General features: G+C 62.6%; 59 protein-coding genes and 1 tRNA gene. 30 read left to right on the top strand and 30 right to left on the bottom strand.

Annotated features, from left to right (window positions below; genetic code table 11):
• Positions 1–83: 83 nt before the first annotated feature.
• From KP010_RS02185 to KP010_RS02160, 6 genes are all read left to right on the top strand, one after another.
• Entirely contained in the window at positions 84–1562 is a 1479-nt protein-coding gene (locus KP010_RS02185; protein WP_142862111.1) for a D-alanyl-D-alanine carboxypeptidase family protein, read from the top strand.
• Between the two features lie 6 nt (positions 1563–1568).
• Entirely contained in the window at positions 1569–2726 is a 1158-nt protein-coding gene (locus KP010_RS02180; protein WP_142862112.1) for a GTP-binding protein, read from the top strand.
• A gap of 28 nt (positions 2727–2754) precedes the next feature.
• On the top strand, positions 2755–3324 hold the full coding sequence (locus KP010_RS02175) for a pyridoxamine 5'-phosphate oxidase family protein (RefSeq protein ID WP_142862113.1): 570 nt from the start codon (positions 2755–2757) through the stop codon (positions 3322–3324).
• Positions 3321–4073, top strand: coding sequence for a ComF family protein (locus tag KP010_RS02170; RefSeq protein WP_142862114.1), 753 nt, complete (start codon positions 3321–3323; stop codon positions 4071–4073). Before KP010_RS02175 ends, KP010_RS02170 begins: the two co-directional genes overlap by 4 nt.
• A 70-nt stretch (positions 4074–4143) precedes the next feature.
• Positions 4144–4416, top strand: a complete 273-nt coding sequence (gene grxC, locus KP010_RS02165; RefSeq protein ID WP_108918609.1) for a glutaredoxin 3 — start codon at positions 4144–4146, stop codon at positions 4414–4416.
• On the top strand, positions 4413–4853 hold the full coding sequence (locus KP010_RS02160; RefSeq protein ID WP_142862115.1) for a DUF1178 family protein: 441 nt from the start codon (positions 4413–4415) through the stop codon (positions 4851–4853). Before grxC ends, KP010_RS02160 begins: the two co-directional genes overlap by 4 nt.
• Positions 4854–5423: 570 nt before the next feature.
• Here KP010_RS02160 and KP010_RS02155 read toward each other — a convergent pair.
• From KP010_RS02155 to KP010_RS02115, 9 genes are all read right to left on the bottom strand, one after another.
• On the bottom strand, positions 5424–5924 hold the full coding sequence (locus KP010_RS02155; RefSeq protein WP_216280361.1) for a TIR domain-containing protein: 501 nt from the start codon (positions 5922–5924) through the stop codon (positions 5424–5426).
• Position 5925: 1 nt separating this feature from the next.
• The gene (locus KP010_RS02150) at positions 5926–6519 is read right to left on the bottom strand and encodes a 7-cyano-7-deazaguanine synthase (protein WP_216280360.1); all 594 of its coding nucleotides are present in this window, start codon (positions 6517–6519) and stop codon (positions 5926–5928) included.
• The gene (locus KP010_RS02145; protein ID WP_216280359.1) at positions 6516–7232 is read right to left on the bottom strand and encodes a hypothetical protein; all 717 of its coding nucleotides are present in this window, start codon (positions 7230–7232) and stop codon (positions 6516–6518) included. Before KP010_RS02145 ends, KP010_RS02150 begins: the two co-directional genes overlap by 4 nt.
• On the bottom strand, positions 7229–8212 hold the full coding sequence (locus KP010_RS02140; protein WP_216280358.1) for a hypothetical protein: 984 nt from the start codon (positions 8210–8212) through the stop codon (positions 7229–7231). The genes KP010_RS02145 and KP010_RS02140 overlap by 4 nt, the downstream gene beginning before the upstream one ends.
• A complete protein-coding gene (locus KP010_RS02135) occupies positions 8212–8706 on the bottom strand; it encodes a DUF4231 domain-containing protein (protein WP_216280357.1) in 495 nt (164 codons plus the stop codon). The genes KP010_RS02140 and KP010_RS02135 overlap by 1 nt, the downstream gene beginning before the upstream one ends.
• Positions 8707–8776: 70 nt before the next feature.
• Complete coding sequence (locus KP010_RS02130; RefSeq protein WP_216280356.1) at positions 8777–9598, bottom strand: AAA family ATPase; 822 nt, start codon at positions 9596–9598, stop codon at positions 8777–8779.
• Positions 9588–11393 (bottom strand): ATP-binding protein, encoded by a 1806-nt coding sequence (locus KP010_RS02125; RefSeq protein ID WP_216280355.1) that lies wholly within the window; start codon positions 11391–11393, stop codon positions 9588–9590. Before KP010_RS02125 ends, KP010_RS02130 begins: the two co-directional genes overlap by 11 nt.
• A 322-nt stretch (positions 11394–11715) precedes the next feature.
• Positions 11716–11934, bottom strand: coding sequence for a conjugal transfer protein TraD (locus tag KP010_RS02120; protein ID WP_216280354.1), 219 nt, complete (start codon positions 11932–11934; stop codon positions 11716–11718).
• 1 nt (position 11935) lies between these two features.
• Positions 11936–12262, bottom strand: a complete 327-nt coding sequence (locus KP010_RS02115) for a conjugal transfer protein TraD (protein WP_216281445.1) — start codon at positions 12260–12262, stop codon at positions 11936–11938.
• Positions 12263–12436: 174 nt separating this feature from the next.
• On the opposite strand from KP010_RS02115, the gene traA reads away from it, so the two are divergent.
• Together traA and KP010_RS02105 are read left to right on the top strand one after the other, a co-directional pair.
• Complete coding sequence (gene traA, locus KP010_RS02110; RefSeq protein WP_216280353.1) at positions 12437–15361, top strand: Ti-type conjugative transfer relaxase TraA; 2925 nt, start codon at positions 12437–12439, stop codon at positions 15359–15361.
• Positions 15362–15489: 128 nt separating this feature from the next.
• The gene (locus KP010_RS02105) at positions 15490–15705 is read left to right on the top strand and encodes an AlpA family transcriptional regulator (RefSeq protein WP_142862123.1); all 216 of its coding nucleotides are present in this window, start codon (positions 15490–15492) and stop codon (positions 15703–15705) included.
• A 43-nt stretch (positions 15706–15748) separates the two neighbouring features.
• Here the strand turns inward: KP010_RS02105 and KP010_RS02100 are convergent, their stop codons facing one another.
• The gene (locus KP010_RS02100) at positions 15749–16936 is read right to left on the bottom strand and encodes an integrase arm-type DNA-binding domain-containing protein (protein WP_216280352.1); all 1188 of its coding nucleotides are present in this window, start codon (positions 16934–16936) and stop codon (positions 15749–15751) included.
• 200 nt (positions 16937–17136) lie between these two features.
• Positions 17137–17212: transfer RNA gene (locus tag KP010_RS02095), tRNA-Phe, on the bottom strand.
• Positions 17213–17753: 541 nt separating this feature from the next.
• On the opposite strand from KP010_RS02095, the gene KP010_RS02090 reads away from it, so the two are divergent.
• The 6 genes from KP010_RS02090 to KP010_RS02065 are packed head-to-tail and all read left to right on the top strand — an operon-like array spanning position 17754 to position 26292.
• Positions 17754–18911 carry a glycosyltransferase gene (locus tag KP010_RS02090; protein WP_216280351.1) on the top strand — a complete coding sequence of 386 codons (1158 nt, stop codon included), beginning with the start codon at positions 17754–17756 and terminating at the stop codon, positions 18909–18911.
• Positions 18893–21076: a lipopolysaccharide biosynthesis protein gene (locus KP010_RS02085; protein ID WP_142862126.1), complete on the top strand. Its 2184-nt coding sequence runs from the start codon at positions 18893–18895 to the stop codon at positions 21074–21076. Before KP010_RS02090 ends, KP010_RS02085 begins: the two co-directional genes overlap by 19 nt.
• Before the next feature lie 6 nt (positions 21077–21082).
• A complete protein-coding gene (locus tag KP010_RS02080) occupies positions 21083–22513 on the top strand; it encodes an O-antigen ligase (RefSeq protein ID WP_142862127.1) in 1431 nt (476 codons plus the stop codon).
• Positions 22510–24084 carry a lipid II flippase MurJ gene (locus KP010_RS02075; protein WP_142862128.1) on the top strand — a complete coding sequence of 525 codons (1575 nt, stop codon included), beginning with the start codon at positions 22510–22512 and terminating at the stop codon, positions 24082–24084. Before KP010_RS02080 ends, KP010_RS02075 begins: the two co-directional genes overlap by 4 nt.
• The gene (locus KP010_RS02070) at positions 24081–25094 is read left to right on the top strand and encodes a polysaccharide deacetylase family protein (protein WP_142862129.1); all 1014 of its coding nucleotides are present in this window, start codon (positions 24081–24083) and stop codon (positions 25092–25094) included. Before KP010_RS02075 ends, KP010_RS02070 begins: the two co-directional genes overlap by 4 nt.
• Positions 25087–26292 carry a glycosyltransferase gene (locus KP010_RS02065; RefSeq protein ID WP_142862130.1) on the top strand — a complete coding sequence of 402 codons (1206 nt, stop codon included), beginning with the start codon at positions 25087–25089 and terminating at the stop codon, positions 26290–26292. Before KP010_RS02070 ends, KP010_RS02065 begins: the two co-directional genes overlap by 8 nt.
• On the opposite strand, the gene KP010_RS02060 is transcribed toward KP010_RS02065, so the two are convergent.
• Positions 26234–27466 (bottom strand): hypothetical protein, encoded by a 1233-nt coding sequence (locus KP010_RS02060; RefSeq protein WP_246659762.1) that lies wholly within the window; start codon positions 27464–27466, stop codon positions 26234–26236. The genes KP010_RS02065 and KP010_RS02060 overlap by 59 nt on opposite strands.
• Positions 27467–27624: 158 nt before the next feature.
• Between KP010_RS02060 and KP010_RS02055 the strand changes: the two genes are divergently transcribed.
• On the top strand, positions 27625–28806 hold the full coding sequence (locus KP010_RS02055) for a glycosyltransferase family 4 protein (RefSeq protein WP_142862132.1): 1182 nt from the start codon (positions 27625–27627) through the stop codon (positions 28804–28806).
• Positions 28807–28949: 143 nt separating this feature from the next.
• Entirely contained in the window at positions 28950–30077 is a 1128-nt protein-coding gene (locus tag KP010_RS02050; RefSeq protein ID WP_253203745.1) for an acyltransferase, read from the top strand.
• A 330-nt stretch (positions 30078–30407) separates the two neighbouring features.
• On the opposite strand, the gene KP010_RS02045 is transcribed toward KP010_RS02050, so the two are convergent.
• A complete protein-coding gene (locus tag KP010_RS02045) occupies positions 30408–30878 on the bottom strand; it encodes a helix-turn-helix domain-containing protein (RefSeq protein WP_142862134.1) in 471 nt (156 codons plus the stop codon).
• Positions 30879–31060: 182 nt separating this feature from the next.
• Here KP010_RS02045 and KP010_RS02040 point away from each other — a divergent pair, with 182 nt between their 5' ends.
• Positions 31061–31981, top strand: coding sequence for an alpha/beta fold hydrolase (locus KP010_RS02040; RefSeq protein ID WP_142862135.1), 921 nt, complete (start codon positions 31061–31063; stop codon positions 31979–31981).
• Between the two features lie 204 nt (positions 31982–32185).
• Here KP010_RS02040 and KP010_RS02035 read toward each other — a convergent pair whose 3' ends face one another.
• Entirely contained in the window at positions 32186–33229 is a 1044-nt protein-coding gene (locus KP010_RS02035; RefSeq protein WP_371824184.1) for an NAD(P)-dependent alcohol dehydrogenase, read from the bottom strand.
• A 73-nt stretch (positions 33230–33302) separates the two neighbouring features.
• Here KP010_RS02035 and KP010_RS02030 point away from each other — a divergent pair, with 73 nt between their 5' ends.
• From KP010_RS02030 to alkB, 6 genes are all read left to right on the top strand, one after another.
• Positions 33303–33950, top strand: a complete 648-nt coding sequence (locus KP010_RS02030; RefSeq protein ID WP_246659764.1) for a TetR/AcrR family transcriptional regulator — start codon at positions 33303–33305, stop codon at positions 33948–33950.
• Positions 33951–34350: 400 nt separating this feature from the next.
• The gene (locus KP010_RS02025; protein WP_371824183.1) at positions 34351–35061 is read left to right on the top strand and encodes an alpha/beta hydrolase; all 711 of its coding nucleotides are present in this window, start codon (positions 34351–34353) and stop codon (positions 35059–35061) included.
• 112 nt (positions 35062–35173) lie between these two features.
• Positions 35174–35632 carry a DUF3617 family protein gene (locus tag KP010_RS02020; RefSeq protein ID WP_142862138.1) on the top strand — a complete coding sequence of 153 codons (459 nt, stop codon included), beginning with the start codon at positions 35174–35176 and terminating at the stop codon, positions 35630–35632.
• A 170-nt stretch (positions 35633–35802) separates the two neighbouring features.
• Positions 35803–36867: a bifunctional DNA-binding transcriptional regulator/O6-methylguanine-DNA methyltransferase Ada gene (gene ada, locus KP010_RS02015; protein ID WP_253203522.1), complete on the top strand. Its 1065-nt coding sequence runs from the start codon at positions 35803–35805 to the stop codon at positions 36865–36867.
• Between the two features lie 8 nt (positions 36868–36875).
• A complete protein-coding gene (locus KP010_RS02010; RefSeq protein ID WP_371824222.1) occupies positions 36876–37604 on the top strand; it encodes a 2OG-Fe(II) oxygenase in 729 nt (242 codons plus the stop codon).
• A gap of 10 nt (positions 37605–37614) precedes the next feature.
• Positions 37615–38262 carry a DNA oxidative demethylase AlkB gene (gene alkB / locus KP010_RS02005; RefSeq protein WP_142862140.1) on the top strand — a complete coding sequence of 216 codons (648 nt, stop codon included), beginning with the start codon at positions 37615–37617 and terminating at the stop codon, positions 38260–38262.
• A gap of 550 nt (positions 38263–38812) precedes the next feature.
• On the opposite strand, the gene KP010_RS02000 is transcribed toward alkB, so the two are convergent.
• The 9 genes from KP010_RS02000 to KP010_RS01955 all read right to left on the bottom strand — a co-directional run bounded on the left by KP010_RS02000 (position 38813) and on the right by KP010_RS01955 (position 43565).
• Positions 38813–39946 (bottom strand): hypothetical protein, encoded by a 1134-nt coding sequence (locus KP010_RS02000; protein WP_216280348.1) that lies wholly within the window; start codon positions 39944–39946, stop codon positions 38813–38815.
• Positions 39947–40205: 259 nt separating this feature from the next.
• The gene (locus KP010_RS01995; RefSeq protein ID WP_216280347.1) at positions 40206–40535 is read right to left on the bottom strand and encodes a hypothetical protein; all 330 of its coding nucleotides are present in this window, start codon (positions 40533–40535) and stop codon (positions 40206–40208) included.
• A 14-nt stretch (positions 40536–40549) separates the two neighbouring features.
• Positions 40550–41236 (bottom strand): S24 family peptidase, encoded by a 687-nt coding sequence (locus KP010_RS23185; RefSeq protein WP_216280346.1) that lies wholly within the window; start codon positions 41234–41236, stop codon positions 40550–40552.
• A 193-nt stretch (positions 41237–41429) separates the two neighbouring features.
• Entirely contained in the window at positions 41430–41759 is a 330-nt protein-coding gene (locus tag KP010_RS01980; protein ID WP_216280345.1) for a phage protein GemA/Gp16 family protein, read from the bottom strand.
• Positions 41756–42214, bottom strand: coding sequence for a hypothetical protein (locus KP010_RS01975; RefSeq protein WP_216280344.1), 459 nt, complete (start codon positions 42212–42214; stop codon positions 41756–41758). Before KP010_RS01975 ends, KP010_RS01980 begins: the two co-directional genes overlap by 4 nt.
• Complete coding sequence (locus KP010_RS01970) at positions 42211–42399, bottom strand: hypothetical protein (RefSeq protein WP_216280343.1); 189 nt, start codon at positions 42397–42399, stop codon at positions 42211–42213. The genes KP010_RS01975 and KP010_RS01970 overlap by 4 nt, the downstream gene beginning before the upstream one ends.
• Positions 42396–42704: a hypothetical protein gene (locus KP010_RS01965; RefSeq protein ID WP_216280342.1), complete on the bottom strand. Its 309-nt coding sequence runs from the start codon at positions 42702–42704 to the stop codon at positions 42396–42398. Before KP010_RS01965 ends, KP010_RS01970 begins: the two co-directional genes overlap by 4 nt.
• Positions 42701–42928, bottom strand: coding sequence for a hypothetical protein (locus tag KP010_RS01960; RefSeq protein WP_216280341.1), 228 nt, complete (start codon positions 42926–42928; stop codon positions 42701–42703). The genes KP010_RS01965 and KP010_RS01960 overlap by 4 nt, the downstream gene beginning before the upstream one ends.
• 10 nt (positions 42929–42938) lie before the next feature.
• Positions 42939–43565, bottom strand: coding sequence for a DUF3164 family protein (locus tag KP010_RS01955; RefSeq protein ID WP_216280340.1), 627 nt, complete (start codon positions 43563–43565; stop codon positions 42939–42941).
• A gap of 122 nt (positions 43566–43687) precedes the next feature.
• Between KP010_RS01955 and KP010_RS01950 the strand changes: the two genes are divergently transcribed.
• From KP010_RS01950 to KP010_RS01930, 5 genes are all read left to right on the top strand, one after another.
• Complete coding sequence (locus KP010_RS01950; RefSeq protein WP_216280339.1) at positions 43688–44122, top strand: phage tail protein; 435 nt, start codon at positions 43688–43690, stop codon at positions 44120–44122.
• Positions 44119–44331 (top strand): tail protein X, encoded by a 213-nt coding sequence (locus tag KP010_RS23015; RefSeq protein WP_216280338.1) that lies wholly within the window; start codon positions 44119–44121, stop codon positions 44329–44331. The genes KP010_RS01950 and KP010_RS23015 overlap by 4 nt, the downstream gene beginning before the upstream one ends.
• 6 nt (positions 44332–44337) lie before the next feature.
• The gene (locus tag KP010_RS01940; RefSeq protein WP_216280337.1) at positions 44338–45357 is read left to right on the top strand and encodes a phage late control D family protein; all 1020 of its coding nucleotides are present in this window, start codon (positions 44338–44340) and stop codon (positions 45355–45357) included.
• Between the two features lie 154 nt (positions 45358–45511).
• On the top strand, positions 45512–46306 hold the full coding sequence (locus KP010_RS01935) for a DNA adenine methylase (protein WP_216280336.1): 795 nt from the start codon (positions 45512–45514) through the stop codon (positions 46304–46306).
• A gap of 90 nt (positions 46307–46396) precedes the next feature.
• A complete protein-coding gene (locus KP010_RS01930) occupies positions 46397–46750 on the top strand; it encodes a hypothetical protein (RefSeq protein ID WP_216280335.1) in 354 nt (117 codons plus the stop codon).
• Positions 46751–47173: 423 nt separating this feature from the next.
• Here the strand turns inward: KP010_RS01930 and KP010_RS01925 are convergent, their stop codons facing one another.
• The 5 genes from KP010_RS01925 to KP010_RS01905 all read right to left on the bottom strand — a co-directional run bounded on the left by KP010_RS01925 (position 47174) and on the right by KP010_RS01905 (position 52786).
• Entirely contained in the window at positions 47174–48013 is an 840-nt protein-coding gene (locus tag KP010_RS01925; RefSeq protein ID WP_216280334.1) for an HlyD family efflux transporter periplasmic adaptor subunit, read from the bottom strand.
• 197 nt (positions 48014–48210) lie between these two features.
• The gene (locus tag KP010_RS01920) at positions 48211–48432 is read right to left on the bottom strand and encodes a penicillin acylase family protein (protein ID WP_281405364.1); all 222 of its coding nucleotides are present in this window, start codon (positions 48430–48432) and stop codon (positions 48211–48213) included.
• A gap of 380 nt (positions 48433–48812) precedes the next feature.
• Complete coding sequence (locus tag KP010_RS01915; protein WP_142862143.1) at positions 48813–50018, bottom strand: PepSY domain-containing protein; 1206 nt, start codon at positions 50016–50018, stop codon at positions 48813–48815.
• A 12-nt stretch (positions 50019–50030) separates the two neighbouring features.
• Complete coding sequence (locus KP010_RS01910; RefSeq protein ID WP_142862144.1) at positions 50031–52313, bottom strand: TonB-dependent siderophore receptor; 2283 nt, start codon at positions 52311–52313, stop codon at positions 50031–50033.
• Positions 52314–52399: 86 nt separating this feature from the next.
• Complete coding sequence (locus tag KP010_RS01905; protein WP_142862145.1) at positions 52400–52786, bottom strand: hypothetical protein; 387 nt, start codon at positions 52784–52786, stop codon at positions 52400–52402.
• Between the two features lie 427 nt (positions 52787–53213).
• On the opposite strand from KP010_RS01905, the gene KP010_RS01900 reads away from it, so the two are divergent.
• Positions 53214–53957 (top strand): adenylyl-sulfate kinase, encoded by a 744-nt coding sequence (locus tag KP010_RS01900; RefSeq protein WP_253203521.1) that lies wholly within the window; start codon positions 53214–53216, stop codon positions 53955–53957.
• Positions 53958–54182: 225 nt separating this feature from the next.
• Here KP010_RS01900 and KP010_RS23010 read toward each other — a convergent pair whose 3' ends face one another.
• Positions 54183–54308 carry a hypothetical protein gene (locus tag KP010_RS23010; protein WP_256448879.1) on the bottom strand — a complete coding sequence of 42 codons (126 nt, stop codon included), beginning with the start codon at positions 54306–54308 and terminating at the stop codon, positions 54183–54185.
• A 16-nt stretch (positions 54309–54324) separates the two neighbouring features.
• On the opposite strand from KP010_RS23010, the gene KP010_RS01895 reads away from it, so the two are divergent.
• Positions 54325–55032 (top strand): sulfotransferase domain-containing protein, encoded by a 708-nt coding sequence (locus KP010_RS01895; protein WP_371824182.1) that lies wholly within the window; start codon positions 54325–54327, stop codon positions 55030–55032.
• Between the two features lie 12 nt (positions 55033–55044).
• Here KP010_RS01895 and KP010_RS01890 read toward each other — a convergent pair whose 3' ends face one another.
• Positions 55045–55305 carry a hypothetical protein gene (locus tag KP010_RS01890; protein WP_371824181.1) on the bottom strand — a complete coding sequence of 87 codons (261 nt, stop codon included), beginning with the start codon at positions 55303–55305 and terminating at the stop codon, positions 55045–55047.
• Positions 55306–55421 lie beyond the last annotated feature (116 nt).

Raw genomic sequence — 55421 nt, 5'->3', positions numbered from 1 at the left:
TTCGGGCCGTCCTTGGATCGAGACTATGTCTCGAATCGAACGCTGGGCCACAAATGGCCGTGGCCGAGGCCGATCGGATGAACATGAGCGCGAAACCGACCCTACGGACCCTCTCCGTCGCCGCCGCCCTCGTCGCGGCGTCTTCGGCGACGGCGGCCCCTTCTGTCGTCATCGACGTCTCCAGCGGTCAGGTTCTGGCGCAGGAGCAGGCGACGCAAAGCTGGTATCCCGCCTCGCTGACCAAGCTGATGACCGTCTATGTGGCGCTCGACGCGGTGCGCTCCGGGCGCATTCAATATGATACGCCGATGATCGTCTCGCCCCGCGCGCTCTCCATGGCGCCGTCCAAAATGGGCTTTCCGGTCGGCTCGGAAGTGACGCTGCGCAATGCGCTGGTCATGCTGATGGTCAAATCGGCCAATGACATAGCGGTCACTATAGCGGAGGGCGTCTCCGGCTCGGTGGAGGCGTTCGCCGAGGAGATGAACCGCGCCTCGGCCAAGCTCGGGATGCGAGAATCCTATTGGGCCAATCCCAACGGCCTGCCCGACGAACGGCAGGTGACGTCGGCGCGCGATCTCGCCATTCTCGGCCGCGCGCTGCTGACGGAATTTCCCGAATCCGCGGGCTTTTTCAACATTGGCGCGATGCAGCTCGGCCGGCAGATCCATCCGACCCACAATGGCCTGCTCGGCCGCTATCCGGGCGCGGATGGGATGAAGACCGGCTTCACCTGCCCCGCCGGCTATAATCTGGTGGCCAGCGCCACCCATGGCGGGCAGAAGCTCATCACCGTGGTGCTGGGCGCGCCGAGCGCCGCGGCGCGCACGGCCAAGGCCGCCTCGCTGCTGGACCGCGCCTTCATGACCGGCTCGCCCTCGGGTTCGGTGACATCCCTGCCGACCTTCGGCGTCGGCCAGGCGCCGGACATGCGCGACAGCGTCTGCCGCCATCGCGGCAAGGCCAATGCGGAATATATGGCGGAGGTCGAGGATATGACCGTCGCCATTCCACGCGAGAACGGCGCGACCGATCAGGTCAATGTAAAGACCATCGCCGCCCTGCCCCGAGCGCGCTTCGAGCCGACGCCCGTGTATCTCGGCCGCGCGCCCGGCTATGAGGGCCCCGTCGCCGGCGTGCGCGATCCCGGCTCGCCGGTCGGCTCGCCCTCGACCGTCACCGCCTATGCGCATGAGCCGCCGGCCGCCGCCGCCTCGCCCATAAGCCGCCCGGCGCCGGACGCTCTCTCCATGCGCCACAGCCGCAAGCCGGCGGCCAAAGCCGCCCATGCGCCGGCCAAGGAAAAAACCGCCAAGGCCAAGAAGCCGCCGCAGGAAGCGGGCTCTACGCCTGCGCCCGAAAAGACGGAGAAGCCGGCCAAGGCTGCCAAGCCGAAGCAGGGCAAGACTGTCGCCGCCGCCAAGCCGCCGGAAGCCGCCAAGGCTTCGGCGAAGGCCCCGGCGAAGACGCCCGCGGCGAAACCCGCCAAAAACGCCTCCGCCAAGAATGACAAGCACGCGATCGGCGACCACGCGCCGCAGCGCCGAGACAATGAGCAATAAGCCGCAATGACAATGACAGAGCCGCGTCGTCCGCCGCCGCCCATTCCGCTGACCATCCTCACCGGCTTTCTCGGCGCCGGCAAAACCTCGCTGCTCAATCGCCTGCTCGCCTCGCCGGATCTGACCGACACACTCGTGCTCATCAATGAGTTCGGCGAGGTCGGCATAGATCATCTGCTGGTCGAGAATGTCGAAGGCGACATGATCGTCATGAGTTCCGGCTGCATCTGCTGCTCGATCCGCGGCGATCTCGTCGCCGCGCTCGAGGATGCGCTGCGCAAGCTCGACAATGGACGCATTCGCCCTTTCCGCCGCGTTATGCTGGAGACGACCGGGCTCGCCGATCCGGCGCCCATTCTCCACACCATCATGTCGCATCCCTATCTCGCGCTGCGCTATCGGCTGGACGGCGTGGTCACGCTGGTCGACGCCGTGAATGGCGCCGCGACGCTGGACGCGCATGAGGAGGCGGTGAAGCAGGCCGCCGTCGCCGATCGCCTGGTCATCACCAAGACCGACCTCCCCGAGGGCGCCGCCCGGCTCGACGCGCTCGACACTCGCCTGGCGCGGCTCAATCCGGCTGCGCGCCGGCTCATCGCCGCGACAGGAGAGGCGAACCCCGCCGCGCTGCTCGATTGCGGGCTCTATGACGCTTCCGGCAAGATTCCGCAGGTCGCCAAATGGCTGAACGACGAGGCGGTCGCGGCGGCGCATGAGGCGCATCACCATCATCACGATCATGACCACCACCACGGCCACGCGCATCAGGACGTGAATCGCCACGACGCGCATATTCGCGCCTTCTGCGTCGCCAGCGACGCGCCGCTCAGCCCGCAGGCTTTCGACATGTTCGTCGAGATCTTGCGACAAGCGCATGGTCCGCATCTCTTGCGCGTGAAGGGAATCATAGGCCTCACCGATGATCGCGAGCGGCCCGTGGCCGTGCATGGCGTGCAGCATGTGTTCCATCCGCCGCATCGCCTCGCCTCCTGGCCGGACGCCGATCGGCGCACGCGGCTCGTCTTCATCGTCAAGGATATCGATCCGTCTTTCATCGAGAAGCTCTACGCCGCCGTCGCGGGAATTCCCGCGACGGATGCGCCCGACGCCGCCGCGCTGCGCGATAATCCGCTTGCCCCCAAAAACGCCGGCCTGCTAGGCTGACGCGGGGCAAGCACCGGAATCGCGCGTCATGAGCAAATTCTTCGCATCGATCGAGGCGCAGCATCGCGACTTCATCGAGAAGCAGAAGCTGTTCTTCGTCGCCTCCGCCGCGGCCGGCGCGCGCGTGAATGTCTCGCCCAAGAGCGCCGACATGCTGCGCCTTATCGACGAGCGGACCGCCGTCTATATCGACCGTACCGGCAGCGGCAATGAGACGGCCGCGCATCTGCGCGCCGACGGACGTCTCACCTTCATGTTCTGCGCCCTCGACGGCGCGCCGCTGATCCTGCGGCTCTATGGCCGTGGACAGGCGCTCACGCGCGGCGGCGAAGCTTATGCACATCTGCTGCGCTCGTCTTTCGACGGAGCGGAGCCGCCGGGCGCACGGCAGATGATCCTGCTCGACGTCGAATCGGTGCAGACCTCGTGCGGCTTCGCCGTCCCTCGCTATGACTATGCCGGCGAGCGCGACGGGCTCGACCGCTGGGCCGTAGCCAAGGGCGAGGACGCGCTCGACGCCTATCGCCGCGAGAAGAACCAGCGCAGCATAGACGGGCTGCCGACCGGCCTGCACGAAGAGCAAGCGCTCGACGCATGAGACGCACGCCGGCCGCCCTGCTCCGCGCGGCCGGCGCGCGCCTTCTCGACATCGTCTATCCGCCCGTCTGCCTCGTCTGCCGCCGCGCGGTGGCGAGCCATGGCGCGCTCTGCCCGCGCTGCTGGGGCGAGATGGGCTTCATAGAGCAGCCCTATTGCGAGCGCCTGGGCACGCCCTTCGAGCGCGATTTCGGCCCGGGCATGATCTCGCTGGAGGCGGCCGCCGATTCGCCGGTCTTTGCGCGGGCGCGCGCGGTCGTGCGCTATGACAGCGACCGCGCCCGCAGCCTCGCCCATAGGCTGAAATATTACGACCGGCTGGAACTCGCCGAGCCGCTCGGCCGCTGGATGACGCGCGCCGGCGCAGAGCTTCTGGCGGACGCCGATCTGCTGGTCCCCGTCCCACTCCACCGAATGCGGCTGCTGTCGCGGCGCTTCAATCAATCCGCCGCGCTCGCCCATGTGATCGCGCGGGAGAGCGCCGTTCCGGTCGAGGCGCTGGCGCTCGAGCGCGTGAAGCCGACCCCGCCGCAAGTGGGGCTGACGCGCAACCAGCGGGCCGCGAACATGCAGGGCGCCTTCCGCCTGCGCGAGGAGCAAAAGCCCCTGATCGAAGGCCGCAATATCGTGCTGATCGATGATGTGCTGACCTCGGGCGCGACTGTGAATGCGGCGGCCCGCGTCTTGCTGCGGGGTCGCGCGACGCGCGTCGACGTGCTGGTCTACGCCCGCGTCGTCGGCCAGAGCTGAAAGCGAAGGCCTTCCGTTGTAAGAATGCGCCGGAAACGCTTATAAGGGCGCGAGAGGTCACGGAACCGTCATGCCGCAGATCGTCATCTATACCACGAGAACCTGCCCCTATTGCCGCGCCGCCAAGCAGCTGCTCGACGTCAAAGGCGCCGCTTATGAAGAGATTTCCGTCGACGGCGACCCGCAAAAGCGCGCCGAGATGAGCCGGCTGGCCGAGGGGCGGACCACCGTGCCGCAGATTTTCATCGACGGCCGGCCGATCGGCGGCTGCGACGATCTCTACGCTCTGGACGGCGCCGGCGAGCTCGATCCGCTGCTCGCCGCGGGCGAACCGACGTCGTGATCCTCTACCGGCTGATCTGCTCGGAAGGCCATGAATTCGAAAGCTGGTTTCGTGACAGCGAAGCCTATGACCGGCAGGCTGCGCAAGGCGCGGTGAGCTGCCCGTTCTGCCATTCGACCAAAGTCGCCAAGGCGATCATGGCGCCGCATGTAGCGCGCCGCTCCGCCCGCGCGCGCGAGGAGGGAACCGGCGTCCCGGCTTTGCACGACGAGCGCCATGCGGCGCTGCGGACGATGATTCGGGAGCTACGCCAAAAGATCGCCGCCTCGACGGAAGACGTCGGCGACCGCCTCCCGGAAGAAGCCCGACGCATTCAGGACGGCGAGGCCGAAATGCGCGCCATCCGCGGACGCGCGAGCTTCGAAGAAGCCAAGGCGCTGCTAGAAGACGGCATAGAGATTCTGCCGATCCCCGGCCCACCCGACGAAAGCCATTGAGACTTCTCCGGAAAAAAGTTTCCCCTCGCAGAGAAGACGACGGCGTCGCGTCGTCGCCTATGGCTCCCACCGCGCCCTTCGCGCAACGAGATTGCTCACCTCGGTATTTCAGGTAAATAACAGCGCCAGGGGCGTCACCGCAAATTTCATATAACGATCTGACACAGCACGGCTGGTCGCAGCCTCCGCGGCCAAATCCGGGAATCTCGCTGTCCCAAAGAAAGGCGGCGGCTCCTCCGGAGCGGGCCGCCAACTCGTTGATTTATCGTAGTCCAGCGGGAAATTTCGTAGGCGGGAGTGGTGCCAGGGGCGTCATCACAAACGTCGTATAACTACATGGTATTTAATACAAAATGTCGGTGTGGGAAATCCCGCAGCCAACAAAAAGGCCAACAGCCTATTCGGCTGTGGACAACATCGCTGGCGATGTCCGCCAATGTGAGCAACACTATCAGCAGGCGGAGGCAGATTCCGTGAGTGCCTGAGCCATGCTTCAGCGCTCAGGGAGCCAAGCGGTCACGCCGCAGGTGCCGGGCAGGTTACTCACACCGCGAGTGAGAAAAGTCCCAGTCATCTCTTCCTGCTCGCGTCCTCAATGGCCTTCATCAGCGCGGCGTGTTCCCACTTCACGGACTTGCAGCCGTTCTGCCTGAACGCCGGGGGAACGCTGGTCGGGGCCTTGTCTCCCTTGTAAACGCCGATGACACCTTTGCCGCGCTTGATGCTTTCCTCGATCTCCCAGTTCACCCATTTGCTGGAGGCCGTTTTGTCGGAGAGATAGACCATTGTCACCGAGCAGCGATCGATCTTTTCGCGGATTTGCCGCTTGATGTAGTCGGCGTTAGTGCTGTCGAAGGGCTCCTTGACAGAATGGTCGTCGAACTGCAAATCAACCTTCTCATTCTTCGCTTGACCACGAAGCAGATTTACCTCGTCCAAATCTTCATGATTGAAACTGATGAAAACATGCCTACTGATGTCGCCTTTTGCCTCGGTTAGCTTCTGCTTTGCCTGTTCTTCAAGGCGCTTGATATCCGAACTATAAAGGCCACCGCCCGCGCTTCCACCCATGTCATTTCTCCTCATCGAATTGAAATTCCAAGCAGGCGATGCACCGGCCGCATGGCTCTGAATTACCGGTGTGGCACGAGTAGGTTCCCGTGATGCCTTTGGTCTGCGCCAGCGTGACCACGTCAGCTTTGTGGAAGTCGATCAGCGGTGTGATTACCTTGATCTGACGTCCCATTGCCGCGGAAATGCTGATTTCCGCCTGCGCTACAAACTCCGGCTTCTGGTCAGGGAACAGACTGGATTCCTCTGCCAGCAGGCCAATGGCCACCGACGACGCGCCTTGCTGATAGGCATACGCGCTGCCCATCAGCAAAAAAATCAGGTTTCGTCCCGGCGTGAAGGCATCGTTCTTGATATCCAGTTCGGCACGGGTCAGGCCAGACGCAATGACGCGCCCAAATCCCGACAGGTCCATGCGCGACGGCGTTGGAAGGCCCAAGGCGTCGTGGACAAGCTTGCAGGTTTCCCACTCCTTGCGGGCCGCCCGTTGTCCGTAATCGATGAAAAGTGGGAAGTGCTCAAGGCCTTCCTCCTGCGCCATCACGCCGATGAGCGTCGAATCAAGCCCGCCGGAAACCAAGTTCACGAAACTCATAGGAAAGCTTCCCTCTTGGCCACGCGCATCGTCAGCCAGGTCGCTAAATCGACGCAGCCTATCGAATGGCCGAATTCACCCGCAATCTCCCGAAAAGTATCCTCGATTTCCTCGTAGTGCGAGAGGCGGCCCAGCTTGCTGGGCGACAGAGATAGGCCGTGCGCCAGTTGCAGATAGTCCAACACATGAACATCCAACACAGCAAGATCGGCGCAGTAACCCACACGGCGCAGAAAGAGACTGGCCTGCTTGGGGCCGAAGCCCCAAACGTGCTGCATTAGGATTTCGCGAGCTTCCCTCGCGGTCCGCGCGTCGAACAAGATGCCGTGAATCGTTCGGGATTGCCCATAAATTTCGACGATGGTCTTGGCAAGCAAGGACGCCAACCGGTACTTGAAGCGTGGTCGAACCCACCGCTGCGTCCCATCACACGCGGGAACGAGCAACGGATCAGACAAGGCCGCAACAAGCTTTCTTTCAATAGCTTGAACGCTTCGCCCATGCGGCTCAGGCTGGAGGAGCTCCCTCTCGCGCAGCCGATCCGCCGTTGCTACCGCCATTTCGAACACCATCTGGCTGCCGAAGATGCAGATTGCAGTTTCGTACAGAAATTCTTCTTCCCCCATCAGCCGCCAGTTTTGCGTGGCCGATGCTTGCGCCTTGACCTCGAGACACATCGCGCGAATGGTTTGGTTGATGATATCAACAGTCATGGCTGGTCCCAACCAGTAACGGCCGCGACGTGGCGAAAGGCGCGAGAAGGCAAATTGGATTGGCAGAATTCCGACAGGCGATTCTGATTCACCGCATCACACAGCCTTCGCATCCAATCGGAGAAGAATTCGAGGTTGTGGGCCAACGTGCGCGCTTGAAACGACAGCTTGTCGTCGTCGCCCCATGCGGTCTGAGCGGCAAAGAAGTCAGCCTGCGAAAGGTGGTAAAGCAGGCCGGACTCATGATCCACCACCGTCTGGCACCATTCCAGCCCATCGAAGCTGTCAGCGCCGACCGCCGAGTACAGGGCGATGGAGATGGGGTTGCCAGTTCCCAGCAGGTGCAAAATGACGTAGCGCCCGAGTTCGTTCAAGGCCGCCCGAATCGCCTTCACGGCGCGGGCACGCTCAAGAACGCCATTGCCCAGACTGCGTTCTGGAACCGCCAGCATCGTGACGCCGGTCTTGGCGGCGACCGCTGCACACAGCACAGGCAATTCATTGGCCGAGGCGTGGATGATGGGGCTGATCTGGCAGCTACCCGCTGCGGCTTGATCAGCTTGCCAGCGTTCCGCGACCAAGGCGACATGATCGTCGACGCTGGCCGGTGGCTGCTGCTCGTCGAAGCCGAAGGCGAGATTGCAGGGGAAGTCGGCCAGCATCTTGTGGAAGTCTGCTTGCTTCCAGTCCGCCTTAGCGTTCTTCCAGAAACTTTCATAATTGCCGGAATCCATCAATGTAACAATGCCCGCTTGACGCGCGGCATCCAGCGCCTGTTGCGCCGACTGTGGTTGATCGATGCCTGCCAGATCGAAGGCGGATACAAGAAACTGGCCGTTCAGCCCGCTCAGCGACGACAGCAACTGCAAATAATCTTGCGGGCGCAGCGTCGTCTTGACCGAAGAAATGGATGGGAAGTACACGGGCAACGGCAACGACCGCGCTCCGATGGTGAGTTCTGCGGGACGCACGACCGGCATCACGTGCCCTCCGGCTTCTGCGCCGTGACGGCGCGGCGCGTTTCATTGAACCAGTTGGCGTGTTCGGTCGAGACGTGCTCCTCGACCCTTTCAGCCAGCGCGACCAGCCGCTCAGACTCAGCCAAGCCCTTGTAGGGACCGACGGCGGAAAGGAACAGGTATTTTTCGTGCTTGAGGCGCTCTGCTGTCGCCCGGTAGCTGAACCACAGAGTCGAATACTGATTCATTTGCTGGACAGCTTCCAGGACGGCGATCAAGACGCCAAATGCAGATGCAGCCCACTTGGCGTAATCCGCAGGCAACAGGCTTGTTGCCGGTATCAGCGCCGCGGATGTCATCTGGGCGATCTTCAAGCGCTTGTACCACCACTGCGCGCTCTGGCTCTTGCGGTCATACCATTTCAACTGATCGATCAGCCGGAACCATGCCGGATGCGACTCGACAGGCTCAGGAACCGGCGGCTCGCTATTCGTATTCTTCTCGTCGTCAGCCATGTCGTTACAAATCCCCCTTGAACGCCTTGTCGAGAATGGTCGGAAGCACGGCGTCCAATTAGGCGGTGTCCTAGCTCAGCGCAGGCTTGACTGCATTTTTTTGGCGGTCACGGATGGACTGAATCCAATCTTCCAGCGCCTTGACCTCATTAAGCAGGTCATCAAGCGATACGGCTTCGGGATTCAACGCCTGCGCCGACGAATGAAGATCCTCGGACAACCTTCCCTGGGCGGCCATCACGCGCTTCACGTCGTCATCGGTGAGAATGCCGAGCTTGAACATCGAGGTGGGCTTGACCTTGTTATCGAACCTTTCAAGCACGGGGCGGATATAGTCGGAGATCGCCCGCTCCCAGGCATCGCGCAATTGACCAATAGTGCCCTTGCAGAAGATGGTGCGTTGCGTATCTGTCAACTTGTCGAAGCCCGGTTTTGCCGATTTCAGCGACGAGCGCAGCGCGTTACACATCTCAAGTCCGGATTTCGCCTTGTCTGGCAACTCGTTTTCAATGTAGCCGGGCTTTTCCTGTTGCCGCCGGACATTGCGAAACACGATTGGCCGGTTGGCTTTTTCCGCTTCGCGGCGAAGTTCGTATAGGAAGACGAGGTCGTGCGTGAACACGACGACCTGGCGGTGTTCCGCTTCCTCCACCAGCCGTGACGCAACGGCGCCCCTGTGGATGTGATCGAGCGATGACATCGGATCGTCGAAAACGATGCCGGAATAACGCTGTGCCGTGACCAATTCGGCGAGGAATGCGGCGAGCGCGACGCAGCGGTGCTCGCCTTCGCTGAATATCTCGCCGACCTTGGCGTTGGGGTTCTCCACCAACGCAACACGAAAATACGATACGGCCTGCCGATCTTTCTCCTTGCGAAGCTCAACCGGCATTCTGGACAGTTTGAGTTTCCCGATTTCGCGCAAATCGACCGCGCAGCGCGTCCGTCACCATGCGATCCGAGAGTTCCTTGTTCTTGTCGGTGATCGGTTTCTTGGCGGTCGCCTTCAGCGCGGTGTTGATCGACTCTATTTCCTTGAGGCGCGCGATGTGCGCCTTGGTGTCCGGAAGCAGCGGCGCAAGGGCGGCACGGTCCTTGAGTTCAAGGTATTCGGATTTCAGTTTCTTGTAGTCGTCGCTCTGCGTATCGGCGGAAAGCTGCGCGGCGCGGATTTTGAGATCGGCTGCGAGGGCCGCGAGCAACGGGAGCGGATCAGCGCCAAGTGGCTTAGGTTCGTCATATGCCCTGACCATCGCCCGAAGTCGCCAGAGCACCACGACAAACGTCCGGCGGACCGCCTGCGCGAGCGCCGAATCGCCGATTTCCGTCGCGAGAAGCTTGCTGGATTTCAGAACATCGCCAAGGCGCAGCACCCGCCCTTTCAACCGGGTAAGCGCAGCGTCCAGTTTCACGCGCGCCGCCGCTTCGTCAGCCATAGTCGAACTTTTGACAAACGACTCGAATGTCTGCTGGCGTACGATTGCGTCCGCGCCGAGGGGCTGCTGGCAAAGCACGCAAAGCGTGTCCGGTTCGCTCGAAGGAAATGTCTTGCCGGGATAGGCCACGGTATCCGCGTAGGCACGGGCGGCCTCCCACAGTTTTTGCCAGGCGGCTTGGCCTACCTCGGGCAATGGCGATGCGCTGAATAGCTGTTGCGACGCCACCGACGCGGCCTCGACGGCGTCACCGTAGGTCTTACGCAGCGCACTCAACTGTGAGAACGCTGACTCATTCGTAGCGCCAATAAGAGCCTGAAGGGCCGTCTGGATGCGCTCGACCTCGCCACGCTGGTTCTCAAGCCGCGCCACGGCGCGCTTGGGGTCTTGAGCGAAGTCGGTTTCCAACGTGGCGAGGCGAGCGGTTTCCTGATCGCTAAACGCGGCGAGCTTATCAAGCTGAGGGATGTTGGACTTTGCGCTTAACCCGAAGACGTAGCTGCCAGCGGCCGTTTCCCTACTCAACGAGGGGTTTGAAATCGCAAGCGGAACCTGACCGTTGAGCGTTGCGATCCTGCCATCGAGTGCTGTTTTGATGCGGTCGGAAGCGTCGGCCAGCGCCTCCAGCAATCGCATTGGCCGGGGGATATATGCGACCTCGTTGGTGCTTTCGACGTGGACGCTTGCGCTTCGGGAATCGAAAATGCTGACCGATGGGAGGTCGCCGTGCGGCCCGCCGTCAGGTGTCCAATTGAATTGTTCGATGTGCGCGCCCCGTGCGAAACGTATCTCGGCAGATTGCGGCGTGTCGGTCTTGTCCTCCAAATCCCTGTGGATTGCGAACTTCTCGTCCCGCGACCGACATGCGTGTTTCAGGACGCGGACATAGCCCGACTTTCCTGAGCCGTTATCGCCGTAAATCACCGTCAGCCCGGCGGGCTCAAACGATAGCTCCTGCTGGGCGGCAAGCGCATTGATAGCGGTGGGGTTCTTTATAGAAACAAGTGAAATCGGCTCCGCCGCGGTGGTTTCGGCCACGATATGCGATTGCGAAATCGGCGCATGGGTGCGCGTGGGATCGAGGCAAAGCTCCGTAAGTTCCGCAATCGCCTGACCGTCGAGCGTTTCGCCTGTGACCAGGCGACGAAGGGCATCTCTCTGCCATGCAGCCCGTTTCTCCGCCCATGTCACGAGGTCTGTGAGGGCAGCTTTTTCGGTTAAAGGAGCGGATTGCGCAGTCGCGGCGCTCATACTGCCCGACCCTCCGTTGAAATGTTCGGCAATTTGGCACTTCCAGGGAGAAAACCAGAATGCGTGGCGGCATTGATGCAGTCGGTCGCCGCCGAAGCGGCTGAAGTTAGCATTCGCTTGAGGCCTTCGCGTCGGTTGCAGGCATTCACAAATCGCTGCTGAACCTCAACATTTCTTATTTTAGGAAGTCGGCCACCTCCCGATATGTCAGGATTTCGTCGGTCATGCGTCCGCAGTGAGTCGCGTTTAGCGAATCATACCTAAGATCGGAGAAAATCCGAGAAAATAGTGATGCGGTCGAACGTGTGGTTCGACCGCCGTTTCAGTCATCCGCGAACGCACGTTTCCCCTTTGCGGCCCAAAGCGCCCGCGCGTGTTCGCCCTGATCGCTTTGAAGCTTGTCGGCCATCCAGAGCAGCGCGCCAAGAATGGTGGCGCGATCGTCGCCGGTCAAGTCGACGATGCCGGCCTTGACGACGAGGCCGCCGAGTTCGATCAGATGTCGCGTGCGCTTGCGGCGCTCGACCTGCCAGGCGCGCATGTCATGCCGCGCCCGCGCCGTCTGATGACGGTTGCGCGCCGCCTGGTTGCGCCGCAACGCCGCCAGTGTCGCCGCGAGGCGCCGACGCAGTTCGTCGCGACCGGCCCTGAAAGTACGCGGCCCCGCGCTTCGCCCATGCCTCCCTCTTTCCGGCATCCTTGGTTTCGGCCAGCACGATCAACGCTCCCGCCAATTCGTCGGCGCTGAGCGCATCGGCTCCGGTCGAAATGACCAGTTCGCCGAGCTGTTGCACCTTGCGGCTTCTGAGGTCTCGCGCCTTGTGTTCGAGCGACTTCAGCTCCGCATCGAAGTCCCGCGGCTTGCGCATCATGTCCTCCACATGCTGTTGATGGAGAGAGAGGATAGTCGAGCGGCTACCGAAATGCTGTAAGGTTGCCGGGACAGTTGGGAACGGCGTGGTCCCTCCCGAGAATTTTTCGAGGGAGGGCGCGCTTATACGTCGTTCCGACGTGCGCTTCGTTGTGATGATGTTCGGATCGCGATGGCGATCTATCATCTTCACGTCAAGGTCATCGGCCGCAAATGCGGCTCCAGCGCGGTGGCGTCCGCCGCCTACCGCTCGGCCTCGCGGTTGCGCGACGACCGGCTCGGACGCGGTCACGATTTCTCGGCCAAGCGCGGCGTCGTCCATTCCGAGGTGTTGCTGCCGGAGAATGCGCCGGAGGCGTGGAAGGACCGCGAACGACTTTGGAACGATGTCGAGGCGCTCGAGGTCAGGAAGGATGCGCAGCTCGCCCGCGAAGTCGAATTCGCACTTCCGCGCGAGATGACGGAGCGCCAGGGCATCGAGCTCGCCCGCGATTTTGTGCGGTCCGAATTCGTGGACCATGGCATGATCGCCGACCTCAATGTGCATTGGGATATGGCCGAGGACGGAATGCTGAAGCCCCATGCGCATGTCATGCTGACCATGCGCTCGGCGGACGAGAATGGCTTCGGTCCGAAGGTGCGGGAGTGGAACCGCACCGAGTTGCTCGAACGCTGGCGGGAGCGTTGGGCCGAGCTTGCCAACGAGCGTCTGGCCGAACTCGACGTCGACGCGCGCATCGACCATCGCAGCCTGGAAGCGCAGGGCATCGTGCTGGAGCCGCAAAGCCAGATCGGCGCGCCCGCACATCGCATCGCAGGCGAAGGCATCGAGGTTGCCGACCGCGCGGAAATGCACCGCAAGATCGCACGCAACAACGGCGTGCGCATCATCGCCGATCCTTCCATCGCACTAGACGCGATCACGCATCAGCAATCCACCTTCACGCGACGCGACATAGCGCTGTTCGCGCATCGCCACAGCGACGGCATCGACCAGTTCAACGAGGTCATGGGCGCAATGCGCAACGCGCCCGATCTTGTCGAACTCGGCAAGGACGGCCGGGGCGAGGACCGCTTCACCACCCGCGATATGATCGAATCGGAGCAGCGCCTGCACCGTGCCGCCGAGATGATGGCCGAGCGGGAACGCCATGAAGTGAACGACAGGAATCGCGAAGCCGCACTGGCTCGTGCCGAACAGCGTGGCCTTGTGCTTTCCGGAGAGCAGGCCGAGGCGCTGGCGCATGTCACTGACGGGCGCGATCTCGGCGTCGTTGTTGGTTACGCCGGAACGGGGAAGAGCGCGATGCTGGGTGTGGCGCGCGAAGCTTGGGAAGCGGCGGGCTACGAGGTTCGCGGCGTGGCGCTGTCCGGCATCGCCGCCGAGAATCTCGAAAGCGGTTCGGGCATCTCGTCGCGCACCATCGCCAGCCTGGAACACGGTTGGGCACAGGGCCGCGACATGCTCACCGCGCGCGATGTTCTGGTGATTGACGAAGCGGGCATGGTCGGCACGCGCCAGTTGGAGCGCGTGCTGTCCCATGCCGCCGAGGCCGGCGCCAAGGTCGTGCTGGTCGGCGATCCGCAACAGTTGCAATCCATCGAAGCCGGCGCGGCGTTCCGGTCTATCCACCAACGTCACGGTGGGGCGGAGATCGGCGAGGTGCGCCGCCAGTGGGAGGACTGGCAGCGCGACGCCACGCGCGATCTGGCGACCGGCCGAACCGCCGATGCGCTCCATGCCTATGACAAGCATGGCATGGTCCATGCCGCTGCGACACGGCAACAGGCGCGCGACGATCTGATCGACGGCTGGGATCGCGACCGACAGGCGTCGCCGGGCCGCAGCCGTATCATCCTCACCCACGCCAATGCCGAGGTGCGCGCTTTGAATGAGGCCGCGCGCGGCAGGATGCGGGACGCCGGAAATCTCGGCGATGAGGTGCACCTGGTGGTCGAACGCGGTGAGCGCAGCTTCGCGCGCGGAGATCGCGTCATGTTCCTTCAGAACGAGCGCGGCCTCGGCGTCAGGAACGGCACGCTCGGCGCCATCGAAGAGGTCAGCACGCAGAGCATGAGCGTGCGCACCGACGACGGTCGTTCCGTTCGTTTTGACCTGAAGGATTACGACCGCATCGACCACGGCTATGCCGCAACCATCCACAAAGCGCAGGGCATGACCGTGGATGGCGCCCATGTTCTGGTCACGCCGGGCCTGGACGCCCACGGCGCCTATGTCGCCATGTCGCGCCACCGCGACGGCATGGAGCTGCATTATGGCCATGACGACTTCGCCAGCCAGGACCGGCTTGCCCGCACCCTGTCGCGCGACCGGGCCAAGGATATGGCGTCGGATTACGAGCGGCTCGCGCCGGCGCGCGATTATGCCGAACGGCGCGGGATCACTTTCCGCGAGCGGATGGAGCGGGTCGTCGAGAACGTCAAGCAGGCGTCCGAGAAGGTGCGCGGCATGTTCGATGGCCTGCGCCTGCCCGCCGCCGGCGGACAGGGGCCGGAAAGGAAAGTGGCGGAAGACCCGGAAGCGGCGCTGCGCCGCGCCCGCACCAAGGCGCTCATCCGCCATGCTCGCGCCGTGGATGCGATCTTCGAGATGCAGGAGAGAGGCGGCAAGGCCAACCCGGAGCAGGTGAAGGAATTGCAGGAGGCCCGCAAGATCTTCGAGGAGGTGCGGCCCTATGGCTCGCACGATGCCGAAGCCGCCTACAAGAAGAACCCGGAACTCGCCTCGGAAGCGGCCACGGGGCGCACCGCCCGCGCCATCCGCGCCCTACAGCTCGAAACCGAACTGCGCACCGATCCGCAGCGCCGCGCCGATCGCTTCGTGGAACGCTGGCGGGAGCTCGGCCAGACCAGCCAGCGCCAGTATCAGGCGGCGGACATGTCCGGCTACAAGGCCACGCGATCGGCGATGGGCGACATGGCGATGAGCCTCGAACGCGATCCGCAGCTCGAGTCGATCCTCGCCGGCCGCAAGCGAGACCTCGGAATCGGGGTCGAATCGGGCCGCCGACTCGGATTGGAACTCGCCTTCAGCCACGGCATCGACCTTGGCAGAGGCCGGAACATCGGGTTTTGACCCCGCCTATTTTCCGCCGCCGGCGCGCCCCGCTGCGACGGCGCGCAAAACCCTCTTGCACAGCGATGAATCCTTGTCCTGTCTGGCTCGGGAGCAGTCAAACAAAGCCAGCAGAAGGCAAGGCAGCCGTGCGCCAACCAGACCGTATCATCCGCCTGAGAACCGTCCTCGCTCGGACAGGCCTCTCGCGGTCCACTATTTACCGAAAGATCGCCGAGGGCACCTTCCCGGCACAGATCAAAATCAGCGCCAACGGCGCGGGCTGGCATGAATCCGAAATCGACCGCTGGGTCGCCAACCCCCTTGCGTGGCGGCCGGTGGCGGAGGTCGATGATGGTCGGTGACGCGACCGCGCCCCTGGATTCAGTGCAAGAGCGAAGTCTTTCGTCAGGGGCTTCGTTTCAATTTATCAATGCAGTCTGACCATGCCTGCATCAGTTCGATCCGCTCTTGCCAATAACTCGCCCGGTTGTAGGCGCGCCGGATTTCGTTCTGATCCTGATGCCCGAGCGCGGCCTCAATCACGTCGGGTCGGAAGCCCCGTTCGTTCAATATCGAGCTTGCAGCGGCCCGAAAGCCGTGCGCGGTCATCTCATCCTGTGTAAAGCCCATGCGCCGCAGCGCGGCGTTCATGGCGTTCTCCGACAGGGGGCGGGCATTGGAGCGAATAGAAGGGAACACGAGCGTGCTCCGGGCGACCTCTTTCACCTCGCGCAGCACATCGAGCGCCTGTCGGGAGAGGGGCACGTCATGCGGCCGACGAACCTTGGTGCGGGCGCCGTCGATGCGCCAGATTGCCTCCTCCGCGTCGATTTCCGCCCATGTGGCTCCGCGGACCTCGCCGGGGCGGGCAAACGTCAGCGCCGTGAACTGAAGAGCGCACCGGAGCGTCGGCCAGCCGTCATAGGCGTCTATGGCCAGCAGAAGCGCGCCGAGACGCTTCTCGTCGGTGATTGCAGCCCGATGCTGCACCTTCGGCGCCATCAGGGCGCCGCGCAGCAGGAGAGTCGGATCGTCCTCGGCCCGCAGCGTGGAGACAGCGAGCCGGAAGACGGTGCCGATCACGCTTCGTAGCCGCCGCGCCGTCTCCCGGCGCCCGCTGCGTTCGATCCGTTGCAGCAACGCGAGGATTTCCGCCGGGGTGATGTCCGCGATTGGTCGGGCGCCAAGGTCGGGGCCGGCAAGATCGACGAGCAGCCATCGGTTCTTCGTGACGGTGGACGCCGCGGCGCCCTCATCCTCGATGCGTTGCAGATATTCCTCGGCAACGCCCCCGAAGGTGTTCGTCGCCGAGATCACAGCGGTCAGTTTCGCGGCCTTCTTGTTGGCCCCAGGATCGACTCCCGAGGCCAACAGCTTCTTGGCTTCGTCGCGCAGCCGCCGCGCCTCGACGAGGGGAACGGAGGGATAGGCGCCGTGGGAGAGCTTCTTCTGCTTCCCGCTGAACCGGTATGCCTGGTTCCAGAGCCGCGCGCCGCTCGGCTTCACAAGGAGGTAGAGCCCACCGCCATCGGAGAGCTTGTATTCCGACTCCCGGCCCTTGGCGGCGCGGCACGCTGTATCTGTCAGGGGCATTGACGCCTCCGGGCTGTTGGCCTCGGGCCAGCAGATACTAGGGTGAGGCCAACATCAAGGCCAACAAATTTACGAGATTGGGTGATATCCGAAGATGCCGATTGAGACGGCGGAAGGCGTCAAAATCTAAAAACTAACAATCATATCAATGCAATATGACGCAGGCTGAGACGTTCTGGGATGCCGGGAGATTAGGGGGATGGTGCCCAGGGGCGGAATCGAACCACCGACACTGCGATTTTCAGTCGCATGCTCTACCAACTGAGCTACCTGGGCCTGGGCGCCGAGCGACGCCGAGAGCGGGCTTATAGAAACTGCCGAAGGCCTTGTCCAGACCCCTGGAACGCTTTTCTCGAACGTCCGCGCCAAATCGCGCAGCTTGGGACACGGCCCTGGCGAGGGGCGCCTCCAGGCAGGCCGGCGATAGAATTTCGCCGCGACCCGTCTCGAAGTATCGGCGCCGGCGCAAGCCGAGAGCGACTATTTTTCAGTCGAAACCATCGCGCGCGAACCGCTCTTCAATACTCGGATATCGCAGAATCTTTCTAAATCGAGATGTCGGTCGTCACGCCGCTCGTGTCCATTTTCGCCACAATCGCCGAATGCGCGGGTGTTAACTAACCCTCACAAAAGCGACTTTACGGGAGCGTGAGCGTAATCGTACAAATATGGAATTGAAAGCGGGAGATTTCCATCTCGCGTCCTCGCCGGACGGCGTCGCTCGTTTTTTGAAATGATAGCCGGGGCCCTACCGCGCCGAACGGACGACCCTGTTCGATCGACGCTCGCTCGAGAACAGCAAGGGAAGTTTTTTTCGATGCGCGTCGCAGTTGTGCACGACTGGCTCTATGTCGTAGGCGGGGCCGAACGCGTCCTCCGCGAGATTTTGCGCTGCTATCCGCAGGCGCATGTTTTTTCGCTCTTCGACCTTCTCACGCCGCAGGACCGTGCCGTCATCGGCATCGCTCACGAGACGACCAGCTTCTTGCAGAACGCCCCTTTCATCGCCACGCGCCATCGCTGGTATCTGCCCTTGATGCCTTTGGCGATCGAGCAGTTCGATCTCTCCTCTTACGACCTCATCATCTCGAGCAGCTTCGCCGCCGCCAAAGGCGTGCTCACGGGGCCAGATCAGATTCATATCTCCTATATTCATTCGCCGATGCGATATGCATGGGACATGCAGCACCAATATTTGCGCGACAATGGCTATCGAAACGGGCTCAAAGGAGCCATCGCCCGCAGCCTGCTTCATTACTTGCGCATTTGGGACGCGCGAACGGCGAATGGGCCGGACGTCCTCATCGCCAATTCGCATTTCGTCGCGCGACGAATCGAGAAAGCCTATGGCCGTCGAGCGAGGGTCATTTATCCGCCGGTCTCGCTCGGCCGATACGTCGATGCGCCGCGCCAAAGCTACTTCGTCACGGCCAGTCGACTCGTGCCCTACAAAAATGTGGAGGCCATCGTGCGGGCATTCGCCGAACTGCGAGATCTTCGACTGATCGTCGCGGGCGACGGCCCCGACGCCTCGCGGCTGCGCAAGATCGCGACCCCAAATGTCGCCTTCGAGGGCTTCGTGAGCGATGAACGGCTTCGCTATCTTTTGGCCTCGGCGCGCGCATTCGTTTTCGCCGCCGAGGAGGATTTCGGGATCGTCGTGGTGGAGGCCATGTCGGAAGGCACGCCGGTTCTGGCGCTCAATCGCGGCGGCGCACGAGAGTCGGTGTCGGCGACGGCGCCTCGATCGGGGATGTTCTTCGCCAACGCCACTCCCGCGGAGATCGCAGACTGCGTCCGCAGCTTCGTCGCGCAGGAGGATCACTTCTCGAGTTCCGAATGCCGAAAGCAGGCCCAGAGATTCTCGGCCGAACGCTTTCGACGAGAGCTCGAAGACGTCGTAGACCACACGATCGAAAGTCGAGAACGCGGCATGGAATCGAATTGGACGTCCGCATGGCCTATGACAATCTAGGCGCAGCCGTTTCAGATCTCGCGCCGAAACGCGCCGCGGGCCATGCCGCGAGCGCGCCAGAACGAAGCTTCGTCGCCGCGCTGTGGCGACGTAGGGCGATCTTCGCCGCAATTTTCACTGCGATCCTCGTCGCCGTCGTCGTCGCGCTCGTCGTGCTGCCGGTTCAATATTTGGCGTCCGGCTCCGTGATCGTCGCCGAGCAAGAACCCGGCGACAACAACGCCTCCGGCGTCTGGGCTCAGAAAGCCGGCGATCCGGCGGATATGGAGAGCCAGCTTCTCGTCATCGGCTCCTCCCGCGTGATGAAAGCGGCGATCGCCGCTCCCGGCATTTTCGATCTCGCGCTGGAAGATTGCGCGGCGAACAAAGGGGTCGGCGCTCTCCTCGAAATATCGGGCCGCCCCTCGATCTGCGACAAAATAAAAAGCGATCCGGACTCCATGATCGAATATGTTCAGCCGCGCTATTCGATCGGCAATGTCGGACGCTCGCGCGTCATCAGCATTTCCTATCGCTCCACGCGGCCGGAGATCGCGCAGAAAATGGCCAATGCGCTGATCGTTGCTTTTCTCGACGATCAACGCGAAACCCTCTCTTCCGGGCGCCGGCGCGCCGCCGACTGGCTGTGGGCGGAGGTCCGTCGGCTGGATGGCGAATTGCGCGACGACGACGCGAAAATTCAAGAGTTCAAGCGCAAGAAGGGTCTCGCGCGCGGAACCAACGCGCTGATCGACTCCGAGCGGCTGACCAGCCTCACGCAGCAACTCTCGGCGGCGGAGACGACGCGAGCGGAAGCCGCGGCGCGTCTCGAGGAAATCTCCGCGAACAAGGGAAAGGGACTGGCCGATTCTCCCGCCGTGCTGGCCAGCCGTAGCGTTTCCGACCTAAAGCAGCAGCTCACAATGGTCGAGATACGGCTCGCTTCCGCGCGGAGCACGCTCGGAGATCTGCATCCGGCGCTGCGCGAATTGGAGCGCGAGCGCGATATGGTGCAGCGACGCTTCGCCGCCGAGGTCGCCGGCGTCGCCGCCGCCGTGAAGAGAAACTACGAAGCGGCCAATTCGCTCGTCGGCTCGTTGAAAGCGCAGGTCGCGGCGGCCAAAGCCGAAGTCGGCGACGCGATGATCGACCAAGGCTCGATCGACACGCTCGTCCATGGCGTCGACATAAAGAGGCGCCAATATTCCGAACTCTACAAGCGCGCCAGCGAGCTCGACGCCGACCGCCGCGTCCTGAATGGAAGCACGCGCCTCGTCAGCATGGCTGATCTGCCCAATCTTCCCTATTTCCCCAAGCGCCTGCCGTTTCTCGCCGCCGGCTCGACGCTCGCCGCTCTGCTCGGCGCCGCGGCGGCGATCCTGCGCGACCGTTTCGACAAGAGCCTGCGCGGCTCGGCCGAGCTCGCCGCCTCGACTGGCGAAGAGCTCTGCGTCGAGCTGCCCTATCAGCACGGCGCAGAACAAGGCAAGACATTCGGCCTGCTCGCGCCGAAAAAGCAGAACCTTCCGTTGAAGCCCGCATTGAAGCTCGCCGAGCGCGACGACGCTCTGCAACGCGCGCTCTTCGACATTTATTCGAGCGCGCGCATCGGCGATGCGGAGGGATCGCGCATCGTCGCCGTGACCTCGCCCGCCCATGGCGACGGCAAGACTTTTCTCACTCTGGCCTTTGCGCGTTTCGCGGCGACGATGGGCCGTCGCGTGCTCGTCGTCGAATGCGACCGCGCCGCTCCCGCCTTCGAGACCGCGCTCGGCCTCGAAGGAGGACCCGGTCTGTTCGAGGCGTTGGATGCGACAGCGCCTCTGCGCGACTGCGTGGCGAGGACCGCGACGCGAAAGCTCGACGCTCTGCCTATCGGCGCCTCCGCCAAAGCGACGCCGCCGCAGATCGGCATGCGCATCGGGACTGTGCTGCAGGCGACGCGCGATTATGATCTCGTCCTGCTCGACTGCCCGTCCGCCGAAACATTGGACGCGCGCCTGGTGGTCCGTCACGCGGATGCGGCGCTGCTCTGCGCGCGCGCGGGACAATGTTCGGCGCAGGAAGTGCTGACGGCGATGGAGTGGCTCACGGCTTCGGGCGGACGACTTCTCGGCCTCGCCGTCAATATGGTCGAGCGCGACGAGCCGGCCTTTCTGAGGCGCCTCCTGCGTGTAGCGGCTTGAGCGGCGATGGCGAGCCTTCCCGGCGCGACGACTGACGCTCGGCTGCATCGCGACGCCGCGCGGAATTCGCGAGATTGCCTCGTCGGCTCGGCCGCCGCGCTCGTGACATTGCTGATATTCGGCGCGCTGGGCCCGTTCATCGGCCCGCCTGCGCGCGCATTATTCGTGCCGGCTTGCGCGATGGTCGGATGGTGGAGTTGGCGGCGCGGACCGGCGGCGCATATCGGGGCCGCCCTGCTCCTCTTCCTCTTCGCGCCATTCGTCAGACGCCTCGTCGATCTCGCGCTCGGCTATGACACGAGCAGCCTCATGCTGCTGGGGCCACTCGCCTGCCTCATCGCGCCGCTGCATCATCTTCTCGAGCCTATGGCCTCGTCGGATCGGATGCGCCGGATGCGCCCTTTGTTCATGGTCATCGGCTGCGTCCTCTATGCGATGATCCTCACCTTGTTCCAAGGCGAATGGATGAGCGCCGCGCGCGATACGATAAAATGGATCGCTCCTCTGCTCTATGCCATGCTGCTCGCGGGCGTTGCGGAGAGAGACGAGATTCTCGCCGCGCTCGCCGATGTCTTCGCGATCACATTGCCGCTCGTCGGCCTCTACGGCGTCGCCCAATATGTCGATCCGCCCGCCTGGGATCGCTATTGGATGCAGAATGCGCCGATCACCTCCATCGGCCAGCCCCTGCCCTATAGCGTGCGCGTCTTCGGCACGATGAATGCGCCCGCTGGTTTCGCCACCTTCGCCGCGACAGGGCTTCTGCTCGTCTGGTTTCGCAAGCGCGACTGGCTGTCGCAGATCGCCACTGCGCCCGCCGCCCTCGCGCTCTTCCTTTCGCTCTATCGCACGGCCTGGATCTCGCTCGTCGCGGCCATACTGTTCTGCGGCCTGTTCCGCGCGACCCGCGGGCGGTCCTTCGCGATGATGCTCGGCGTCGGCGCGGCGACGATCGTCGCCCTGACATCGACGCCCTTCGGAGACCAGATCAGCGCGCGACTGGCGACATTCTCGGAAGGCAGCCACGACGGCAGCGCGCGCGAGCGGCTCGATCAATATGCGACTTTGTGGAGCCTCTCCGACAGCTCGCTGATCGGGTCCGGCTTCACCACCGTCGATACGGGCGTCGCCGGTTCGCAGCCCGTCGACGGAATGATCATCGCGTGCTGGCAATCCATGGGGATCGTCTTCGGCCTCATCTGCCTTTTTGCGCTGGTGTGGGTCGCCGTCTCGGCAATCCTCGGCGCCATGAACGACGGCGACTCCCCCGACAGAGTCGTCCTCGGCGCATTCGGCGTTTTTTTCCTCGTGCAATTGCCGCTCGCCGGCATAGGGTCCGGCGAAGCCGGCTTTTTGTTCTGGACCTTCATGGCGCTCGCTCTCGCCTGCGGCCCCGCGACGGCCCCGCGCCCGACCGACCATCGACGGCGACAATGAGCGCGACGCAACGCCTGCGCGACGCCGCGCCCGCCGCTCCGGATTCGCCTCCAGCGCCCGCTCGAGCCGCCGCCCCCCGCAAAATGGCGGCGCTGCTGATGATGGGCGCGCTCGCCAGCAAAATTCTCGGCTTCGGGCGCGAAATCGCTATGGCGCAAGTGCTCGGCGCCTCACTGCTCGCCGACGGTTACAGGGGCGCCGTCACCGTGATCCTGCTGCCATTGTGCTTTCTGCAGAATGAGAGCGCGCCCGCCATACTCATTCCCATGCTTCAGCGGGCGCAGGCGGACGGAAGCGCCCCTCGCCTGCTCGCCTCGCTCTGCTGCGCGCTGACGCTCGCCGCCGTCGCGGCAATGCTCTGCGTGCAGGCGCTCGGCGCCTGGTGGATCGATCTGATGCTCGGCGGCTTCACGCCGGAAGGCAAAGCGCTGACGCTGAGCTATGTCGCGATCATGAGCTGGGCGATGCCGGCCTCCGTGCTGGCGAACACGCTGGCGGCGGGCGAAATCGCGCTCGGGGAGACGCGACTCTCCAATTTGCGCGCAGGGCTTTTGAATCTCTCCATGATTATCGGCCTCACGCTCTATTCCTTCACCGGCTGGTTCGGCGCACTCGCCTGGCCTTTCACTCTGTCCTTCTATGCGCTCGGTCTATTCGGCCTGTGGTCGCGCTATCGCACGCGGACGCTGGACCCGAGCGGCGCGCGCCCTGCGGCGATCATCGCCGCGGGACGCACGTTTTTGTGGCGGCTGCGGCCGCTGCTCGCGCTCCCCTTCGCCGAGCAGGGGCAGGTCTGGATCGAGCGCCTGGCGGCCTCGCAAAACGTCACCGGCGCTGTGGCCTCGCTCGATTATGCGCGCACGCTCTCCGATACGGCGACGCTGCTGATCAGCCAGCCGGTCGGCCTCGCCTATATGTCGAGCTACAGGAAGGACGAGGGCCATCATCAGATCGAAGGCATTGTCCGCCTCATCCTCGTAATCACCATCCCCGCATCCGCCTTCGCCTATGTCTTCGCATCGGATATCGTCCGGCTGGCATTCTTCCGCGGCGCCTTCTCGGAGACCGGACTGCTGCTCGCGAGCTCTGCGCTGCAGGGCGTCTCCATCGGCCTCTGGGCCTCGACGCTCGGCTGGATTCTCGTGCGGCGCCTCAATAGCGAGGGGCGCAATGCGCGGGCGACGCTGATCGTCGTCAGCGCCTATCTCGTCAATATATTCTTGAATGCGATCGGCGCCTGGCTGGCTCCGCCGCTGGCCTATGGCATGTTGCTGATCGGCCTCGGCGAAAGCGCGCGCAGCCTCACATTGCTCGTCGGAACCACATGGGCGCTGCCCAATCGCCAGCGAATTCTCGCGCTGATAGGCATGGCGGCCGCGCCCGGCGTCGTCATGTTGGCGGCCGGCTGGTCGATCGCGGCGTCGACGAGCGCTCTCGCGCCGCGGCTCGTCGCCGGCGCAGTCGTCTGCGCCTGCTGCACCGCTGCGGGCGCGCTCATTCTGCTGCCGGAATTGCGCCGAGCGAGCGTTTCAAAATTGCGAATTTGGTTTGGGCTCGGAGAGCGGCCATGAGTCTCGCATCGACTTTGACGGATGTTTTGCCGATGGAGGCGTTGCTGAGGCCGATCGGCGCGCTCTTCGACGTCGCGAGGGGCGCGCGGGGCTGTCTGTTCACCTTTCACCGCGCTGCGCCCAGCGCGCTCTGGGAGCGATTGCCCAATCGCAATTTCTATCTCGATCTCGCCTATCTCGACGCTCTGCTCGCCTATTTGAAGGCGCAGGGCTGGTCGATCGTGACCATGGAAGAGGCGATCACACGCGCATCCGCAGATCGGCCCGGCGATCGCTTCGTGAATTTTTCCGTCGACGACTGCTATCGCGACAGTTTCGAGGACGTCGTCCCGCTGTTCCGCAAGCACGGGGCCCCGGTGACGCTCTTCGTCACCACCGGCATTCCCGACGCCTCCCTGCCCATGTGGCACGCCGGCCTCGAGGAGATTCTCTTGCGCAAGGAACGCGTCGTTCTGGACGGGACGTTGGACGTCGCGACGGCGCTCGCCAAACGCCGCGCCTATACCGAGATCGAGCGGAGCTGGGAAGGCCCGCGCGCCGACGCGCTCTATCGCGCCTTTTGCGCGAATAATGGCTTCGACCCGGCGGAGCTGCGCGAGAAACACGCCATTTCCTGGGATATGCTGGAGACGCTGGCGCGAGATCCGCTCGTCGAGATCGGCGCCCATACGGTCGATCATCCCCGCATTTCAGCGCTCGGCGAGGAGGATGCGCTCGCCGAACTCGTGACCTGCCGCGAGCGGCTCTGCGAAAGGCTCGGCAGAGACATTCGCCATTTCGCCTTCCCCTTCGGCCGCGCCGCCGACGCCGGCCCGCGCGACTTCGCGCTGGCGCGGCGCGCAGGTTTCGCCTCGGCGGCCACGACGCGCAAGGGCGTGATGCGACGCCGCAGCGATGCGTTCAGCCTGCCGCGCAACACGCTGAACGGCGCAGCGCGAAGCCTCGCCATGGCGGAGCTGCATTTGACTGGACTTTCCGGCGTGATCGCGAGGATGCTCGGCCGTGTCTGATCTTTGCACTCCCCTCCCCTCTCCATTGCGCGTCGTCTCCGTGGCGCATTCCGCGGTCGGTCAAAAGGGCGGGCGGCAGCGATACGCGCCACTGCTGCGCCAGAGCGATCTCGACCTGCATCTCGTCACGCCCGAAAATTGGCGCGAATTCGGCCGCTCGCTCGTCGGCGAGCCGGCGGTCGATCCGGCGATGCAGCTGCATATTCTGCCGATCCTGTTTCCGAGCGCCGGGCCCCTGAACTGGTATCTGCATTTCTATCCGCGCCTCCCGCGCCTGCTGCGCAAAGTCGGGCCGCATGTGCTTCATCTTTGGGAAGAGCCCTGGAGCATAGTGGCGCTGCAGGCCGCGCTCACGAAACAGGACGCCGCTCTCGTTCTCGAGGTCGATCAGAACATATTGAAGTCCTTGCCGCCGCCCTTCGAGACGATCCGCCGCTTCGTGCTGAGGAAATGCGCGCATATTCTGGCGCGTAGCCAGGACGCCGAGGCTGTCGTCCGGGCCTGCGGCTATGACGGCCCGGTCACGATGATCGGCTATGGCGTAGATCAGGAGTGCTTTCGTCCCGACGGCCCGGCGGCGCCGCAGGGCGCGGGATTGCGCATCGGCTATGTCGGCCGGCTCGTCGAGGAAAAAGGCCTGGACGATGTGCTCGACGCGCTCGCGCAAACGCGATCCATGGTCAGTCTCGGCCTGATCGGCGCCGGGCCGCATGGGAGCAAATTGCGCGCCCGCGTCGAGCGACTGCGCCTCGGCGACCGCGTGAGCTTTCGCGACTGGGCGGCGCCGCAGGAGGTCGCGCAATTCATGCGCGGGCTCGACGCGCTCGTGCTGCTCACACGCACGACGCCGCATGTGCGGGAGCAGTTCGGCCGCGTCGTCATAGAGGCGCAGGCCTGCGGCGTGCCGGTGATCGGCTCGTCCTGCGGCGCGATACCCGACGTCGTCGGCGAGGGCGGATGGATCATTCCCGAGCGCGACAGCGCGGCGCTCGCGCGGCTGCTCGACACTATAGCCGCGGGAAGGGAAGATATGCCGGCAAAGTCACGCGCCGCGCTGGAGAATGTCGCCTCGCGCTTCACCTATGACGAAGTGGCGCACCGGCTGCGGCGCGCCTGGTTCGAAGCCTACCGAGGCTCCGTCACGGCTCAGGCCTCGGCAAGAAAACCATATAAGTCTCACCCTGCCGTAGAGCCGTGAAGCGATGCTCTCCTCCCGTCACCGAGACGCTTTTGCGCAGCCCATCCCAGCCCCAGAGCTCGGCGGCGACGGCCCATGGCGGCAGAACGACTGTCCATGCCGAGCCGGGCGCGTCGGTCCAGCCGTGGAGATTGTGCCAAACGAGCAGCCGCCCGTCCGGTCCGTCCAGAGTCAGCAGTCCCTTCTGCTGATCGATGGAGGTGAAATGCATCGAGCCGGCGAGCCGGATCACATTGCGCAGCACGATGGCGCGCGGCTCTGGACGCCAGGGATCGGCGGCCGCGGCCATAGCGTAGCTCGGCCCTTCGATCGTTCCCGTATCGCCGAGATTCCAGGGCATGGCGAATATTGTGGCTGGGCGCCCATTGGCGCCCGCGACGGCCATTTCGTCCCAAAAGGCGGTCAAAAACAATTTGGCCGCCGTTTCAGGACGCGCCCACCCCTCGGATTTGGAGATATTATATTCGGTCGCATAGAAATTGACGTCGCGCGTGAGACCCATCGCTTTTTTGACGCGATCGAAACAGCTCTGCGCCGAGAAGTGACGGCCTTTGGTCAGCGGAAACCAGCGAAAATTATAATAAGTGTGCAGGTCGACGCCATCGAGACGACCATCCTCCAGCAGCGGCGCGATGGCCGGGCCATAGCCGCGCAATGTGGCGTCGCCATGAGAATTGCAGGTCGCGAAACCGCCGGGAACGACCTTCAGCTCCCGATCGACGCTGTGCACGCCGTCGGCGAGGCCCTCCAGCGCCCTGCGATAAGCGTCGCGCGGAATCGTCGCCTGCACATCGGGCTCGTTGATGGCCGTGAAGACGGTGACGCCCCAACCCGTCACATGATTGGCTTTCGCCCAATCGCCGCCGGGCCTGAACCGCTTCGCATAGGCGACGCCAGCGGCGTACCAGTCCTCATAGGAGCCGATCGGCTGCGGCGGCTCGAGAAACTGATAGGAGCCCTCATATTCGAGCAATATGATCGGCGTGACGCCACGCTCATGGGCCTCGCGCATGGCGGCGTCGAAATCCGTCGGCGTCGGCTTGCGATCGAGCGTGCGCCAGCCGTAAGAATCCATCCGACCGAGCGGCGCGCCGACCCCGCGCAAGGCGGCATAAATCTGCGCCGAGGGCGCGCCATGCAGATGCGTCACCAGATTGCCGCCGCCGATACGCATTCGCAAAGGCGCGTCGAGCGACGGCCGAGGAACGCAAGTCCCGTCAGCGCAAAGCTCATCATGCTGGAGAGGCCGCTCCGCGCAAAACGCCGATGACGCGAAGAAGAACAGCGTCGGCCCGACAATTCTCGCAATCATTCGTCTCATGGACTTGACCGATGGAACCTCGCCGCACGCTGGAAATCGTTCAAGTGGTGCAAGAATTCAGCCGCGAGGGCGGCGTCGAGAATGTCGCCTTCGAGCTCGCGAAGGCCTTTTCGCGCGCCGGCGTGCGCAATAGAGTCATTGCGGCGGCGGTCGCCGAAGACGACGATGCGGCGGCGGCGATCGAAAGAGTCGCGCCCTGGCTCTCGCACATACCGACGCGCGGCCCCCTGCGCTATTTCGGCCGCCTCATCGTCGTACCGCTGTTCACCATCGCCGCCACGCTGGCGCTCACGCGCCGCGCGCCGGCGGCGCAAATCATCGGCCATGGCGATTGCCTGCGCGGCGACGTGCTGGTCGTTCATTCGGTCAATGCGGAAAGCCTCCTGCAAAAGCGCAAGGCGGGCAAATGGAGCTGGCGGCTCAATCCGATGCATTATTGGGTCGCCATGCGCGATCGCTGGATGATCGGCGGCCTGCGCTACCGCAAATTCGTCGCCGTCTCGACCCGCGTTCGCGAAGAACTGCAATTTCATTACAAAGTTCCCGCCGAGCGCATCTGTGTGATCTACAATGGCATCGATCTCGACCGTTTCCAAGCATCGGAACACGCCCGCGCCAAAATTCGTCAGGCGTTCGCAATTCCACGCGACGCCCGGCTCCTACTCTTCGTCGGCCATGAATTCGAACGCAAGGGGCTCGCTCCTCTCGTCGAGGCCCTCGCGCTATTGGACGAGCGCTATTGGCTGACCGTGGTCGGCTCCGACAATCCCGCACGCTATAGAAAGCTCGCCGGAGCGGCGAAAGACCAGCTGGTGTTTTGCGGGGCGCGGCGCGACGTCGAAGCCTTCTACGCCGCCGCCGACGCTTTTGTGCTGCCCACCGTCTATGAGACTTTTTCGCTCGTCTGCATGGAGGCGATGGCCGCCGGCCTGCCTGTCTTCGCCACGCGCGTCGGCGGGATCGAAGATTATTTGAAAGACGGAGTGAACGGCTTCGCCATAGAGCGCGACGCCCATGACATAGCCGACAAATTGCGCGCGGCTTTCGACGACGTGGCCGACTTTGCGGCGCTACGCGCCGGCGCCCGCGCCACCGCCGAGGCTTTCGGCTGGGACGCCGTCGCGGCGAAATATCTCGATTTTCTGGATGAAATGCGGAAAGCTGGCCCCGAGCCGCGCGCTCGAAAGCGATAGCGTCGCGAAGCCGCTTGCGCCAGGACGCCGAGCCGATGAGAGACGACAAATCCCCCGGCTTCTCGCCTCGCTATAGCCCAATTGCGCTTGGTAAATCAATCGACGCAAGCTAGACCTTATGGAGCAAGGGGCAGGCAGTGGTTATGCTGAAGTGGTCTAGGTTGCAGCCGCTCGTGGCGACATCGGGTGAGATGCTACACCTCGACACGCTTCGCTTCCTCGCTGCTCTCGGGATCGTATTCCACCACTCCAAGGAATTCATGCTTTCGCCCGCAGCAACCGAGCGATCAGAGGGGCTTGCTCTATTTGTTGACATGTTCTTCATCATATCTGGATACGTTATATCCTACGTCTACTTCGACCGTATCGACGATCTACATAGCTACGGCCGATTTTTGAAAAAACGCATCGGAAGACTATTCCCGCTCCATCTTCTGACGCTCTTTCTTTCCGCGGCCCTTTATGCAGGATTCGCCGCGCTGCAACTGCCGAGCCGACATACGCCGTCCTTCAGCCCGCTGTGCATCGCCGACACAGCCATTTTGCTCCATTCCTTTATCCATTGCGGAAACGATCATTATTTCAACGGTGTAAGCTGGTCGATCAGCGTCGAAATGATCATGTATATCGGCTTCCCGATCGCGATTATCCTCGCCCGCAACGTGAAACACAGAGACGTCTTTTTTATCGTGACGATTTGCGCGGCGATCGTGCTCGGTCTCGTCCATCGATATGGCATCGACCTCAGTATTCACGACTGGACGAATAATTTGCATCCGCTTCTCCGCGGTTTATTCGGTTTCGGCGTCGGCGTAGCGCTCTTCCGCCTCCGTCATCGTATAAAAAGGCTCACGCCCCACATCTTCATCCTATCGGCCGGCTTTCTGGCGATTGTCGCGGCCATGCTTGCAGGCCTATCTCCCTTGTTGATTCTGGCGCTGATCATCGTCGTCGTGACGGGAGCGGTCGCACGCGACAATTATGCGACCGCAATTCCGATCGTGATGCGGATCGCCCCACTCGGGCAGCTCACATATTCGATCTATATGTGGCACTGGCTTTTTATACTTGTTTTTATCAATATCGTCGGCGACAAACTGATGAAAGGGAGCGGCGTCGTAATCGCTGTTCTGAGCCTGATCTGTTACTCCTGCATTTTTATTACGAGCCTCCTCTCGTTTCAACTCTTCGAATCCCCTATGCGGCGCGCGATAGATAATTTGTCGATCTTCGGCAAACGCGACACGCCCAAATCGACCGTTATGAATTGACCGCACACCAACCTCGCGCGCTCGCCCACCCATCCCGAAACCGAAACGACGCCATTTGGGCGCGTCACCACGGATCGACCGCCCACCCCCACCGCGAAGACATCGCGGTCCGAAGCGCGCCTTGCGGCAAATGCTCGACGGCAGGTAATCGCCAACAACGCCTCCGAGCGGCGAGAAGTGCGATTATCGCCAGGCAAACCGCCGTTGCTCGTAGCGGCATCATCCAATCCCCGCTTGCGCCGCCGGAACTCTGCCGTCTCGGCCTTGTTGGCGCAGGGGACCCGAAGCGCCATCGGCGATCCGCTGCGCCAACCGACGAATAATGCAGTTTTATCGCCAAGCGTTTCCAGTCGCATCCGGCGGTGAACGCACGACCGTGTCCTCCGGTCCCAGAACGCGTCCATCTTGGGCGCGAAGCTCCAGTTTCCGCACCGGAAGGCCACTCCTCTTATCGACTAGAAGGACGTGAGCCTCGTCGGGCTCGAAGAAGAAGTCCTCGCCCCACTGCCTGAGAGCGACCAGGACCGGAAACAGGCCGCGCCCCTTTTCTGTCAACACGTATTCCTGATAGGGGCTACCGTCGGACGCGGGGACGGTGTCCATGATGCCGTGTGCGACCAGGTTACGCAAACGGGCCGCGAGGATGTTCTTCGCGAGCCCCAGGTCCTTTTGAAATTCCCCGAACCGGCGCAGGCCATCGAAAGCATCCCGAACGATCAGCAACGACCACCAGTCTCCGATCGCATCCAGTGGCCTGGCAACGCCGCAGCTCGAATCTTTGTGGCTGACTCTCTTGACCATCGAGACGGTGCTCCCGGGTTCAATCTCCCGAATGCCATCTCCCCTCGAAATCGGGAAGATCGCGGCTTGTCGCTTTTTGAAGGTAGTAGTTGCAAATTAAAACCTCAAGCGATATGACGGCGTATGGTTTTAATTTGAAATCACAGGCCCAACTAGCGCTGACTCCGTGAGAGGAGACGTGCATGACCCGATCCGACGCCACCTTCGGCGGTAGCTTTCCGTACACCCCGCATTTCACCGCGGCTCCCGGCTTCCGTATGCATTACGTCGATGAGGGGCCCCGCAAAGCAGGGGTCATACTCTGCCTGCACGGCGAGCCGACCTGGAGCTATCTGTTCCGTCACTTGGTCCCGGTGTTGAGCATAACGCACCGTGTAGTCGTCCCGGACCATATGGGCTTCGGCAAGAGCGATACGCCGCCGGACCGGGCCTACTGGCTGCAGGATCACATCGACAATCTGGAGCGCTTCGTTCTTGCGCTCGATCTCGACGATATCACCCTCGTCATGCACGACTTCGGCGGTCCGGTCGGCATGGGGCTCGCCGCCCGGCATCCCAACCGCATTCGTCGCGTTATCTCGACCAACGGACCGACGCCGTTCGGCCAGGCCGATCTCATTGAGCGAGTGACTGCGAATGCCGGCGTCTCGCCCTGGTTTCAATGGATCGCGGAAGCCGAAGCGGACGGCAGCCTCGAAGCGGTGCTGGGGCGGCTCGGTTTCAATATCCTGAGCACGCTCAAGCTCAACGGCTTCGAGGACAACACGCTCATCACCGACACATGGCTCGACGCCTACGGATCGCCTTTCGCAAGCCCTGCCGACTGTCTCGGCGCGATCGGCTGGGCCAAGGGCTTCGCCACGGGCGCGCACAGATTCGAGACGCCTGACGCAGCGGCCATCCGCGCCATCCATGCCAGACCCGCCCTCGCCATCTGGGGTGAAGCAGACCGCACGCTTCACGCCGAGCATTTCCTGCCGCTCTTCACCCAGCTCTTTCCGGCCGCACCGGTGCATCGTCTGGCTGGCGTTGGTCACTACTGCCTCGAGGATGCCCCGGACGAAGTCGGTAGGCTCATCACGGAATTCATCCGGCAGGCCTGAGCGCTCAGCGATTTCTCGTCCCCGTCCGGGCCGGAAGATCGGCTGGCGGCTTCCCGAGAGTTGGACGGATTGCATATCGAAACCACAACCGTCACGCCCATTGCAGTTGCAAATTAAAACCTCAAGATCGGAGGGGCCATGAGCATCGAAAGCGCAAAGCAAGTGGAAGGTGAATGAACACACGCTTCTTGCCGCCTCGCGACGTCAAAGACGGATGACGAGCTTGCCGAAGTGGCGGCCGCTCGCGAGTTCGTCGTAGGCGGCTTGCGTCTCGTCGAACGAAAATGTCCGATCGATCACAGGACGGATAAGATGCTCGGCGAGGAAGGCGTTCATCGCCTCGAATTGCTCGGCGGAGCCGACATTGATGCCGTCGATGGTTCCGTTGATCAGCTGCAGCCGCATCAGGTTCGAGTGCGGTCCGAAGCCGCTGAAGACGCCGATCTGAGCGATATGCCCCCAGGCGGCGAGCGCACGCAGCGAACGGTCGAACGTGTCCGGTCCGCCGAGTTCGAGAATGTGCGAGACGCCGAGCCCGCCCGTCAGCTTGCGGACTTCGACATCCCAGTCCGGCGTCGTACGATAGTTCACCGTCGCGAAGGCGCCGAGCTTCGTTGCGCGTTCGCGCTTCCCGTCCGAGGACGACAGCACGATGGTTTTCGCGCCGAAGGCGCTCGCGATCTGCAAGCCGAAGAGCGCGACGCCGCCCGTGCCCTGCACCAGCAGCGTGTCGCCGACCGCCAAGCCACCGCGCACGACCAGCGCCTGCCAGGCGGTCAAGGCGGCGCAGGGAAGCGTCGCGGCCTCTTCCAGGCTCAGGCTGTCCGGGACGGGCGCCAACGAGGCCTCGGGCACGACGACCAGATCCGCCAGCACGCCGTCGGCGTCGCCGCCGCCGAGCGCCGATGGGCCGTAGGCCTCACGATAGGGACCGACAACCCAATCCCGGTAGAAAGTTGGAGCGACGCGGTCTCCTGCGCGCCAGCGGGTAACATCGGTGCCGGTCGCAACGACGCGGCCGGCTCCGTCGGAGAGCGGAATCAACCCCTCGCGCACAGGCCCCAACTCGCCGCGCAGCACGAGCAGGTCGCGGTAATTGAGGCTCACCGCCTCGATCCCGACGAGAACCTCGTTTGGCCCAGGAGTCGGCGCCGCCTCCCGGACCTGCTGGAGGCGAAGGCCGCGGTCGACGCGCGTAAGCCTGTAAGCTCTGCGTGTCGTGGCGATAGATTGGCGTGAATCGGTCACGGGTTTCTCCAATTGCAATAAACTAGCGAGTGATATTAAAATAAGCCTTCGCACCTCGCAAGGGATTTTTATATTGGTCACTACAAAAACCATCGCAAAGCGGCCGCGCGGCCGTCCGCGAGCGCTCGACCGGGACGAGGCGCTGGAGACGGCGCTCCGGCTGTTCTGGCGTCGTGGCTATGAGGGGACCTCGATCGCCGACCTGACCGCGGCCATGGGAGTGACGCCGCCGAGTCTCTACACCGTCTTCGGCAGCAAGGAGCAACTCTACCGAGAGGCGCTCGACCGCTACGGCGCCACCTACGGCTCCTTCGCCCAGCGCGCGCTAGCCGAAGAGCCGAGCGCCTGGCGCGCGGTCGAACGCATTCTGCGTGAGGCGATCGAGGTCTACGCGGATGGGCCGGCGCCGGCAGGCTGCATGCTGGCGAGCGGCGTGGTGGCGTGCGCGCCCGAGCACGCTTCGGTGGCGGCGGATGTTGCAAGGCGAAGGCTAGCGACGATCGCGGCGATCAAGGCGCGCTTCGATCGCGCAGCCAGCGAAGGCGAACTCGCGCCGTCGACCGATACGCAGGCCCTCGCCTCTTACTATGCCGCCGTTGTGCAGGGTTTGTCGATCCAGGCCCGCGATGGCGTCAGCCGGAAGATCCTCGACGCATTGGCGGACGTCGCTCTCTCGGCGTGGCCGGGCTCGCGGGCGGATCAACCAGCGCAAAGTCCATGAGGGACCGGCAGCGCCCGACTATGGCAATTGATCGAAATCGAAGTCCCCGAACTGGCCGCATAGTCGTCCCAAAATCGGTTGCGAGGGTCGTTTCGAGCGGCGCAACGCCGGCGCCCTCACGTCGGCGAGAAGACGGTTCTCAGCGGCGGATCGAGTTTCGAACGGAGGCGCGGTCTCGGCGGCGGCGTTTCGTCGTCATGAGATCGAACGCCGCAAGAAACGCATCCACCATGGCGTTCAGCCGATCCGCGCCGACGCCGTCCCGGGCCTGCACCGACAAGCCATGAAGCATCGTGGCGCAACAGTCGCCGAGCGCCGCCTCGTCGACATGCTCCTCGATCTCTCCGGTGTGTTTCGCCTGCCGTAGTCGATCGATGATCGACTGTGTTCTCGCTTTGCGGTGCTCGGACAGCCAGGCGCCCAGAGCGGCGTTCTCTGCTCGCTGGAGGCTTACGACAATCCATGCCGCGCCCTCGCCAATGCGACGGGCTGCGTCGTCTTTTCGGTCGGCTACCGGCTGGCTCCGGAGCATCCCTATCCTGTTCCCCTCGAAGATTTCTATCGCGCTCTTTGCTGGGTCGCGGACCGCGCGGATCGATTGGCGATCGACGGAGATCGCATCGCCATCGCCGGCGACAGCGCCGGCGGAAATCTGGCCGCCGCCGCCGCGCTATTGGCGAGAGATCGCCACGGCCCTTCGATCGCGCATCAACTCCTCATCTATCCGGCCGTGGACACCGATCTCGACACGCCGTCATACGCTGAATTCGCCGACGGCTATTATCTGACGCGCGACATGATGAGGCTTTGCTGGGAGGACTATCTCGGAGGCCGACTGTCCGCGCCCCCCGTTTACGCGGCGCCGTTGCGGGCCGACCTGTCCCGCCTGCCGTCGGCGACGATCATGGTCAATGAATATGATCCGCTGCGCAGCGAAGGCGAAGCCTATGCGCGCAAGCTCCGAGACGCTGGCGTGCCCGCCGAGCTCATTCTCCTCGAGGGCATGGTCCACGCCTGCATGCACATGCTCGGCGTGGCGCCGGCGGCAGGGGCTCTTTTCATCCAAGCCGGTCGGGCAATCCGCCAGAGATTCGGCCTCGATCCGCGTTGAGCGGCCGCTTCGATCAACGACGTCGGCGCAAGCACATTCGAAAGCAAGAAACGGATGGCGGAAGGCGCTCGAGCATGCTCGAAACGATCGATGCCTCACGCGGAGTCCGAACATGAAAACAATATCGGCGTCGACAGTCTTTGCGCTGGCCATACCCATGGGTGGATTGTCGGCGGCAGAATCCTCGCCCTTGCAAAGCGGACGTTACGAAGTCGCCGTGGCTCTCGAGCTCCCGCATCTCGTCGACGCCGCCGCGCGAAAAACGGCGACGATCTGCATCGACCCCGATAATACAGCTTCGTACGGGCTCGAGGCTCTGAGCGACAGCAATCCGCTGGCGAAATGTTCGCCGAGAAATTCCCACCTCGTCGACAAGACGCTGACCTTCGACGTCGTCTGCGCGGGACCGGACGCGGCTCGCGCTCTGGCGACCTATCAATTTACGTCCGATCGCCAAGTCTTCGGAGGCCAAATCGCGATGACGATGGGCGGCAAGAACATGACCATGACCGAGACGCAACTCGGCCGTCGGATCGGCGATTGCGCCGCCTCTGACGTCCCTCGTCGATGAACGTCATCGCACGCTTCGAACGAGTCCGCGCATCGTGTCGCAATCTCGCGGCCGGCTCGAGCATCCCCATCTTTTGAAAGCAATGACCGGGATGCAGGAGGGTGAGGGAAAGGCTAAATCATACGCCGAAACCAATTCCAAGGCTCCCGGAAATGACATCGACGCTTCGAATGTCCCGACACGACAAAGACGCCGCGACCGAGGAGACGCGGTGGAAAGCCGTCACGGCACGAGATCGCAGCTATGACGGCACTTTCTTCTATTCCGTCGCGTCGACCGGCGTCTACTGCAGGCCGTCCTGTCCCACGCGCCTCGCCAAGCGCGCCAATGTGCGGTTCCACGGCACGCCGGCCGAGGCGGAGGCCGCCGGCTATCGTCCCTGCAAACGCGGCCGTCCGAACGAGGCTTCGCTCGCGGCGCGGCAGGCCAGCAGCGTAGCACGCGCCTGCCGCCTGATCGAAGAGGCCGAGACGCCGCCGAAGCTCGACGAGTTGGCTCGGCGCGTCGGCCTCAGCGCCTATCACTTTCACAGGCTCTTCAAGGCGGTCACGGGCCTTACTCCGAAGGCCTATGCGGTCGCCCACCGGAACAAGCGCATTCGCGAGACGCTCGGAACGAGCACATCCGTGACCGAAGCCATCTATGATTCCGGCTTCAACTCCAGTGGCCGCTTCTACGCTGAATCCGTCCGCGCGCTCGGCATGACGCCGAGCGCCTTCCGAAACGGCGGAGCGAAGGCCGCGATCAAATTCGCTGTCGGAGAATGCTCTTTCGGCGCCATTCTGGTCGCCGCGAGCGACAAGGGCGTCTGCGCCATTTCGTTCGGCGACGATCCGGACGCGCTCGCGCGCGACCTGCAAGACAGATTTCCGCGGGCGCGGCTGATCGGCGGCGACGCAGATTTCGAGCGGCTAGTCGCGACGGTCGTCGGCTTCGTGGAAGAACCGAGACTCGGGTTGGATCTGCCTCTCGATGTTCGGGGAACGGCGTTCCAGCATCGCGTATGGGCGGCGCTGCGCGATATTCCGCCGGGCTCCACTGTCAGCTACGCTGAGCTCGCCGAACGCATCGGCGCGCCGAGAGCCGTGCGCGCTGTCGCCGGAGCCTGCGCCGCCAACAACATCGCAGTGGCGATCCCTTGCCATCGCGTCGTGCGCAACGACGGCGCCCTCTCCGGCTATCGCTGGGGCGTCGAACGCAAACGCCTCCTGCTCGATCGGGAATCGAAACCGTGAGCGCTCTCGTGCCATTGCCCCTGTCAGAACAAATTGCGGCGCGGCGTTCGGAGCAAATCGACTGGGCGCAGGTCGAGAACGACTTGGACGCAAACGGCTTCGCTGTCATCGGGGAACTCCTCACCGAGACGGAATGCCGTGACCTCGCGAGGCTTTATTCCATCGACGAAGGTTTTCGAAGCCGGGTCGTCATGGCGAGGCACGGTTTCGGGCGCGGCGAATATAAATATTTTTCGTATCCGCTGCCGCCGCTGATCGCCGATTTGCGAAGCGCGATCTACCCGCGGCTTGCGAGCATCGCCAACCGCTGGGCTCGACTGTCGGGCTCGCACGAGCGCTATGACGACGATCACGCAGGCTTTCTGGAGCGCTGCCATCAGGCAGGACAGACGCGTCCCACGCCCTTGTTGCTGGACTATGGTCCCGGCGACTTCAATCGCCTTCATCAGGACATCTACGGCGATCTGGTGTTTCCTCTGCAAATCGCCGTCCTGCTGTCGCGGCCCGGAGAGGATTTCACGGGAGGCGAATTCGTCCTGACGGAGCAACGACCGCGTCTGCAATCGAAGGCGTCCGTCGTGCCGTTGCGGCGAGGCGACGCCGTCGTCTTCCCCGTGCGTGACCGTCCGGCGCCAGGCACGCGCGGCTATTCCCGCGTGACCATGCGTCACGGCGTGAGCGACGTGCGCGCGGGACGACGGCGCACGCTCGGCCTCATCTTCCACGACGCTCGATGACGGGACGGCGATGAACGATCTCTTCGATAGTTTGGAGGCCCAAGAAGCGCCGGATTTCCTCGGCCCGGGCGCCATGGTTCTGCGCGGCTTCGCGCTGGAGGCGGAATCGGTCCTGCTCGACGCCTTGCGGCAGATCGCGTCGGTCGCTCCGTTTCGGCATATGACGACGCCGGGCGGTCATTCTATGTCGACGGGTATGACAAATTGCGGCGCTGTCGGCTGGGTCTCTGACCTGCGTGGCTATCGATATGAGCGATGCGATCCGCTGAGCGGCGCGCCATGGCCGCGCATGCCGAAGGTCTTCGCTGAAGTGGCGACGGCGGCGGCGGCCTTCGCCGGCTATGACGGCTTTACGCCCGACGCCTGCCTGATCAATCTATATGAGCCAGGCGCGCGGCTGACCCTCCACCAGGACAAGAACGAGCGGGACTTCGCCGCGCCGATCGCGACGGTGTCGTTGGGACTCCCCGCCCGATTCCAGTTCGGCGGCCTACGGCCCGCCGGCCCCATCTCTCGCACGATTCTGCGACACGGCGATGTTTGCGTATGGGGCGGCCCGTCCCGGCTCGCCTATCACGCGATTGATCCCGTCAAGAAAGGCAACCACCCAGCGACCGGCCGCTGCCGCGTGAGCCTGACGTTTCGCAAAGCGATGTGAGACCTGTGCGATATGGCGTGTTAGTCGACACATGAACCTGGAGTAGGCGGGAAGACGCGGGGCCAGGCGGGATTTTGTGGGAACTGTTGGAAATGCAGGGGCTTATGGCCTCCGCGGCGAGTGCGGGACATCGGCGCATCCGGACACATGAAAGTGGAGCCGACGGGGCGGCAGACACTTGAAACTAGAGGATCGCCAGCGGCATTGAAAGCCCTTCGAACGGCGCTCCAACGGCCGTCGAGGCTTAGTTTCTCCGCGCATACCGGCGAGAGGCGGGTGGTCCTAGGGGCCAGCAGGAGCAAGCCGGAACCGGCGAGGAACTTTCCCGGAAGGGGAAAGTTCCGTTGAGGGTCGGCGGCGGGGCAGTAAGACACGATATATCAACGTCTTGAGCGGCATCGCTAGGAGACGCCCGGTCGAGGCTAACTTTCCCCCTGCCTCGGGGCTCGAATGAGACTTTCAAACCGCTCGTTTGCAAAAGCTAGGTTTTGCAAGTGCTCGGGGTCGTCGTCTCTTTCTGCGCAGGAACGCTCGCAACGGCCGCCACAATTCACAATGCGGCATCATCGTTTTGGTTTGCTTCGCCGAATAGCGTATTGCGAATGACAGCTTTAAGCAACTTAGCCGCCTCTTCTGGATGTTCTTCCTCCCAGAAAACAATTTGATCCGAACCGACATCAAAATGCGGCGCATCTCGTTTGCCGATTTTCTTATTGTACATATAAATCACAGGCTTGCCTAACCCCTTTGCAAAACCAGCCTCCCAATACGCGCCATTATTACTGTGTGATAGCTCGGCCACAACGAAGCGCGAGTTTTTGATTTCCAGCTCTAGCCTTGCGTGGATATTGCCCGCCTCCGGCTTCTCTGCTAAAGGATTACTTAGCACAAAACCGGCCTGCTTGACCGCCGTAACGAGATGTTTTGGCAATAATTCGTTCTGAAAATAGTAATTCTCACCATCGCTAGCACAAAATTTCATCGCAATAAAAGCAGTTTTGCTGCGTATTTTGCGGTCAAGTTCTTCGTACCTATTCCAGCCGGACAGTGTTAGCGATAGGTCGGTGTAATTTTTTTTCCCGCCAGATGTCGTCTGTGCCCATGTGATAGAAAGTAGTCCTTGATCAGCAAGCGCGACGATCAAGGCGTAGAAGTCGGGCCACTCGAAACCTAATTTGCTACCGAGGCGTGCGCCAATATTTTTAATTTCATCGCTTCCCTTCTGGGTGGAAAAAGTATCCCCGAAGCCTATCAATCTGTCCCCGAAATACCTAATTAGGTTGTCTGCTTGCTCGGCAGGCGTCGGAAGGGACGTGTAGGTGAGTATGGATGTAAAATCATCAAGGGTCAAAATCCTTTTCACAGGCCCCTTACTAAGCGCGTGGCTAATAACCGCGCGAGCTTCGCTCGCATCCGATTTCGCTTTTGATCGGTAAGCGGTTTTCGATACCGCCTCCAAAAATGAGTGCCGAGGAGATTGGCTAGACGGCGCTGAGGCGTCTACGTAGGTTTTTATTTGGTTCGCATCTAATCCCAACAATCCATCTCTGAGAAAGTCTCCGTTCGCGAGCGCGTAACTACCACAGCGAGGGCATTGTACGTTTTCACAATAGTCACGCCTCTCGTCAATTAACGGCGAGATGATGGCGGCGTTTTCGCAAATCGGGCATTTTGCCTGAGTCATTGGGGGTCGAGCCTCGAAATCGTAATTCCGTTCACCTTGAACCGCCGGACCTCCCCGTTCGGGAGCGCGAAACTCTGGCCCGAAGCAAGAGTTCGGAAGGCCCGCTTTTCGGACGCGTGCGCTGGAGATGGAGTCAAGAGGAGTGGTTGCAACACCATGGCAGGTCAGGGCTCCGCCGATGCTTGAAAGGCGGGCGCCTCTGCCAGTAGAGCGAGGGCGATAGCAAGGATTGCCATAAAGCGCGTGATCCGGCCCTCGCTCACGCCGCCGTCGACGAACTGTTGCCGACCAAAGCAGCCTCCAGCGCCGCCTTATCTGGGAACGCGATATCGCGACCCTCGATCACTGTGCAGAAGCGACCATCCCGAGTACGCCAATACGGCTTGCCGTTAATTACGCCCTCGGCTTCGATCGGGGCCTCTTTCACGCTCGAGGAACGCAACAAGAGCGCGTGAACAAAGGCGATCGGCCAAATGATGAGGCCGTATATCAAGAAAAGGAGCGCAACAAAGAATCCCTTCTTCGAGCCCGCGATCATCGCGCAGATGATCGCCATGAACAGCCAGAACAGCACGAATAGACCTTCCATAACTCACCTCCGAACTACAACACTTTCTCTGTAAGAAAGGCGCGACCGCGAATGGTCAGCCTTTCGGCATCGGCGGACGATAAATGCTCCTCTGGATAAAGGGCCTTATTGTCCGAAATTAACGTCAACGATCCATCGAAGTTACGACGAATCCGCTTGATGCGCACGTCCTCTCCGAGGTCGATCGCATAGATCGCGTCCGCTCGAAGTTCGCGTTTAGACCGATCGACCAACACGAGTTCGCCGCTGCGGATTGTGGGCTCCATGCTGTCTCCGGCCGCACGAATGAACTCCGCCCGATCCGGATTGACGCCATAGCGCCGCAGCAGCGCCCTCGAGAACGGCAGCCGATCCACCACCTCCGCGCTGTGATTGACCATGCCGGCGCCTGCTGCGGCAGCGACATCTCGAATCGGGACCAAAACCCAGTCGGCGTTCCCGTCGCGCGCAACTTCTGGCTCTATTCCGCCGAATTTGGCCTGATCTCCCGTCGCGAGCCAGTCCAGCGATACACGGCAAGCTACGGCGATCTTCGATAGCGCGCTGATCGGCGGCTCGTTCTTGCTGCCGAGATAATTAGTGAGCGAGCGTAGCGGCACGCCGGAAAGCTCTGAAACAGCGGCATTTCCGCCGGCGTCTTTAACCGCCTGCTTCAGCCGCTCGACGAGCCCATCAAGGCCACTTGTGGCGCTCTTAACCACTTTTTCTCCCGAAACGCCACATGTTGCTTGCCTGTTTAAGCAACATGTGGCCTTATGTGGACAAGTCTGATTTGCACATACGGTTAACACGCCACATCCGGCGTGTCACCGCGCGGGAAACCCATGACCAAGGGCTGGAGCCATCAGAAGATTTTATTCGCGGTCCGCGAGCGCGGCTCCACGCTCGCGCAGCTCAGTCGCGAATCCGGTTACGGCCGAAGCACGCTGCAAGCGGCTCGTCGCGGCTGCGGGCGAGGCCGAGGTTGTAGGCGCCGATCCACAGCGCCCGCAGGATCGGCGCATATTTGCCGCTCGCCGTCTCCGCCGGCCGGCGGCCGGACTGCTGCCCGGCGAGGCCCTTCAGCAGATCGATGAGGCGGATCGCCTCCCGCTCCGAAAGGTGCCGCGACGAGCTGCGCCCGCCGAACTCGCGCGCGATGAGCGCGCGATAGTCTTCGTCTCCAAAGGAGGGGATGGTCTTGCGGATCGAATGGATCGCGCGGGTTTGAGAGGCTGTGGTCATGATGCGCGAGCCCTGTCTTTCTGAGATTGGTCCATCGCGTCCTGAAGGAGGGATGCGCCCCAGGCCACTCGCGCCGTTTCGAGGAAATCCGGCAGCGTCATCGGGCCGCCGAGGCGTGCGGGACTGGTCGCTAGCGCCGCTGCGAAGTCGAGATATGCGCAAGCGAGCAGAGAGAGGAATGCGCAGCTATTCTCGCCGCGCATGGCCATGAAGCCGGAAAGGAGGTCGGCCAGCCTTTCGTCCACCTCTTCGGTATGGCTTTCGACGAGCGCATTCACCGCCGGCGAGAGGAGCCGCTCCAACACCTCCGGGTCATGCCAGACGCCATTCTCGCGCTCTTCGAGATATTGCGCCGCGAGGCGCAGCTCCGAGACGTCGGCGGCGCTGAGACCGTATTTGATGATACTGGAAATGCGCCGCAGCTCGGCGGCGTAGTCTTTCGCGATCGTGCTCATAGACGCCCCCGCTCGATTTGCTCGCGGGCGACGTCGTAGAGCCGCTCCGAGATGATGGTGAGACCGCGCCACGGTGCCAGGAAGGCGGCGCTGAGGACGATTCCAGCGGTCCCGACGAGATCGAGCCCGAAGGCGATCGGCGCGAGCGCCGCGCCGAAGGCGAGATGAGAGAGCTTCGCGATCATGCCGCCGCACCCCCATGCTCGACGTTCAGCCGCGCCAGCTCTTCATTCGACGCCTGAACCTCCATTTCGATTCCGCCCTCTGCGAAGGAAATGCCCATCTCCTTCGCCGGCCCGTAACCTTCGATGAAGCTCCCGTCGTGAACGACCTCGCGAGCGGCGAGTTGGGCCAGATGCTCGACATGGTCCTTCAACGAATAGAAGGCGAAGAACGAGCCACGGAAGTCCGCCATGAATTGGGGCGTGAACTTGGTCTCGTCGATCGTCACTTCGATCGTCTGCCGAACCTCCACGAATGTTGTGATCATGCAGCCTCTCCCGTCTCTTCGATCGGCTCGAGGCAGTCGACGGCGGCGTTCCACAGATTGCCGTCATCGTCGCGAATGACCGCACGATCGCCGTGAATCGTTTTGATCGTGACGACCGCATCGACGCCGGGGACGACGACGCGCACGCGCATGTCTTTCTTCAAGCGGGGCTTCGCCGGTGCGTCCTCGTCGACCATCGCGCAAGTTTGTCCGATGCTGCTCATGATGCTCTCCTCACGCATTGGCCAGATCGATGGTGATGGCGCGCCACGAGCCGTCCGGCTCGTCGCGCTCGGCGAAACGCACATAGGTGCGCGAGCCGATGACGCGGATGCTGTCGCGCACGGCCTTCATGGCGCGCTGCCAACGCTCGTCCTCGATCTCGACGCGCAGCAGCATGAAAATCTCGGCGCGATTGATCTTGCCCTGCTGATCGACCTGGAAGGCGCGCGTGACGAGCGCGCGGATCTCCGAACGGGAGTCCGAGGCCCAATCGCGCAGGCATTCGTCGACCAGCGCCTTCGCGGCCTGCAGCTCCGGCCCGAAATCGATCTGATCCTGCACCTGCACCTGAACCTTCATCAGGCCATCGAAGCTGGTGAGGGTGAGATTGCCCTTCTGCCCGCCGAGCGTCGCGCCATATTCCTGCGCGACGAGCGCCTGCAGGCTGCCGATGTCGTCGAATGTGTGACCCTTGAAGCGGGCGATTTGCGCGGAGAGAGCGCGGGCGAATCCTATGGTCTTGCGCACCTCGCCATCGACGAGCAGGTCGAGCGGCTTGATGGATTCGACGGGCACGAAGGCTCCGCGCGCATCCTTGCGATAGGGCTTGTCCCCGATGATGGTTTCGAACTCAGCCATTAGTCGGTTCCTTTTCGAAAGCGTTTGAAAGGTCTTTCAGCGCGCAGTCGAGGCGTCGCTGCGCGTCTCGTTCCTGCGGCGTGTAGAGGGCCTGGCGCGGCGCGCGCCGCGCCTCGGCCGCAGTGCGTGCAGCGTCTTCATGGCGTCGCAGCGTCGCCGTCATCGGGCCCGCGCTGCTGGAAGTCATCGGGCTCAATCCGCAGGGCTTCGACTGGCAGGGCTCGGCCGTCTGGGCGACGCATCCTGTGTTCGACGACGAGCCGTTCTACCAGCCGACTGCCGGCGGCGAAGAGACCGAGACGCTGCATCTGGCCTGCCGGCCGCACATCATGGGCGGGCTCGAAAATTATGACGCGCTGAAGAGCGTGATGCGGGCGCGTAAGCCTGTCCCTTTCATTCGCATGAGCGGGCTCGTCGGCGGCTATCAGGGGCTCGTCGGCGTGCGGCAGCTCTCGCGGGAGGAGCGCAAGATCGCGCCCGACGGGACGGGCTGGCGGTGGGAGTTCACCGCCGAGCTGCTCTATGTCGGCCGCAACGCCAGGGAGATCGCGTGGTGACGAGGATCGTCAATGTCGTCGAGCCCGTGCGGCTCGACATTCTCGCGCTGGAGACCATGGGCAAGGCCGGCGATGGCGCGCTGGAGGCGCTGCTCGACGCCAATCGCGGCATGGCGGATCAAGGCGCCTTCGTCGTCGCGCCCCGAGACGTCGTCGTTCCCGACACGCCGGCGGCCGCCGCCGCGGCCTCCGTCAATCCGTGGGATTGACCGGCGATGTGGCGCAGGCCCGTGCTGCAGATCGTCAATTCCGCAGGCAAGGACATTCTGCCGGGGCTCGCGGGGCTGTGGCTGGAATGCACGATCACGGATAATGCGGGCAGCGAGAGCGACGAGGCGGAGTTGACCTGCGTCGGCCCGCCATCGCGTTTCGGCCTGCCGACCGAGGCGACGAAATACACGATCCTCGGCGGTTGGGCCGATGAAGGCCCCGTGCTGCAGGGCGTCTATACGGTTCAGAAGATCAATCTGCGCGGCTCGCCCGACGAGGGCGACCGCATCACCGTGCATCTGCGCGCGGCCGATTACGTCGACAAGCTGAAAGCGCATGGCTCCCGACACTATGACGAGGGGACGCTCGGCGATCTCATTCGCAAGGTGGCCAAGGAGGCGGGGCTGTCGGCCTCGATCGCCCAGGAGATCGCCTCGATCAAAGTGCCCTATCAGTTGAGGTGGCAGCAGTCGCCGATCGATTTCCTGACCGAGATCGGCGAGCGCTATGGCGCGCTGATCAAGCCGGCCGGAGGGCGATTGGTGGCGCTGAAGCGCGGCTCGGGGAAGAGCGCCGGCGGGCAGTCGCTGGAAACGATCACGATCAAGCGGCGCGGGCGCTACAGCTACGACATAGAGACCGAGCCGCGGCCGAATGTCGGGCATGTCGGAGCGGCGTGGCGCGATCCGAAGAGCGGCAAGCGGAAGATCGAGAAAGCCAAGACCGATCGGGACGGGCCGATCTTCATGCTGCAGCATTTGTTCAAAAGCCAGGCCGAGGCGCGGGCGGCCGCCACGGCGGAGGCTTTCGAGCGGGGCAATAATTCCGGCACGGGCCATTTCGACGGCCCCGGCCTGCCGCGCGCCAAGGCGGAAGCTCCCGTCGTCGTCAGCGGCTTCGGCTGGCCGATCGACGGGAAGTGGAAGGCCGAGTCCGTCGTGAAACGATGGACGGCCTTGGGCGGCTTCGAGACCACCGTGAATGTCAAAGCCGGGAGCGAGCGGAAGGACAAAAAGTCGGGGTGAGGTGGCGGGGCCGAGTTGCCCCGGACGCGGGATGAAGCCTGCAAGCAAAGCCCGCGCAGCGCATCGGTCCGATAACGCTCCCCGCCGCCGCCGTCGACGGCGAAGGCGTAGGTAGCAGCATCGGGGTTAAGACCAGGTGGACGAAATTTGCGAGATGCGGGCCGTCGCGCCCGTGCGGCCGGCGGCGCCTTATATCGGGGGCAAACGGCAGCTTTCGAAGCGGCTCTGCGAGATCATTGCGGCGACGCCTCATTCTATATATGCGGAGGCATTCGTCGGCATGGGCGGGGTTTTCTTTCGCCGCGACGAGGCTCCGCCGACGGAGGTCATCAACGACCGCAGCCAGGATGTGGCGGTCTTTTTTCGCATCTTACAGAGGCATTATCAGGCCTTCATGGACATGCTGAAGTGGCAGCTGACATCACGCGCCGAATTCGAGCGGATTGCGGCACAGAACGCCGATAGCCTCACCGATTTGGAGCGGGCGGCGCGCTTCCTCTATCTGCAGCGGCTTTCTTTCGGCGGGAAGGTGCGGAGCCGCGTGTTCGGGATCAGCACGACAGGCGGAGCGCGGTTCGATACGGCGAAACTGGGGATTGTCCTCGAGGGTATTCACGAGCGGCTGACGGGCGTCACGATCGAATGCTTGGACTGGCGGGAGTTTCTGCGGCGGTGGGATCGGCCCGGAACGCTCTTCTATCTCGACCCGCCTTATTGGGGCACGGAGAGCTACTACCAGCCGGGGCTGTTCTCGAAGGGCGATCACGAGGCGCTCGTGCAGGCTTTGAGGGGGCTTCGAGGGCGGTTCATCTTGACGATGACCGATTGTCCAGAGGCCAGGGCGTGCTACTCGGGATTTCGTATCGAAACGGCCGAGTTGTCCTATACGGCGGCCGGAGGCGGCCGCGGCGAAAAGAAGGTCTCTGAAATGATCGTCCAGAGCCTATGATTTCCAGGAGAAGGCGCTTCACTTCCGGCTCGAGCAGAGCGATGGTCTCGACATCGCGGACGGATAGCCGACCGCAAGATGGAGACAGCCATGACACTCGCTTCCGAAAATCACGAATGGGGCTTCTGGGGCACGGTCGGCCGCAGCGTCGAGCCAGCGCCGGCATGGGCGGCGGCGTCGATCGCGGTCGCCTCCGCGACCCGATGCAGCGCTTCGGAGGTGCGGGCGTTCCTCGACTCGACGAGCGGCCGGCACTTCGCGGACGATGTTTTGTCCGGCCTGCACGAAGGCAAGGGGCTGGAGGCGGCGGTCGAGGCGGCGGTCGCGCGCTGGATGGGCTGGCGCATCGGCCGTCGCACATCGCGCGAGACCGGCATTCCGGCAGGGCTTCCTTATTTGGTCGGCTATGTCGCTCACTATGGAATTTGCGAGGATACGGAATGACACCATTTGCCGCGTTGGCAAGGCTGGCGGGCCTCTCTCTCCGAGAGGCCGCCGACTTTCTGCGGGTCCGGGAACAGCAGGCCAAGGATATGGCGTCAGGGCGTCGGTCGACTCCTCCCGGCGTAATCGCGGAGCTGCTCGAACTGATCCGAGGGCAGGAGACCGCGGCCACGCGGGCTTTGGCTCAGTCAGGGGCTATCACCCTCGCAGTCCCAGCCGACGACGAAGGAGCGCGGCGTCTCGGCTGGCCTTGCGTTGGGGCCTGGGGGGCTATGGCGGCCCGCGTTGTCGCCGCATCCGCCCAGCCTGTGGCGCTTTCCGAAGCCGAATGGATCACCACCAGCGTCGTCGATATCTGAGGCGGGAGCGGAAATCGAGTTGCTACAAAATCAAGTGTCCGCTACTCCGATTTCATGTGTCGCGCTACATGGCGAGCCGACGCCGTCCCGCGGACCATCGCCGGGCCCCGGGGGGGGGGGGGGCGATCTGTCGAGCCGTCTGGGCGTTCGTTGCGTCCATTCGATGGTCCGCTTCGCGCATGCGGCTCGACAGGAGATTGTGATGGCGCCCACGCTCATGAGCAAATCGAACTGCCCAAACCGTACCTGCATACGCGCGCGATTCACACTCCTTCTCCTTATTGGCCTCGGCCTGCGCATTGGACGGAGTCCTGGCCGCCGCATTCCGGACACTTCTCGGACGTCCCGCTCTGGACACGCCCTCGCCTACCTGCACGAGACGCCTGACAATCATACCGTCTTTCGGCGCACGAATGGTGCGCACATTTTTCTCGAATATGGCGAGGCGAAGCTGCCCTTCTCCCGTAGCGGCGGCGGCTTCACGTTGAGCGAGTTCGGCATCCTGCGCCACGAGATCGTCTTGGGCGTCATTGAACCGCTTTTGTGAAACGGCACCCACCTTCGACAGAGGCGCCACACGATCGCGCTCGCGCCGCGCACTTGCGGCGCGCCCTTTTTGCGCGGTGACGGAAGCCTTCCGCTCCGCCAGTTGCGCCGCGGCGATCGTTGCCTGAATTGCGGCAGCTCGATCGTCGATTACCGCCAGCGCATCGTCCCGCCGAACGGATTGACCTTCGACGACCAACACGTCCCGCACGACGCCATCACGCGGCGTGGCGAGCTGGACAATCCCGCCGTCGACGTCCAGCGTGCCACGCGCCGTCGCCTGACCGTTCCTCGACGCGACACTCATTGCGATGGCCGCGCGCCTCAGCACTCCTCTCTGTGCCATCGACTGGATCACACTCTTTCCCAGCGTAATCGAAAAATGCTTACGTGGTCTGGTTCTCGAGTCAATACCGAAACGTCAAAAACCCTCGGATCGCAAAAAGCCGACGTCGGTACTCATCATGCCCACATCCCGATCGTGAGATGACCACGCGTCTGCCGCCCAAAAGAAGAATCAGCCTCGATCTTTGGCTCAGAAAAGGGAAGACGCGTTCATTCCTTCTTGGAAAAGAACTCGGTCTGATCGGCGAAATGCGGCGACTCCGGATTCAAAGATTCCGAAAACGTGAGCAAACTCTCGACTCGCGGACCGTTCTGATCGAAGGAGACGATCTGGATGTAACTTGAGCCGTAAACCACTTCGCGCCTGCCGTTGCCGGACAGTGCGCTCCGAACGACATTGTACAGCCCCATCGCGCTACTGCCTCCGTGAATTGGAATGTTCGCTCACCTTTCGACGCCACTTGAATCTCTCCCCACTTCGCGTCTGGGCCGAGGCCCGCCCTAGAGCGTTTTCGAGCGAAGTGGGAACCAGTTCGCGTGAAGAAAACGCGACAAAACAAAGGATTCTAGAGTCTTTTCGGTTCAATCTGAACCGAAAAGACTCTAGTGGCTTCCCGCTCCGACGATATCGACGTCCAGGCCCCTTTTTCACTTCGCGCAGAGTCTTCCCGACGACGCCGAAGCCGCTCGAATGTCTTGGGTAAATCGCCCATATCGAGCTCCGCGCAATAGAATTGATTGTCTGATCTGCAGGCGCCGCCCGATCGACTGCACGAAATTATCTTGTCGCCGAGCGCCCCGATGACGAGCGCTCATGTTCGCCTCGGCTCCACGACGCCGCGCGCGCGGCGCTTCTGCAGCCAGCGAATGACGCCGGTGACGAAGACGAGCGGCCAGCTCAGTCCGAACACGAAGACGGCGATGCGGCCCGGCCAGCCGAGCACATAGCCAGAATGCAACGGCCATTGCCAGGCCATGAAGCCGTCGCCGTCGCCGGAGAGCGGATCGTTCACATGCAGCATGTCGCCGCGGAACTGATCGATGTAGATCGTCCGGCGGCCTTCCAATCCCCAGCCGATCGGAAACAGCTGGTTGACGGCATAGGAGCCGTTGCCGGGCTTCGGCATCGTCACGGCATAGATGCGCCCTTCCGGAAATTGCCGCGCGACGATCGCGAGCGCCTCGTCGAGGGAGACATACGTCGGCGTCTCTGGCCCGGATCGATATTTTTCGACCTTGGTGAGATGAGAGAACGCTTCGACAACGGCGCGGAACTGATCCGGCAGATTGAAGTAGAGGCCCGACAACAGCACCGCCAAGGCGACCGGCAACAGGAAAACCCCGGAGAGGCGATGAATGTCGTAATTCAGCCGCTCCGGCCTCGCCGGCCATTTCATCGTGAATGCGTTGCGCCATTTGCCGTTCCGCGGCCACCACAGAACGACGCCGGTCACTGTGGAAATGAACGCGAGCACCGCCATGACGCCGACCACCGTGTCGCCCAATCCGGGAACGAGCAACTGATAATGGAGTTTGAAGAGAAAGCCGACGACGCTCGATCCGAAAACGTCGCCGCTCGAATACCAAAGGCGCGTTCCCGTGACCTTGGCCGCATAAGGATCGACAAAGACATGCCGCGTGTCCGGCCTTTCAGACGTCCCATTCTCGACTTGGTAATAGAACAGGAACGCTTCGTCGTCGCTCTGCGGCCAATAGCACCAGCCGAGATGAGAATTGGCGGGAATGGACGCGCGCGCGGCGGCGGCAATCTCCTCCAGCGGGCGCCACGCCGCCCTGCCCTGCGGCGGCGGCGCCACGATGCGCAATTCGGGATTGAGCGCTTCGTCGATCGCCTGGAAGAACACCAGCGCCGAGCCGGTGATCCCGATGATCGACAAAAACAGACCCAGAGCCAGCCCCAGCCAGAGATGAATCTTCAGCCAGATCTTGCGCGAGGTCTGGAGCGCGACCCGCCGCCGCGCGGGGGTGGAGCGCAGAGACAGGTCGATTCCAGTCATGACGGCCTCCGTTCAGAACTCGACCTTGAGCGATCCTATGGCGGTGAATGGCGCGCCCGGATAAATGCCGTAGCGCGGATCGACGTTGGACTCCGGATCGGTCGACTCGTAATATTTCGTGTTGGCGAGATTGCGGACGTTGAACTGCGCGGTCATTTTCGTCGGCCCGACAGTCCAGCGGTAGGCGGCGAGCGCGTCGAGACGCACATAGCCAGGAAGCTGGAAGGTGCTGCTCCTATCGCCTTGGCGGCTGCCGACGACATAGGCCCCGAAACCGAGACTGAAGCCGTCGAGCGCGACGATCTCCTTGACGTCCCATTTGAGCCACAGGCTTCCCGAATAGCGAGGAACATTCGGCAGGCGATGACCCAGATAGAGGGGCACGCCCGCCGCGTTCAAGGTGTTGTCCTTGATGACCCGAGCGTCCATATAAGTGAAGCTGCCGATGACGCTGACGCTATCGGTGACCTTTCCGAGCGCGTCGAACTCCACGCCCTTGCTGCGCTGCTTGCCGATCGCGATCTTGTCGTTGAGGTCGGCCGTGCTCAAATCCGGGGTCGGGATATTCGTCTTCGTCAAATTATAGAAGGCGAGAGTGGCCGTCAGACGCTTGTCGAACAGCTCCGTCTTGACGCCCGTTTCGAACTGCACGGCCTCCTGCGGCGGAAGCGGCTGATTGCTCGCGGTCACACCGTTATTGGCGCCGAAGGAATTGGTCCAACTGCCATAGACGCTCACCCAGGGCAGCGGCTGAACCAGAACGCCGACGCGGGGGCTGAAGGCGTCGTCCTTCCGCAGGACCGAAGGACTGGAAGAGAAGACATTGGCTCGAGCCGCGTCGAATGTCGCGCCGCGTCCGCGCGCCACTTCCGACCAGTCGTAGCGGCCGCCGCCGAAAATGTGGATCTTGTCCCAAATGGTGATGTGATCCTGGAAGTAGGCGCCCTTCTGGTCCTCGTAGAACACGCTGTGGTCGCGCGTGGCGGTAGGTCTGTTGTAGCCCGCCGCGTCGAACAGAGCGCGAGACACGCCATAGCTCGGCCAAGGGTAGAATATATTGATGTCCAACGCGGGGTTCGAGGTACTGTAGTTGCCGAAGGTCCAATATTCGGTGTCCGCTCGCAGATAGTCGAAGCCGACGAGCGTCTCGTGACGCGTCTCCCATAGGTCGAAATGACCGATCAGATCGAAATTGGTGGTGTAGACTTCCGAATCGGCGGTCTGGCCGTAGATATTTCGCCGCAGCAGGCCGTCGGCCCGCAAGGCCGTCGTTCCGAACGACGGCGTGGGATTGGCGAACTGATCGTTCGTGTGAAGGAAGCTCGCGAGGAAGCGATTGCGGAACGTCCAGTTCTCGTTGAAGCGATGCGTGAGCTCTGAGCCCACGTAGAATTTGTGCATATTGTCCCTCGGATCGTTGGGATCTCCGAACGACCGGCTGATCGGGATGGACGCGGGCCGATCGCCATAAGCAGGGACGCCGTAGTCGGCGACGTAATCCTGGTTGAAATATTCGAAATCGACGGTGAATTCCGTATCCGGCGTCAGCCGCGCTGTTATGCTGGGGTTGAGGAGAATCCGGTTGGTATGTTGGAAATCCCGGAAGGACTCGCTGTTTTCATATCCGCCGGAGAATCGATAGAGCAGCGATCCATCCTTGTCGACGGGACCAGTGGCGTCCCAGAGCGTGCGATAGTGATCATACGAACCGAAACGCTGCTCCACCGAATGATGGGGAGTATCCAATGGGCGTTTGGTCTCGATATTGATCAGGCCGCCCGGCTCCATGCGCCCGAACAACATGGCGGCCGGCCCTTTGAGCACCTCTATGCGTTCGATATTGGCGGCGTCGAATTCGGTCCTGAACGTCGAGGGCGAGGTCGCCAGCAAGCCGTTGCGGAAAAGCTTTCTGCTGTCGGAAAATCCGCGGATGAGAAAGTCCGTGCCGGCGCCTATGGATGGATTGGGACGCACGCCGCTGACGTTCTCCAGCGCCTCCTTGACGCGCGTCACCTTCTGATCTTCGATCACCGCTCGCGGCACGACCTGTACCGAGGCCGGCAATTGCATGATCGGCGTATCCGTTTTGGTCGCCGTGGAGGCGTCGCGGACCACATAGCCGGTCGCCCGCCCGTTGCCGCCCTGGCCGGAGGTCCCGGAGCCGGTGGTCGCGCCGCCTTGGTCGGCGGCGATATCGATGGCTGGAAGAGCCTCTTGGGCGAGCGCCGAAGAGGAAACGCAAGCGAGCGTAAACGCGCTGGCGGAAACGCCGCGCAACAAAGTCGAACGAAACATGTGAAAATTCTCCTGGCGCGGCGAGCGCCGACCGAAGCCGAGACGAAGGTAAAGAGCGGCCCAGATTGAGAACCGCGTTCAGTCGGTCAGGAGATCGAAGGCGGCGCGCGCGACGACCAGGAACTAGTCCAGCCTGTAGGCGGCGCGACGGGATCGACGAAGGCGCGCCAATCTATCGCGGCGGCGGTTCGAAGCGGTGGAAAAACGATAATGTCGAACAAGACCGCCGCGAAACGAGACAGCCCGTCATGAGCGCTCGACGGACACAAGATGCAACACTGAGAGTGAACGCTGTGCGCCGGCGCCTTATGGTCGCCATGTGGACTCGCGCCGCAATATTCATAGCCGACGGTGGCGACAGCTCCGGGTTCGGCTCCTCCGAGATCGCCTCTCTCATGCGCAGGGGAAACGGCGAAAGCGACGCCCTGCAAGACGAAAACGCATGCGAGCACGCGCGCGATGATCGCGCGCATCCAAAATCCTCGCATCGGCCGTGGTTTCGTCATGAATGAATATCGTTTGTCGTTCGCAAATTAGCCACATTAACAGTTTGTGTCGGTGAATTTCACGAGTCAATAGCGAAACTTCGAACTGATCTAAAATTCCCGCCGGACGCTCGGGCTCCCACTGCTTTCCACACCGCCGAGAGACGGTCTCGAGCCGTGCGACCTAACCGAACGGCTCGATGCGCGCGGGTCTTTGTCGTTCGAAAAGAAAATTCGGTCGGCTCGTCATGCGCGCGCGGTCGCCGACGCGGCGGCTCGCCGTTTCGCCGCAAAGCGAGTTCCAGAAGAAGAGACATAAATTTCAGCCGCGACGTTTTTTGGCACGCTTTTCTCCTCTCATGCGTCTTAGCGATACGAGATGCATCGGCAGCCGCGAGATTGCGAGAGAAAATCCATGTACGACAAAATCCTGATCATGGGCCTGCCGGGCGCCGGAAAGACGACCCTGGCGCGTGCGCTCGCGCCTCTGCTGAACGCCGTGGTTTTCAATGCCGACGATGCGCGCGCGAATATATCCAAGGACTTGGGATTTTCGCTCGAAGATCGCATAGAGCATGCGAGACGCATGGGCTGGATGTGCGACCGCGTGGTCGAGGCGGGCGGCGTCGCCATCGCCGATTTCGTCTGCCCAACGCCGGAGACGCGCGCGGCGTTCGGAGCATCCTTCGTCATATGGGTAGACCGCATCCAGAAAGGCCGCTTCGAGGATACGAACCGCCTCTTCGTCGCGCCGGAAAGCTATGATCTACGCATCGAGCACGGAGGCGATCCCCTCCATTGGGCCGAGCGCATTCGTTCGGTGTTGCGTCCCTCGTTCGATCCGTCGAAGCCCACGGCGCTCTTCATCATCGGTCGCCAGCGGTCTTACTCGGACAAGCTGCAGATGATCGAACAGAGCCTACAGCGCATCGATCAAGCCTATATCGCCGTGTGCGCCGGACAGGCGCCGAGCGGCGACGCCGCATTGTCCTATTGCGCCGCGAAGAGCCATATCGAGAGCGCCCTGAGCGCTTACGCCGGACGCTTCCTCGTCATACCCGCCCCCGCGCTCCGTCTCATATATCTCGACCGCCAGGCGGAATATGCGGTGGAAGGAGTCGATCTCGGCCAGGACTGGCGTCGGGGCGCTCTGAATTGAGCTCGTCCGCGCCGATTTTCGTAGATCGAACGATAGAGGCGGCAGCGACATGCATAAATCTGTAAACTCACGACGATCCGGCGTCTGCGACGCATCCGCGCTGGTCGTGGATCCGAGAAAGGTTCAAAAGCTTCAGGCTCCATATGAAGCATTTCGGCGGCAATTCAGTCCGCGGAGTCCCCTGCGAGCGCTGGCTCACGCAATAGAGAGCCAGTTTCGAGACTATTATTTCGTGAAGCCGCCGACATGGCGCATCGCGCTGAGAGCCTCGAGCTTCGAAAGTCGAATGAAGCCCTCTTTCGCTTCGATCGGTGCGGTTCGGTCGGGAACCTCGCTCTTATCGTCATACATCTTTCAGCATCCGAACGTGGCGGTTCCGCTCGCCAAGGAACTCGCTCAGCTTCCCCGCCTCGACTATATAGAGGCCCAATTTCCGTCGCGCCGGGAGCAACGCCGCATAGAGAGACGATATGGAAGCGCGATAACAGGTTATTGCAATCCAATCGCGCCGAGCCTGCTGATGATTTTCCTGGCGAAAGCCATTTGTCCCGATGGCCGCGTCGTCGTCGTTCTTCGTGATCCCGTGGAGCGGGCTTTTTCGCAGTGGCGCTGGGACCGAATGAAGAACGCCCGCGTCTTTTCCGACCCCTTGTGGCGCTTCGTGCCCGGCTTCGAGACCATTGTGAAAATCGAGCAGGAGGCAATTCGTTGTGGAGGAGGCGGACCGGACGCATTCAGCGGAAACAACCAGGGGTATCTGCAGCAGAGCATCTACCTACCATTCCTCCGGTTGCTATTCGAGCAATTCCGGAAAGAGCAAATTCATATCGTGAACGCCGCCGAGCTTTTTTCTGATCCGGCGAAGGTGGCGAAGGGCGTCTATAAGTTCCTCGAGCTGCCTCCCGTCGACCCGCTCATCGTACATGAGCGCAATGCCAGTCCGCAATTCGAGATGCCGGACGGCCTCCGCTCGGACCTGTCGAAGTTTTTTCGACCCTACAATGAAGCGCTCTACGAATTTGTCGGAGCGGACTTCGGTTGGGAGACCAAGACGACCAGCCGCAGGATCGCCTAGAGTTTTTCCGATTTAGGTTGAGGCGTAACCTGAGTTGATGAGGTAGGCAGCGCATTCGGTGGCGGGGAAGCGATCGAGCAAAGAGCCGATTGTGCGCCAAACGCCTCCGGGCGTTCGCGCCTCCGCTTTTCGCAACAGCTTTTTGAGCTTTTGCGAAGACCTGCTCGATCGGATTGAGGTCCGCGAATATTGCGACAGGAAGAACCGCCGTGCGCCCTTGGCGCGAATGGCTTTGTCGATCGCCGCGCTTTTGTGGGAGCCGAGATTGTCCATGACGACGATGTCGCCTCGCTTCAAGGTGGGCGCGAGCACCCGCTCGACGTAAGCGAGGAAACCGGTCTTATGTAGCAACCGCCCAGGGCTCCGAATTCGGGTTAACGGCGGTTAAC

The organism is Methylosinus sp. KRF6 (assembly GCF_018887255.1).
GTDB classification, from domain to species: domain Bacteria; phylum Pseudomonadota; class Alphaproteobacteria; order Rhizobiales; family Beijerinckiaceae; genus Methylosinus; species Methylosinus sporium.
The sequence above is the reverse complement of the archived record's forward strand: the minus strand, read 5'-3'. Positions and strand labels throughout refer to the sequence as shown.

Coding starts and splice junctions, on each gene's coding strand:
- KP010_RS02060 (WP_246659762.1), bottom strand. CDS start 27,466: ATGCGTATCGGCGGCGGCAATCTGGTGACGCATCTGCATGGCGCGCCC.
- KP010_RS02145 (WP_216280359.1), bottom strand. CDS start 7,232: ATGACTGTTGATATCATCAACCAAACCATTCGCGCGATGTGTCTCGAG.
- KP010_RS01900 (WP_253203521.1), top strand. CDS start 53,214: ATGTACGACAAAATCCTGATCATGGGCCTGCCGGGCGCCGGAAAGACG.
- KP010_RS02170 (WP_142862114.1), top strand. CDS start 3,321: ATGAGACGCACGCCGGCCGCCCTGCTCCGCGCGGCCGGCGCGCGCCTT.
- KP010_RS02020 (WP_142862138.1), top strand. CDS start 35,174: ATGAAAACAATATCGGCGTCGACAGTCTTTGCGCTGGCCATACCCATG.
- KP010_RS02075 (WP_142862128.1), top strand. CDS start 22,510: ATGAGCGCGACGCAACGCCTGCGCGACGCCGCGCCCGCCGCTCCGGAT.
- KP010_RS01995 (WP_216280347.1), bottom strand. CDS start 40,535: ATGGAAGGTCTATTCGTGCTGTTCTGGCTGTTCATGGCGATCATCTGC.
- KP010_RS02115 (WP_216281445.1), bottom strand. CDS start 12,262: ATGCGCAAGCCGCGGGACTTCGATGCGGAGCTGAAGTCGCTCGAACAC.
- KP010_RS02180 (WP_142862112.1), top strand. CDS start 1,569: ATGACAATGACAGAGCCGCGTCGTCCGCCGCCGCCCATTCCGCTGACC.
- KP010_RS02080 (WP_142862127.1), top strand. CDS start 21,083: ATGGCGAGCCTTCCCGGCGCGACGACTGACGCTCGGCTGCATCGCGAC.
- KP010_RS01930 (WP_216280335.1), top strand. CDS start 46,397: ATGACACTCGCTTCCGAAAATCACGAATGGGGCTTCTGGGGCACGGTC.
- KP010_RS02100 (WP_216280352.1), bottom strand. CDS start 16,936: ATGCCCCTGACAGATACAGCGTGCCGCGCCGCCAAGGGCCGGGAGTCG.
- KP010_RS02000 (WP_216280348.1), bottom strand. CDS start 39,946: ATGACTCAGGCAAAATGCCCGATTTGCGAAAACGCCGCCATCATCTCG.
- KP010_RS01975 (WP_216280344.1), bottom strand. CDS start 42,214: ATGAGCACGATCGCGAAAGACTACGCCGCCGAGCTGCGGCGCATTTCC.
- KP010_RS01915 (WP_142862143.1), bottom strand. CDS start 50,018: ATGACTGGAATCGACCTGTCTCTGCGCTCCACCCCCGCGCGGCGGCGG.
- KP010_RS02140 (WP_216280358.1), bottom strand. CDS start 8,212: ATGCCGGTCGTGCGTCCCGCAGAACTCACCATCGGAGCGCGGTCGTTG.
- ada (WP_253203522.1), top strand. CDS start 35,803: ATGTCCCGACACGACAAAGACGCCGCGACCGAGGAGACGCGGTGGAAA.
- KP010_RS01970 (WP_216280343.1), bottom strand. CDS start 42,399: ATGATCGCGAAGCTCTCTCATCTCGCCTTCGGCGCGGCGCTCGCGCCG.
- KP010_RS01965 (WP_216280342.1), bottom strand. CDS start 42,704: ATGATCACAACATTCGTGGAGGTTCGGCAGACGATCGAAGTGACGATC.
- KP010_RS01890 (WP_371824181.1), bottom strand. CDS start 55,305: ATGGACAATCTCGGCTCCCACAAAAGCGCGGCGATCGACAAAGCCATT.
- KP010_RS02125 (WP_216280355.1), bottom strand. CDS start 11,393: ATGAGCGCCGCGACTGCGCAATCCGCTCCTTTAACCGAAAAAGCTGCC.
- KP010_RS02155 (WP_216280361.1), bottom strand. CDS start 5,924: ATGGGTGGAAGCGCGGGCGGTGGCCTTTATAGTTCGGATATCAAGCGC.
- KP010_RS01905 (WP_142862145.1), bottom strand. CDS start 52,786: ATGCGCGCGATCATCGCGCGCGTGCTCGCATGCGTTTTCGTCTTGCAG.
- KP010_RS02120 (WP_216280354.1), bottom strand. CDS start 11,934: ATGCGCGCCTGGCAGGTCGAGCGCCGCAAGCGCACGCGACATCTGATC.
- KP010_RS02040 (WP_142862135.1), top strand. CDS start 31,061: ATGACCCGATCCGACGCCACCTTCGGCGGTAGCTTTCCGTACACCCCG.
- KP010_RS01960 (WP_216280341.1), bottom strand. CDS start 42,928: ATGAGCAGCATCGGACAAACTTGCGCGATGGTCGACGAGGACGCACCG.
- KP010_RS02050 (WP_253203745.1), top strand. CDS start 28,950: ATGCTGAAGTGGTCTAGGTTGCAGCCGCTCGTGGCGACATCGGGTGAG.
- KP010_RS02150 (WP_216280360.1), bottom strand. CDS start 6,519: ATGAGTTTCGTGAACTTGGTTTCCGGCGGGCTTGATTCGACGCTCATC.
- KP010_RS02055 (WP_142862132.1), top strand. CDS start 27,625: ATGGAACCTCGCCGCACGCTGGAAATCGTTCAAGTGGTGCAAGAATTC.
- alkB (WP_142862140.1), top strand. CDS start 37,615: ATGAACGATCTCTTCGATAGTTTGGAGGCCCAAGAAGCGCCGGATTTC.
- KP010_RS01940 (WP_216280337.1), top strand. CDS start 44,338: ATGTGGCGCAGGCCCGTGCTGCAGATCGTCAATTCCGCAGGCAAGGAC.
- KP010_RS02185 (WP_142862111.1), top strand. CDS start 84: ATGAGCGCGAAACCGACCCTACGGACCCTCTCCGTCGCCGCCGCCCTC.
- KP010_RS02135 (WP_216280357.1), bottom strand. CDS start 8,706: ATGGCTGACGACGAGAAGAATACGAATAGCGAGCCGCCGGTTCCTGAG.
- KP010_RS01935 (WP_216280336.1), top strand. CDS start 45,512: ATGCGGGCCGTCGCGCCCGTGCGGCCGGCGGCGCCTTATATCGGGGGC.
- KP010_RS02070 (WP_142862129.1), top strand. CDS start 24,081: ATGAGTCTCGCATCGACTTTGACGGATGTTTTGCCGATGGAGGCGTTG.
- KP010_RS02130 (WP_216280356.1), bottom strand. CDS start 9,598: ATGCCGGTTGAGCTTCGCAAGGAGAAAGATCGGCAGGCCGTATCGTAT.
- KP010_RS02085 (WP_142862126.1), top strand. CDS start 18,893: ATGGCCTATGACAATCTAGGCGCAGCCGTTTCAGATCTCGCGCCGAAA.
- KP010_RS02175 (WP_142862113.1), top strand. CDS start 2,755: ATGAGCAAATTCTTCGCATCGATCGAGGCGCAGCATCGCGACTTCATC.
- KP010_RS23010 (WP_256448879.1), bottom strand. CDS start 54,308: ATGTATGACGATAAGAGCGAGGTTCCCGACCGAACCGCACCGATCGAA.
- grxC (WP_108918609.1), top strand. CDS start 4,144: ATGCCGCAGATCGTCATCTATACCACGAGAACCTGCCCCTATTGCCGC.
- KP010_RS02045 (WP_142862134.1), bottom strand. CDS start 30,878: ATGGTCAAGAGAGTCAGCCACAAAGATTCGAGCTGCGGCGTTGCCAGG.
- traA (WP_216280353.1), top strand. CDS start 12,437: ATGGCGATCTATCATCTTCACGTCAAGGTCATCGGCCGCAAATGCGGC.
- KP010_RS02090 (WP_216280351.1), top strand. CDS start 17,754: ATGCGCGTCGCAGTTGTGCACGACTGGCTCTATGTCGTAGGCGGGGCC.
- KP010_RS01955 (WP_216280340.1), bottom strand. CDS start 43,565: ATGGCTGAGTTCGAAACCATCATCGGGGACAAGCCCTATCGCAAGGAT.
- KP010_RS01980 (WP_216280345.1), bottom strand. CDS start 41,759: ATGACCACAGCCTCTCAAACCCGCGCGATCCATTCGATCCGCAAGACC.
- KP010_RS01910 (WP_142862144.1), bottom strand. CDS start 52,313: ATGTTTCGTTCGACTTTGTTGCGCGGCGTTTCCGCCAGCGCGTTTACG.